Raw genomic sequence first — 57,022 nt, 5'->3', positions numbered from 1 at the left:
ACTGAGGAGCCAGTCGGGCGGCACGTGAGGTGGGACGGTCAGGCGGGCTGTTGGGCGGGGCGCCCCAGCAGGAAAGGCAGACTGAGGGAGCGGCCCTTGAGGCGGGCCAGGACGATCCCGCCGATCACCGCCGCGATCGTGGTCACGGCGCCGGCCAGCAGCAGCGCTCCCCGGGCGCCGAGCGAGTCGCACAGGAAGCCGATCGCCGGGGCGCCGACGATCCCGGACAGGGACGACACGATGCCGACCGTCGCGAGGACCCGGCCTCGCATCTCCTCGCGGGTGTCGAGCTGGATGCGCGTGGAGACGACGGTGTCGAAGATGACGGCGCCGGCGGCGATCGGGAGGATCAGGGCGGCGAAGCCGACGATGTTCGGGGCGAGGCCGGAGCAGAACTGCAGGGCGCTGATGAGGAAGCCGGTGCCCAGGAGGACCCGCAGGGTGGAGCGGCCCGTGCCGGCCAGCAGCAGGCCACCGGCGACCGCGCCGACGGCGAAGACGGTCGACAACAGACCGTACGAACCGGACGATCCACCGAGCGGGCCGGACACCATCGACGCCATCGACACCTGGTAGTTGCGGCCGAGCGAGCCGAGCACGAACGACAGCGCCAGGATGGTCAGGATCACCGGCTGCCGCAGCAGGTAGCGGAACCCGGCGACGACACCGCCGTCCGAGGACGTGGAGGTGGCGAGGGCGCGCATGTCGCCGAGGCGCATCGCGAGGAGGGCGACGATCACGGCGACGTACGACACCGCGTTGATCAGGAACAGCGTGGCCGGGCCGGTGATGCCGATGAGCACGCCGCCGAGGGCCATGCCGCCGATGCGGCCGGCCGAGCTGAGCACCGAGCCGAGCGCCAGCGCGGAGGCCAGGGCGTCCTTGGGGACAAGGGCGGAGCCGAAGCGGCCGAGCACCGGGCCTTCGAAGGAGCCGATCACGCCGGAGGCCAGCGCCACCCCGTAGATCAGCCAGTTCCCCGACGAAGGCAGCATGAGCGCCAGCGCGAGCAGCGCCCGGACCGCCTGGAAGGCGATCAGCATGGGCCGCGCCGGGAGGCGGTCGGCGAGGGCGCCGCCCCAACTGCCGAGCAGCAGCACCGGCAGGGACTGCAGCATCACGACCGCGCCCATCGCCGTGGCTGAGCCGGTCGCCGACAGGATCAGCCAGTTCAACGCCAGAACCTGCATCCACGTGCCACCGACGGAAACCAGGTCGGCGGCCGCCCACAGGCGGTAGTTACGCTCTCGGAGCGGCGCGAACATCGGAGCCAAAGCGGCGGCACCTCCACAAGGAAAGTGGCGCCGTCCCTCGGCGCCACCTCCCTCTTCGGACCGGCCTCGGGTTCCGCTTCGCCAGATCCGTCAGGAACACCCCAACGGCAACCCACCAGCGGGGGTACGGCTATCGGCTCCCCAACCGCAACCGATCCGTCCCGTGATGGCACTGGACCTACGGGCCGAACGACCGCAGGACGGCGTCGCGAACCTGGTGGATCCGCCCGCCGGCGACGATCACCTGTCCGGGGCGGTCCGGTCCGGCCACCTCGCCGTCGGCCGGGTCGAGGACCGCGCCTCCGGCGTAGAGGAGTCCACCGGCCTGGACCGGCTGCACACCGTCGACGCCTTGCCGCGCGGTCCAGAGCCGTTTCCCGTCGAGCACGCTGAGCGCGTCCACGTTCGTGCCGTTGACCCGGTAGATCCGTGTCGTGTCCACCGCGACCAGCGAGTTCTCGGTCCCGGCCGCGGTCCAGCCGGGTGTCCCGTCGGCGACCCGGACGGCGCTGAGCAGTCCCGCCCGATCTGTCACGTAGAACCGCTCGCCGGCCGGGTCGGCGGCCTGCGCGGCCCAGGAGACGCCTTCGCGGGTCCACCGGACGGCCCCGGTCTCGATCGAGATTCCGGCGCTGCTTCCCGCCGGCGCCCCGGATCCGTCGGTGGCCCGCACGAGGAGCGTCCCGTCGGCGGACACCTCAGAGCTCAGGAACCGGTCCTTGCTCCACAGCGCCCGCCCGTCCCGTACCGCGAAGGCGGCGACGACGTCCTCGTCGGACGGCGACCCGCCGGAGATCACGATGACGTTCTTGTCGACGACGACGGAGTCGACGGGGCTGCCGAGGCGTTGTCGCCATCGTGGCAGCCCGGTGCCGGCGTCCAGGGCGATGAGTCGCCCGTCCGGGTCGCTCTGCGAGTTGCAGTCTCCACCGGCCACGATCACCAGTCCGCCGCTGACGGCTAGTCGCGGGGTCCCGCTGTCGCCCGGGTCGTCCCAGTCGTACCTCCAGGAGAACGTCCCGGTGGCGGCCGCGTACGCCGAGATCCCGAGCTGATCACTGACGATGATCCGCCCGCCGGAGAGCACCGGCGTCGAGTTCCCGGAGCAGCTCTGGTCGCTGGTCCGGAGGCTGACCTGCCATTTCTGGGTGACACTCCGGATGCTTCCGGCGTTGATCACGGTTTCTCGCGGGTTGTGGTGGCTGTCCTCGGCGTCGTAGCCGGGGTGGTCCCAGAGCGGCGCGACGGCCGCGTCGGCGGGGGTGGCTGCCGCACCGGCGGCCACGATCAGGGTCAGAAGCATTGCGGGGGTACGGCATAGAGCAGACATGCTGCGTAAATTATGCGGAATTACCGCATCAGACAGCAGGAAGCCCCGAAACAGGGCAGTCCGTGATGGACCGCCCCGTTTCGAGGGGGAACCGAAAAGAAGGTTCAGCCGGCGAGCAGTTTGAGCATCTGCTGGACCTGGTCGGTGCGGGACTGCTTGACCCGCTCCGCGAAGGACTTGGCCAGCTCGTTGCCGCCCTTGTCGAGTTCCATCTGCGCGAACTCGACCGCGTTGTGCTGGTGCGCCAGGAAGAGGTTGAGGAAGGCGGTCTCGAACCGCTTCTCGTCGACCGTCTTCAGCGACGCGATCTCCTCCTTGCCGGTGCTCGGCATGCCACCGTGGTCGGCGTGCAGGCTGACCCGCTCGTCGAGGGTGGTGGGCTTGCCCCATTCGGTGAGCCAGCCCTCCATCAGCCTGATCTCGTCGGCCTGGGTGACCTGCACGGCCTTGGCCAGGTCGGCGACCTCGGGACGGCCGGCCCGCTCGGCGGCGATCTGGGCCATCTCCTGGCCCTGCCTCTGGTTGTCGATCAGCATCTGCAGGAACATCACGTCGTTGTCGTTGAACGTCTTGCCGGCGGTGATCTCCGAGACGTTCTTGACGTTCTGGGTCTGCACCGCCGTGGCGGCCGGCACCGGAGCCTTGTCGGCGGCGGTGCCGCACGCCCCGAGCAGGAACGGCGCGGCCGCGAGGACGAGCGCGGCTACGTGGCGGCGCTTCACAGCGGAAGCCAGAGGGCGAGCGTCCAGACGGAGGGCTCCCAGCTGCGGATCGACTTGTGCGCCTGACGGCACTGGTAGGTCACACCACCGAAGGTGACCTTGTCACCGGCCTGGTACGCCACTCCCGGCGCCCACTCGGTCCCGCTCGCCGGGGCGGTGCCGGTCGGCGCGGCCGTGGCCGTCGTGGTCGGGGCGGTCGTGGCCGGGGCGGTCGTGGCCGGGGCGGTCGTCGGCGCGGTGGTGGGCGACGTGGTCGGAGCCTTCGTCGGGGCCGTGGTCGTCGGGGCCGTGGTCGGCGTCGTCGAGCCGGAACCGCCGATGTTGACGTCCACGCAGTTGTAGAAGGCGGCCGCGGTGTCCCCGATGTTCCACACCGCGAGGACCGTCTTCCGGCCCGAGAATTTGCTCAGGTCGACGGTGTGCGAGACGGAGGCGGCCGGGATGGCGTTCTTGTCGTCGAACGTGGCGACCGCCGTGCCGTCCACGTAGTACACCCAGGTGGCGGTCCGGTGCCGGGCCGTCAGGACCCAGTTGAAGGTCGCCGACTTACCGACCGTGGTGGCCGGCCAGTTCCTGGACTCGTCGTTCAGCTCGGGGAAGGCGGCGTTTCCACCGTTGCACTGCTTCGACCCCTTGGGGGCTTCCACGCTCTGCGGCTCGAACTGGATGGCGCCGCAGCCGGACACGGTGCCGGCGGCGCAGAGCGCCTGGCGGCTCGGAGGCGAGGAGACGTAGCCGTGTGCCAGGGCAGGCGACGACGCGACGGTCAAAGATGATGCGACCATCCCGAGGGTAGCCAGCGGGTAGGCGATCTTCCTGCGCATGTCAGCTCTCCTGTGTTTCTAGACCTGGCAATCACTTACAGGCCGGAACATTAGGAGTGGCTGCCATAACGGAGCCTTAACAGAACCCACGAACCTTTTTAAATGTGAAATCAGCCGCGTTTGTGCTGATCAGTGGGCTCCGAAGCCGATGTCGGGAACAGAATTCCGATGCGGGCGCCACCCAGGGGACTACGGTCGATGACGAGTTGGCCGCGCACAGTTTCCGCGCCGCGTCGCACGATGTCCAGACCCAGTCCGGTCGAGCCGGCGCCACTGAATCCGCGTTTCACCGCGCTCTCCGGGTCGGCGATGCCCGGGCCCGCGTCGTCGACGAGCAGGCCACCGGCCGAGACGCTGACCCGGAACGCGGTGCCGTCCGGGGTGTGCGAGAAGACGTTGCCGAGCAGCGCGTCCACCACCAGGATCACCTCGCTCGGCGGCATCGGGACCATCACCGGCTCGTTGCCGCCGACGACCTCCCACGGACGCTCCTGATCCTCGGCGAGCACCGACCAGAAGGCGAGCCGGTCGGCCAGCACCTCGACCAGATCGCACTGCTCGGAGCCGCGCTTGGAGATGCTGCCCAGCCGGGCGCCGGTGATGATCGCCTCCAGCTCCTCGTCGAGCAGGTCACAGGCCTGGCGCATCCGTTCGGCGATCAGGCCGGGCGGCATCGCCTCGACATCGAGACGGAGGCCCGTCAGCGGCGTACGCAATCGGTGGGAAAGGTCTGCCGCCAGCTCGCGCTCGCGGTCGAGCAGACGTCGCAGGTCGTCGGCCATGCCGTTGAAGGCGTTCGCGGCGTCGCGCAGTTCGCGCGGGCCGGTCGGTGTCATGCGTTCGTTGAGGTCGCCGCCGCCGAGGCGGCGGCTGGCCGCCGCGAGCTGGCGGGTGGCCCGGACCAACTGGCTGCCGAGCCGGTCGGCGAGGAGTGTGGAACCGCCGACCAGCAGGATCGCGAGCCCGCCGAGAGCGAGCCAGGCCGTGCCGACGCCGCGCCGGGTGTCCTCGCCGGGGACGAAGACCTCGACGACCACGGTCCGGCCGTCGGTCAGCACGGTCGGCTGCAGGTAGGCGACGCCGCCGCCGGTCTCCGCGGTGGCGGCCCGCCGCTCCTGCGCCGCCCGCTGCACGGACGCCGTGGTGAGGTGCGAGGTTCCGATCGGGTCGAGGCCGGGCAGGTGCAGCGCGAGCCGGCCGGCGCTGCCCGCGGCGGTGCTGGCGACCGCGTTGGTGAGGGTGAACAGGTCGCTGTCGACGCCGAGCACGGTCACCATCGAGGTGGCCTGCTGCCGGGCGTCGGAGATGGCCCGGTCGTAGGCGATCTGCCGGGTCGCGACGGCGAGCGGCACGAGGAAGGCGAGCGCCACCATGGAGGTGATGGCGAGCGCCAGGCGGTTGAGCGCCCACCTCATCGCGGATCGACCATCATGACGCCCACGCCCCGGACGGTGTGCAGGTAGCACGGTTTCGCGGCGGTCTCGCCGAGCTTGCGGCGCAGCCAGGAGATGTGGACGTCGATGGTCTGTTCCTCGCCGATCCGGGCCTGCTGCCACACCTGGTTCATCAGCTCGCGCCGGCTGATCACCTGGCCGACCCGCTCGGCGAGGTAGGCGAGGACGTCGAACTCGCGGCGGGTGAGCTGCAACGGTTCGCCCCGCAGCTCCACTCGGCGCTGCCGCGGCTTGATCACCAACTCGCCCACGGTGATGGCGTTGGGCTGCTGCTCGGCGGTGGTCCGGGCCCGGCGCAGCACCGCCGAGATGCGGGCGAGGATGTGGCCGCCGGAGAACGGCTTGGTCACGTAGTCGTCGGCGCCGGCGCTCAGGAGCGCGATGATGTCCGCCTCGGAACGCCGCGCGGTGGCCACGATCACGGGCACGTCGGAGACGGTACGCATCATCCGCAGCGCGTCGGTGCCGTCGATGTCGGGCAGACCGAGGTCGAGAATGACCAGGTCGGGCCGCTCCTGGGTGACGATCTTCAACGCCTGGGCGGCCTGACCGACCGGGCGCACCACGTGCCCGGCATCGGTCAGGGCCCTGGTCAGAGCGGCCGTGATGATGCGGTCGTCCTCGACCAACAGGATCATCGCCATGGCGATAACCATAGGACCAGGTGAGAGGATGGCCCCGTGCGATCTTCCAGGTGGGTGCCGATAGCGGGCTGGTGTGTGGCCACCGCGACAAGCATCGTGCTCTCCTCGGTGGCGCTCTCTCCGGTGCTGAACGCGGCACAGGCCGACTCGGGTGAACTGCCCGACATCGATCAGCTCCCGGCGGCCGCCGCGCTGTCCGGGACCAGCGGCGCGCCGACGCCGAAGACGGCCACGCCGAGCCCGATCGCCAGCCCTTCCACGTCGGCCACGCCGTCGCGCACCACACCGTCGGCGTCCCGCAGCGCCGCGACCTCCCCGGAGCCCGCCGCGACCACCACGAAGCCGTCGACCACCACCGAGAACGGCTGGACCGTCACCACCAGCGACGGCGTGAAGACCTATGTCCGGTCGTTTGCGACCGCGGGCGGCACGGCCGTCGTCAAGATGACCAGCAAGGGCATCGTGTCGCTGGTCACGGCCACTCCGGCAGACGGTTTCCGGGTGGAGAAGACCGGCTCGGACACGAACCTGGTGGTCTACTTCCACGAGACCGGCCGCAGCTTCATCATTCACGCACAGTGGTGGAACGACGCGCCCCTGGTCGAGGTCAACCAGATCGGCGCATGACCCACCCCGCACACCGGATTCGCCGGAGCGCAAGGGTTTTCCCCGATTCGGTGACGCCCGTCTATGCATAGCGTCTCCCCTCAAGTCACCCCGGTGTGACCCGCCGTCCCCGGACGGTTGAGGCCCGCCCTATCCCCCGGGGCGGGAGAGGAGTATGCGTGAAATCCCGTACCCCAGCCGTCATCGCACTGACCGCCGCCACTGCGGCCGCGTCAGCGATGGTGGCGGTCACCGGACCGGCGACCGCCCAGGCGCCCGTCGACCCCGCCGCGGTATCGGCGCGGGCATCGGACTCCGCGTCGGCTCTCGTCGCCGACCGCCCGCAGGTGCTGCAGGCCAGTGACGGCGAGGCGTTCGTGCAGCACCAGGTGATCTCCACAGACAATCTGCAGTACGTGCCCTTCGACCGCACCTACAAAGGACTTCCGGTCGTCGGCGGTGACTTCGTCGTCGTCACCGACACGGCCGGCCGGACCAAGTTCACGTCGGTCGCACAGACCCGGCCGATCGGCGAGCTCTCGATCACCCCGAAGCTCTCCGCGGCCGACTCCCTTCCCGCCGCCAAGGCCGAGCTCAAGACGGTGACGAACGTCGAGAGCACCCGGCTGGTCGTGGTGAACACCACGGGCACCCCGGCCCTGGCCTGGGAGTCGATCGTCAACGGCACCCGGATCGACGACCACGGCGACGAGAACGTCAGCCGGCTCACCGTCGACGTGGACGCCACCACCGGCACGGTGCTGCGCACCCAGGAGCGCGTCACCCATGTCAGCGGCAACGGCACCGGCTGGACCACCGGCGCGGTCACCCTGGACACCACATTGTCCGGTTCGACATACAGCCTGCGTGACCCGTCGATGCCGACGCTGACCTGCCAGGACTCGTCGACCAACACGGTCTTCAGCGGCACCGACAACGTGTGGGGCACCGGCGCCGCCACCAATAAGGAGACCGGCTGCGTCGACGCGTTCTACGCCGCTCAGAAGACGAAGGCGATGCTCGGCAGCTGGCTGGGCCGCACCGGATTCACCAGCGGCGGTGGCGCCTGGCCGATCCGGGTCGGCCTGAACGACGTCAACGCCTACTACGACGGCACGCAGGTCCAGATCGGCAAGAACAACGCCGGTCAGTGGATCAGCTCCATCGACGTGGTGGCCCACGAGCTGGCCCACGGCATCGACGACAACACCCCGGGCGGCATCTCGAACGGCGGCACCCAGGAGTTCGTCGCCGACACCTTCGGCGCGGCCGCCGAATGGTTCGCGAACAACCCGAACGACGCCCCCGATTACCAGGTCGGCGAAGAGGTCAACCTGGTCGGCAACGGCCCGATCCGGTACATGTACAACCCGTCGCTGGCCGGGGACGACAACTGCTACTCCAGCAGCACGCCGAACGATGAGGTGCACGCCGCGGCCGGTCCCGGCAACCACTGGTTCTACCTGCTGGCCGAGGGCACCAACCCGACGAACGGGCAGCCGGCCAGCACCCGGTGCAGCGGCTCCGGCGCGATCACCGGCGTCGGCATCCAGACCGCGATGAAGGTCATGTACAACGCGATGCTGATGAAGACGTCCAGCTCGTCGTACCTGAAGTACCGCACCTGGACGCTGACCGCGGCGAAGAACCTCTACCCGAACGACTGCACGGTGTTCAACAAGGTCAAGACGGCCTGGGACGCGGTCAACGTGCCGGCTCAGACCGCCGACCCGACCTGCGCCGGCGCGACCACGGCGCCCACCTCGTCACCCACCGCCGCGCCGGTGAGCTGCACCGGGACGAACGCGGCAGATGTCGCGATCCCGGACGCCGGCAGCGCGGTCCACAGCGACATCGCGATCAGCGGCTGCGCCCGCAGCGCCTCGTCGGCCTCGAAGGTGGCGGTCGACATCGTGCACACCTTCCGCGGTGACCTCCGGGTCGACCTGGTGGCACCGGACGGTTCGACGTACAGCCTGAAGGCGACGTCGACCTCGGACAGCGCGGACAACGTCAACACCACCTACACCGCCAACCTCTCCGGTGAGGCGGCGAACGGCACCTGGCGGCTCAGGGTGCAGGACACCGTCGCGCAGGACACCGGGCACATCAACACCTGGACGCTCACCCTGTGAGTTCGGGCGGGGCGCCGCGCCGGTTCAGCGTGGCGCCCCGCCTGAACGATCACTAGCGCATCACGGTTCCCCTCCGATGACTGCCGCTGAGGCCGGCGGGGACCTATGGTTTCTCCTACGTGTACGGACAGGAGGCCCTTCTGTGGCTTACAGCACATTCGGCATGGTGGCCGGGCGATCCACCGGAGTCCTGGCCGACGTGTGGGGTCGTTCGGTCGTACGCGATGTGCTCCTGACCCTCGGCGGGGCGGGCGCCGTCGGCCTGGCCGCACAGATCGCCATCCCGGTCCCCGGATCCCCCGTCCCGATCACCGGGCAGACCTTCGCCGTCCTGCTCGTCGGCGCAACCCTGGGAGCGACCCGCGGCGCCGCCAGCATGCTGATCTACGTGCTGGCCGGCACCCTCGGCGTTCCATGGTTCGCGGCCGGCGCCTCCGGCTGGCCCGCGGCCACCGCCGGCTACCTGATCGGTTTCGTTCTCGCGGCCGCCTTGATCGGGCAGCTCGCCGCTCTCGGCGCGGACCGCCGCCCGTTCCACACGATCGGTCTGATGGCCGGCGGCAACGCGCTGATCTATCTGGTCGGTGTGCCGTGGCTGGCGTTCGCGACGGGGACCGATCTGGTCGCCGCGCTCGATATCGGCCTGGTGCCGTACCTGATCGGTGACACGCTGAAGACGCTGCTGGCCGCCGGGCTGCTGCCCGGCGCCTGGCTGCTGATCGACCGGCGGGCCGGCACCGGCCGCTACTGACCGGGACGGTAGGGGTCGGTGATCTCGCGCAGCGCCGAGAGCGCATCCCGCAGCTGAGCCATCCGTCTCCCGCCGAGGTGGGCGGCCCACTCCGCCTCCACCTCGGCGACCGCGGCCGCGGCGACGAGACCCGCCGCCCGGCCGCGCCCGGCGATCCGGACCAGCCGGGCGCGGGCGTCGGCCGGGTCCGGCGCCCGCTCCACGTAACCGGCCCGTTCCAGCTGGTCGACGAGGAAACCGGTGGTCTGTTTCGTCACCTGGGCCTGCTCGGCGAGGTCGCCGAGCCGGGTGCCTTCGGGGCCGATCCGCTGGAAGACGCGGGCCTGCGCGAGCGTGATGTCGGTGAAACCGGCCTCGGCGACCGCGTCCAGCACCCGCTTCTCCATCGCCCGGTACGCGATGAACATCAGCAGGCCGGCGTTGAGATCTTCTTGCGCCATTCGCCAACCTCGCAAACTAGTCCGATACTCTGACTATATTCGTCAGATAATCTGACTATGGAGGAGAACAGGTCCTGGGTCGTCATCGCGGAGCAGCGCCTGGCGGTGGCCGACTTGCTCGCCGGGCTGACCGAACCGCAATGGGAGTGCCCGTCGCTCTGCGCCGGCTGGCGGGTGCGCGAAGTCGCGGCCCACATCGCGCTGGCGCCGCAATCACCCGGGCCGGTCACCATGGCCGTCGAGGCGGTCCGCGCCGGCGGCCGGTTCCACCGGCTCAACCACGACCTCGCCGTCCGGCACGCGCGCCGGCCGTCCGCCGATCTCGTCGCCGAGCTGCGCCTGCACGCCGGTTCGCGGCGACTGCCGGCGGTGACGAACTATCGCAACATCCTCTTCGACATCCTGGTGCACGCACAGGACATCGCTGTGCCGCTCGGCCGGCGGCTGCCCATGCCGGTCGACGCGGCCTCCGCCGGAGCCACCCGGGTGTGGACGATGGGCTGGCCGTTCTGGGCGCGGCGCAGGTTCCGGGGCATCCGGCTCACCGCCACCGACACCGACTGGTCCGTGGGGGCCGGCGCCGAGTGGACCGGCCCGATCGAGGCCATCCTGCTGGCACTGACCGGCCGACCGGCGGGACTGGCCCGGCTGACCGGCCCCGACCGGTAACCCACAGGCTGTGCACACAGCCTGTGGATAACTCGAACAGATGTGCGAATCCGGTCAGCGGACCACTCGGGGCAGGCCGATCCGGGTGCGCACGCCGGGCGACGAGTGCACCAGCGGGCTACCGTGCGGAGCCGGCAGGCCGGCCGCCGCCGTCAGATCCTGGCGCAGGTCGAGCACCTCGGCGCGGTGCAGCACCCAGGGTGGATGCCACACGTCGACGGACACGAGACGGCCGCCGACGACCGTGTAGAGGCGGTACTGGGTGGTCAGGTAGTGATCGATCTGGCCGAGCTCGGCGATCGGGAACGCCTCCCCGGTGCGCACCCGCACCCGGTAACCGGCGCCACGCGGCTCGTAGAGGCGGTTCCCGCGGTACTCGGTGACATCACCGTCGGTGCGCAGCGACATCCGGGACCAGCGGTACGGCAGGTTGAGCCCCACCCGGGCGGCCACCACCGCGGGCAGCCGGGCCGCGTCGAGCGAGAAGAAGAAGATGCCGGCGCCGCCGTCGGGGCCACGGACGTACGTCCGCAGGTTGGTCTCCGGGAAGGTGGACAGCCATGGCAGACCGGGCACCCAGGGTGGGCGCACCTCGTCCATCAGGAACGGAAGCATGCCCACCCAGACCTGGCCGTCCTCGGCGTCGGGGGTGAGGCCGGCCGGAAGCAGCGGACCGACAGCCTCGACGGGATAACGCCAGTGCAGAAACGTCATCCGCCGCCACCGCTGAATCATCATCGCGGTGCGGACCTCTGTCATCGGGGGCGCGAACACACCCCAGTGTCTCGCACTAGATGTCGAGGGTGCCCTCGATCCGCTTGAGCTGGTGGCGGGCGAGGGCGAGATTGGCGCGGTCCTTGTGCAGTGCCAGGTAGAGGAAGAGACCCTGCCCGGAGCGCCCGGTCAGCGGGCGGATCAGGTGGTACTGGGTGTCCAGCGTGACCAGCATGTCCTCGATGTTCTCGTGCAGGCTGAGCATCTCCATCGTGCGCAGTTTCGCCCGGATCACCTCGGTGTTGGCGGCCGCCGCCACCTGGAGGTCGAAGTCCCGGCTTCCGCCGGCGACGCCCAGCGCCATACCGCTGGACCGATCGACGAGCGCGACACCGATGGCGCCGTCGATCTGCATCGCGTCCTTGAGGGCTACGTCCATGTCCGGCATCTCGGTCCTCCCGCGCTTGTCCGGATCAGCGATCCGGGTCTGCGACGAGCGTGTACGACACCGACCGGAACCGGTCGCACACGATGTCCGCCCCGTCGGGGCCGGGTCGTGGGTTCATAGAACGTGTAAGGGAACAGATGAAGATTTCTGCAAGTCCGAAACTGCTCAACGCTTCACGTCGCGGTGCGTCGTGGTCCCGCTTGCCGAGAGCAACGTCTGGAGTACGCCGTAACCATGCCCGTGTCTCCACGGTTGGATGCCGGTAGAGCTGGATTCTCGGCGGAGGGGACGCGACGTGTCAGTGCCGCTGTACCAGGCGAAGGCCGAGATGTTCCGGACCCTCGGTCATCCGGTCCGGATCCGGGTGCTGGAACTGCTTCAGGACGGCCCGCGACCGGTCCGCGACCTGCTCGCCGAGATCGACGTGGAGGCGTCGAACCTGTCCCAGCAGCTCGCGGTCCTGCGCCGGGCCGGCATCGTGACGTCGTTCCGGGACGGCGCCCTGGTGATGTACGCGCTCAGCACCCCGGATGTCGCCGACCTGCTCGCGGCAGGCCGGCGAATCCTCGGTGCGGTCCTCACCGACCGCGACGGACTCCTGGTGGAGCTCCGCTCCCAGAAATCCAGCGGCTAGCCGGTCGTCACGGGGTGATGATCAGCTCGCAGTCGTCGAGGTCGTCGAGCGCCCACTGGTAGCAGGTGTCACCGGGCGTCGAGGAGGTGTTGCCCTCGCCGTCGACCCAGTCGCGGGCGCCGTCGTCGCCACCGTCCACATTGTCGTCACCGTCATCACCGAACAGGTAGTCCTCGCCGCCGAGACCCCGCAGCGTGTCGTTGCCCTCCTGGCCGTGCAGGAAGTTCGTGCCGGGACCGCCGGTGAGCGTGTCGTCGCCGAAGCCGCCCCAGATGCCCTCGACGTCGGTGGCGATGGTGTCGCGCTCGCCGTCCGCGCCGTCGTCGCCGCTGACTCCGTCGGGGTCGGCGGTGACCGGAGACGCCCGGTAGTTGCGGTACACGACGGAGTCGTTGGCGGCGCCGCCGGAGTAGTAGTCCGTGCCCTGACCGTCCCGGTCGCCGTCGTTCTTGATCGCGTCGGCCCAGATCTCGTCGATGCCGGCTTCGCCGTAGACCCGGTCGTCGCCGTTCTCGCCGCGAAGCTCGTCGTCGCCGTCGCCACCGAAGAGGGTGTCGTTGCCGTAGTTCCCGAGCACCACGTCGTCATCGGCGCCGCCGTGAACGACGTCGTCACCGTCCTCGCCGGAGACGTGGTCCGGACCGGCGCCGCCGTCGATGGCGTCGTCGCCGCCCTGGCCGAACAGCTCGTCCCGGCCGTCGCCGCCCCAGAGGCGGTCGACACCATGGCTGCCGTAGACGGTGTCCTTGCCGGCGCCGCCCCAGACCTCGTTGGTGCCGGTCCAGACCTCGACGTGGTCGTCGCCGTTGCCAGCCCACACCCGGTTGTCGCCCGTCCAGCCGTAGAGCCGGTCGTTGCCGTCGCCGCCGGAGATCCGGTCGTTGCCGCCGTCGCCCCAGATGCCGTCGTCGCCGCCGTTGCCGTACAGCGTGTCGTTGCCGCTGTCACCGTGCAGCGCGTCGGCGCCAGGGCCACCGACGATGGTGTCCTTGCCGGTGCCGCCGCTGGCGGTGAGCGGCAGGTTCGTCTTGTTGGTGATCGAGTCGGCCGCGTCGTAGGTGTAGACCCGCAGCAGGGTCGGCGCCTTGGCGACCCGGCAGGTGACCTTGGTCTTGTCCTTCTTGACGGCCCGGCAACCGGGACCGGCCTTGATCTTGACCCGGTCGTCGATGGTGACGGTGTTGCCGGACCGGGTCACCACGACCCGGTTCTTTTGCTTGGCAGCCGCCTTGAACTGCACGATCGTCGTCTTGACGACCGAGGCCACACCGACACTGGCGGCTTGGGCGGGCACGGCCACCGCGGTGGCCGAGACGGTGGCGAGAAGTGGAAGAGTGATGCGGGGCAGCCATCTGGAACGGGCCACTGTCGACCTTTCCCCCATGAGACCGGCGGCCCAGATGCCGCACGGTGGCAAGATCGTAGAACGCTGCCGGTCCTGCCGCTGCCCCGTGACGTCAGGCGCCGAAACCGGCGAACCGGAGACGCCCCGCGGTCGCGCGACGCCGGTCAGCGCCCGTTCGGGCCAGGCCGGGCCGGGTGATCGAACGCGCCCGCCCCGCCGCAGATTCGCCGCCTGTCAGGCGCATCCCGGCCGCCGGCCTATATCCATGGTTGTAGACCGGAACCGGTCACGCGCCAGATGTGGCCGGCGCCCGCTTCGACAACGCTGAACCCATGCAGAAGGACAAGACCTCCGCACGCCCTTGGTGGATCGTCGCCGCGGTGACGGTGTTCGGATCGGCGCTGCTCTGCCGCGTACTGATCCGATCCGGCACCATCGCCGAAGGCCAGTGGGACAGCTGGTGGGGCAGGTTGTCGCAGATGGCCCTCACCGCCGCCGCGGCGGGCCTGGCGCTGTACTTCCTGCATCGCGCCTACCGCCGCTGACCCCGGCTGTTCGGCGTGGTCGCCGCGCTCATCCGGCCACCGCTCGCTGCCGCCCGGCCCGTCGCGGACCGGGATGCCCGCTGCCGCCAGAAACCTGCCCAGCGTCACGGCAAGGTCTTCGACCCGGTCGTCCTCGATGTGCGCGTACCCCTCGTAGGAGAGTTGATCCGCTACCCGCGCCGCGATGCCTCGCAGGTCATCGTCGACGCCGTTCGGCTCGGTCATCGGAGCCCGCCTGCCGGAACTCGAACCTCGACGTTGAACGGCTGCACCCGAAGCGCGGCCACCAACTCATCCCGAGTGATCACGGAATCTCCTCAACGAGAATTCTCGGAGGTTTCTCCATCACACCGGCAGGCGCCCTGACGTGACACGGCAGCGATGGCGCATCCGTGAGGCATCTGTACGGCATGCCGCAAGTAGGCCATGGTGTCCCTTAGCCTGGTCGAAGGACGGAATCCGGCGGAGGTGGTGATGGCGGCCAGACGCGATCGACTGATCAAGCGCCGCGCCGAACTCGGCTACAGCCAGGAAGCGCTTGCCGTCCGCATAGGTTCCGATCGCACCACCATCGGACGGCTGGAACGGGGGGAGACCGACCCGTATCCCCACACCAGGAGCAAGCTTTGCGCGGCTCTCCTTGTGACACCGGGGGAGCTGGATCGACTTCTGGTCACTGATCCAGAGAGTCCTCGCACTGCCGTTAAGGCCACGCACGCTATTTCCGGTGACGTCATGAGCGATCCACAGCCGACAGCTGCCCTGGATATGTACCGCCGCGAGCTCCTACGCCTCAGCCTCGCCGCATCGGCCGGCCGCGAGGCCGGCGCGCACGATCAATGGAGAGACAACCGGCTTCCCACCACGCACTGGGTCGCCGCAGTTCAGGCGACGACCTATGCCAGTCTCGGCGATCTGGATCGCTGCGAGAACGCCCTCGACACCGCCGGCGAGGTGGCCGGCATCTCCCGAGAATCCATTCCTGGCGGTTGGCTTCGATTCGATGACAGCAGGCTCACTGAGGAACGCGGTACCTGTGTCGCCGACCTCAACGACCGGGTCCTGCATGTGATCGCCGCCACCTGAGAGAACAGTGAGACGATGACGACCACCGAAGCCGGCCGGATCTTTCGTGAGGCGTGGATCTCGGGGGTGCGCAAGCACTTCCCCGGGGAGCCGAAACCCGGCTATGTCGCGCCGTGGGAGGAGACGCCGGAATGGGAGCGCCAGGCCGCGGCCAACGTCTACGGGCTGGTCCGGGCGCTCGTCGAGGCGGGCGACGGCGGCGCGTCGAAGTTGAACAGGGAACAGCGTGGCCGCTTCGTCGCGCTGTGCTGGATCACCCAGATCCACCGCTTCGTCCCTGACCCGAAACCGTCGTACGTCGCCGATTGGGACGACCTTCCGCCGTGGCAGCGTGAGGTCGACGCGGACATCTTCGACGCCGTGGAGCGGGAGCCGGCCTGACCCCGTAACCCCGTCTTGGAGGGCAGGGCCGGCCCGCGGGCTTCGTTGACCGCGGGCCGGAGTCTCCGCCGAAGACGCCGGACCCCGTCAGATGCTCTGGTAGCCGGCGATCGTGTCGGCCAGGATGTCGCGGCCGGGGCGCTGCCAGAGTTCGGAGTTCATCACTTCGACCTCGATCGGGCCGGTGTAGCCGGCCTTCTGCACCGCGGTGTGGAAGGCGCGCATGTCGACGCAGCCGTCGCCGGGCAGGCCGCGGCCGGTGAGGACGCCGGCCGGCAGCGGGGTGATCCAGTCGGCGAGCTGATAGATCGCGATCCGGTCGCCGGCTCGTTCGATCTTCTCCAGCACGGTGTCGTCCCACCACAGGTGGTAGGTGTCGACGGTGACGCCGACCTGGCCGGCGGGGTGCTGCCCGGCGATGGCGAGGGCCTGGTCCCAGGTGTTGATGACGCAGCGGTCGGCGGCGTACATCGGGTGCAGCGGCTCGATCGCCAGGGTGACCCCGGCGGCGGCCGCGTGCGGAACCAACTGGGCGATCGCGTCGGCGACGTGCTTGCGGGCCCCGGCGATGTCCTTCGAGCCGTCGGGCAGCCCGCCCGAGACCAGCACCAGCACGGGCGCGCCGAGTGCGGCGGTCTCGTCGATGGCGCGGCGGTTCTCGTCGAACCAGCCGTCGAGCTGGAAGAAGCCGCTGCGGCAGAGCGTGGTCACGGACAGGCCGGCGTCGCGGACCAGGGCGGCGGAGCGCTCCAGGCCGTACTCGGCGACCGGCTCACGCCACAGGGCGACCTTGTCCACGCCGGCCTCGACCAGGCCCTTGACCATGTCGGTCAGTTCCCAGTGCTTGGCGGTGATCTGGTTGAAGGAGAAGCGGCTCATCCGGCCATCACCTCGAAGAAGCGGTTCGCCCGGTGCGCGGACAGGTCCGGGTCGGGGAACAGACCGGCGGCGTCGGCCAACTCGATCAGGGTGGCGAAATGCGGCACCGATCGGCCCGACTGCAGGCCGCCGACCATGGTGAAGTGGTCCTGGTGGCCGGTGAGCCAGGCGAGGAAGACGATGCCGGTCTTGTACCAGAACGTCGGCTTCTTGAAGATGTGCCGGGACAGCGGCACGGTCGGCGCGAAGATCCCGTCGTACTCGTCGAGGTCACCACGGTCGAGCGCGGCGAACGCGGCACCGGCGGCCGGCGCGATGGCCGCGAAGATCCCCAGGAGCGCGTCCGAGTAGCCCTGCTCGTCACCGCGGATCAGCTGGGGGTAGTTGAAGTCGTCGCCGGTGTAGAGCCGCACTCCGGCGGGAAGGCGACGGCGCAGGCCGATCTCGTGGTCGGCGTCGAGCAGCGACACCTTGATGCCGTCGACCTTCGCCGGGTTGCTGTTGATCAGCTCCAGCACGGTCTCGGTGGCCTTGTCCACATCGGACGAACCCCAGTAGCCCTCCAGGGCCGGGTCGAACGCGGTACCCAGCCAGTGCAGCACGACCGGCTTGTCCGACTTCTCCAGCAGGTCACGATAAATGCCGAGGTAGTCGTCGGCATCCCGCGCCGCCGAGGCGAGATGCCGGCTGCACATCAGCACCGGCGCGGCTCCCGCGGTCAGGACGTCACCGAGTTGCTCGGTGTAGGCCGCACGAATCTGTTCGAGTGTCACCTGGCCGGGCGGCAGCTGGTCGGTGGCCACCCCGGCGACGATCGGGCCGCCCTTCTCTGCCGCGCTGCGCCTGATCAGCTCCCTGGTCGCGGCGTAGTCCAGGCCCATTCCGCGCTGCGCGGTGTCCATCGCCTCGGCGACACCGAGACCGTGCGACCACAGGTGACGCCGGAAGGCCAGCGTCCGCTCCCAGTCGAGGGCGGCCGGCTCACCGGGCGCGTTCTCCGCGCGCGGGTCGGCGACGACATGAGCGGCGGCGTACGCGATCCGGCTGCTCGGCGGCCCGGCCGGCTTCGCCCAGGTGGACGCGGACAGGGTCAGCCGCCGCCCGCCGGGCAGGTTCACGACGCTCATGTCAGGCTTCCCCGATCGTGATCCGGCGGCCCTCGCGAGCCGACTGCAGACCGGCCTCGGCCAGCCGGACACCGCGCGCGCCGGAGGAGAAGTCCCAGTGGAAGACCTCGCCCGCGACGACGTGCCGCAGGAACGCCTCCCACTGGACCTTGAAGCCGTTGTCGAACTCCTCGTTGTCCGGCACCTCGGCCCACTCGTCGCGGAACGACTTGCCGGTGAGCGGCAGGTCGGGGTTCCACACCGGCTTCGGCGTGGTCGCCCGGTGCTGGATCTTGCAGCCGCGCAGGCCGGCCACCGCGCTGCCGTGGGTGCCGTCGACCTGGAACTCGACCAGCTCGTCCCGGTTGACCCGGACCGTCCAGGAGGAGTTGAGCTGGGCGACGATGCCGCCCTCCAGTTCGAAGATCGCGTAGGCGGCGTCGTCGGCGTCGGCCGTGTACTCCTCGCCACGCTCGTCGACCCGCTTGGTGATGTGCGTGGCGGTGGTCGCCTGGACCGTGCGGACGTTGCCGAACAGCTCCTCGAGCACGTAGTTCCAATGCGGGAACATGTCCATCACGATGCCGCCGCCGTCAGCGAGGCGGTAGTTCCAGCTCGGGCGCTGAGCGACCTGCCAGTCGCCCTCGAAGACCCAGTAACCGAACTCGCCGCGTACCGAGAGGATCTGCCCGAAGAACCCGCCGTCGATGAGCCGCTTGAGTTTGCGCAGCCCCGGCAGGAACAGCTTGTCCTGGACGACGCCGTTGCGGACGCCCGCGGCGGTGGCCAGCTCGGCCAGCTCCAGCGACGCCGCCGAGCTCTCGGCCAGCGGCTTCTCGGTGTAGACGTGCTTGCCGGCGGTGATCGCCTGGCGGATCGCCTTCTCGCGCTGCGAGGTCACCTGGGCGTCGAAGTAGATCTCCGCGTCCGGGCGGGCCAGCGCCGCGTCCAGGTCGGTGGTCCACTCGGTGAGCCCGTGCTGGGCCGCGATGGCGGCCAGCTTGTCCGGGTCACGGCCGACCAGGATCGGCTCGGGCCAGATGTGCCCGCCCCCGGCCAGCGGCACGCCGCCCTGCTCACGGATGGCGAGTAGGGAACGAACCAGATGCTGCCGATAGCCCATCCGGCCGGTGACACCGTTGACGACGATGCCGATCGATCTGCGCGCTGCCATGTGGAACCCCTCCGGCGGTCATGAGGAAAGCGCTTTCCTGCTGCTGGCAGCGTAGGCGCACAAATCCCTTCCGACAAGTGCCAGATGATCTACCGACGCCTTCGGGTCAGCGCCGGCCCTGCCAGTCCCGTTTTCGGCGGGTCCACCAGCCGGGCACGGGCGCGGGCGGCCCCGGTTCCGGCTCCGCGAACGGCCGGTCCGTGCCCGGGTCGGTCAGCCAGCCGAAGAAGCAGGGCCGGCACAGGTCCGGCTCGTTCCACTCCGCGAACAGGTCGGGCGCCGGAGGAGGATCCGGAAGCAGCTCGCTGCCCGGGTAGCCCATGCCGGCAGACGGGTGATGAAGCCCGAGCGGCTCCCCCGCCGGCTCCGCGCCGCAGACCGCGGGAGGAGAACCGTAGCGGCAGAGATGACGAACGCCCTCGTCGTCACGGACCAGGTCGTACTCCTCCTGGAGGACCGGCTGGTAGTGGTCCGAGAGCGGCCCGACCAGGCCACCACGGCTCGGGCAGTACAGGGCGTGCCAGCTGGAGCCGTCCGGCTGCCGCTCCACCGTCACCAGCACCAACTCGCTGAGCGGGGCGATCGGCGCCCTGCGGTCGAACGGAAGCGGCTCACCGACCGCCTCGTCGCGATAGCAGGTGTCGCCGCTCGGCAGGACGTCGCCGACCCGGCACACCCTGGGGCGCAGCGGGCCGCAGAAGGCCTCCACCACCGTGCTGTAGCCGGCGTACCGTTCGGCGCCGTCGGGGAATCGAACGGTGGCGAGCCACGTGCCCATGCGGCGCCTTTCGGAAAAGGTGGGCGAACGGTCGCTGTGGCGACCCTGGCCGGATCTAACCGATCTCCTTCAGCAAAAGCGCACCGGCCGCGATGACGTCTTCGGCCGTCCACTCCAGAGCCGGTTCGGCCACCGTGATCTCGGTCCTGGCATAGCCGGGCACGTCCGCGTCCAGCCACCCACCGGCGAACCAGATCCGCTCCCGGTCGGCCAGCGCCAGCACCGCCTCGCCGAGGACCGCCGCCGGGTACGGCAGCCACAGACGAAACTGGTGGGTGTGCGGCGGCCGAGGGAAGACCCGCGCGCCCGGAAGCACGGCCAGAGCATCGGCGACGGTACGGGCATGCGCGACGTACTCCGGCAGTCGCGGCAGCTCACGGTCGAGCCCGGCCATCGCGGCGAGCGCGGCCGGCCACTGCTGGAACAGCGTTCCGCCGTACCGGTGCCGCCACGCCCGGGCATAGTCGCCGAGGTCGGCGGTGCCCGCGAGCACGGCCCCGCTGATGCCCTCCAGCGACTTGTAGAACGAGACGTAGACGCTGTCCGCGAGCGCGGCGACCTCCTGCAGCGAGCGGCCCAGATGAGGCGTCGACTCCCAGATCCGGGCACCGTCGAAATGCACCCGGGCGCCGATCGCGCGGGCCGCCTTGGTGATCTCGACCAGTTCGGTCCAGGCCGGCAGGACGAAACCCGCGTCACGCAGCGGAAGCTCGATGACGACCGTGCTCACCGGCTCACCCAGGGCGGCCAGTTCGGCGGCGGTGGGATTACGCGGCTCGTCCGTGGAACGGACCCCGCGCAGGCCGGTGAGCTCGGCGTACGCGTGCCTCTCGTGCACTTCCTGATGGCCGAGCGGGTGCAGGGCGGCGGCCGGGATCCCGGACCGGTCGGCGCCGTAGCGCAACGCCACCTGCTGAGCCATCGTCCCGGTCGGGAAGAACACCGCGGACTGTGTGCCGAGCAGCCCGGCGATCCGCTCCTCCAGCGCCGCGACCGGACCGCCGCCGTAGAAGTCGGGCCACTCGTCCAGGTCGCCGCCGGCTTCGACGTCGGCGAGCCGCTCGCGCATCGTCTTCGGGCGGGAGCCGGAGAGGATCCGGTCGCAGGATCTCATCGCGGTCAGCCGGCGCTGGCGGTGGTCGTCGGGCATCTGGGGATGATCGCACGATCTCCGGTCCGCCACAGACCGCCCGCCACGCGGTGTCAGGCGGCGGGAGCCAGTCCTTCCGGGTCCTCGGGATAGCGGGCGCCGAGCTCGACGAAGACCTCGGCGTTGTAGTGGAAGGCGAGCTGGGCTTCGGCCACCAGGGCGGCCGCCTGCTCCTCGGGCAGGCCGAGGGCGTCGAGCCTCGCGCGATAGGCGACCTTGTAGGCGCGCGGGTCGGGAATCTGCTCGAAACGGTAGAACGACGTGCCGGCCTCGCCCAGGCCGTACACGTCGGCGAGGGTGCGGCCGATCATCTGTCCGCCGCTGAGATCGCCGAGGTAGCGGACGTAGTGGTGGGCGATGAAGTGGGTGGGCGACGTCGCCGCCAGGTCGCGCAGACGGTCCGCGTAGGCGCGCGTCGAGTCCAGGACGGTGAGGGTCGACTCCCAGTCCGGGCCGTAGAGGTGGGCCAGGTCCGCTTCCAGCGACGGCACCCGGGTGAGGGCCGGGTCGGCGAACCCGGCGGCGAGACCGGCTTCGGCGCTCACCCGCTCGGCGGCGGCTTCGAGTTCCCGGTAGACCGTCAGGTATTGCGCGGTGAGCGCGGCGAACCCGGCGAGCGGCACGGAGCCGGACAGCAGGCGGGAGATGAAGCCGCGGGTCTCGGCCTCACGGTGCTGGACCATGGTGGCCCGGCGGACGCGGGTGGAGAAGTCGATCATGTCGGCTCGCCCTTCCTGATCATCGAGATGGTGGCGCGGCCGGCGGAGTCCGCCGATGCGGTCCGCTCCGGGTTCGCGGGGTGGCGACACGACGTCGATGTCTTACTGATCATCCGCGTTCGGCGGGGGCCGGGTCCAGAGGTGATGGCTGATTCTGCTGCCGCCTGCGGGACACGCCGCTACCGACAAGTCGGAAGGCCAGGTACAAATCTACGGCGTCAGGCGATGGCGCTGCGGGCCGCCGGCCGGAACGCCGCTGGTGGCGCCGCGACGCTGAACGTCACGCCGGGATCGTTCAGCGCCTCGAACCAGCGCCGGGCGCAGGCGATCCGTGCCGGGTCGTCGTCGCCGCCGTGCGCGGTCACGACGCAGCGGCCGTCGAGGACGACGAGCCAGCCGGGATGGTAGTCGCCGAGCGGCGTCGGGATGACGAACTCGCTCGGCAGCTTCGCGTGGATCAGGACGTCGTGGCGGGCCTCGAGTGCCTGCGCGAACGCCGGGTCGGTGGCCGCGTGGTCGTAGATGTGCTTGGCCAGCCGTGGACCGGCCCGGTCGAGGTCGATTCTCGGGCCGGGACCGGTGAAGATCCTGTTCCGCGACGGGAGCGTCTCGTAGCGGACGTGCTCGACCAGCAACTCCGCCTTCACGCGGCAGATGATCTCGGCGGATCGCCGCACGAAGCGCGAGGGATCGTTGCGGTAGAGGGCGAAGGTTCGCGGGCGTACCCCGGTCAGGATCGCGCCGATCGTCCGGCGGGTGAGCCGGGTCTGCTCCGCGACCTCGCCCAGCAGGTCGAGCGCCACGTCCGAGTCAAGGGTGTGACGACTCGTCTCCGAGACGGACCGCACCGTGTACCGCAGCGGCGCGACGACGAGGCCCTCGTCGAGAGCGACGACGCACCGTTCGATCAACTCGCCGGAGGCGAACGCCACCCGGTAGACGGCCCGGCGCGTGATCCGGTCCAGCGCCTCCTGGAACTCCGGGCGGCGGAAGTTGTCGTTGCGCGGCAGCCGACGGGTCCGGCGCCCGTCGACGACCACGTCCGCGCCGCGTTCCCTCTGCAGGCCGGCGACGAAGGCGGCATACGACTCGTCGGTCACCACGGTCAACTCGTTGATCTCATGCACCACGGCCGGGTCGTCCACCCGCTCGCCGTGCTGGTCGACGGCGAGCCGCAGGCCGCGGCCGATCTCCTGGCGGCGCGAGACGGTGCCGTCGCCCCGCTTGAGCATGCCGATGACGAAGACGTTCGGATTGTCCCAGCCCTCACGCAGCGCCGAGTGGGAGAAGACGAAACGGACCGGCTCGTCCAGGGAGAGCAGGCGCTCCCGGTCGCGCAGGATCAGGTCGTAGGCGTCCACATCGGAGGCGCTGCCGTCGATCAACCGGCCACTCCTCCGGTCGACGGCGAAATAGCCCTGGTGGGTGCGCTCGGCCGGGATCGCGGCAAGGTAGCGCCGGTAGGACTCGTCGGGTTCGGCCACGGCGGTCATGGCCCGGTACTCCTCGACGAACATCCGGGCGTACTCACCGAGCTGATCGGGCCTCGAGTAGTCCCGGTATCTCGCCACCTGGTCGATGAAGAGCAGCGAGAGCACCTTCACCCCACGGGCGAAGAGTTCCCGTTCCCGGTCCAGGTGGGCGCGGATCACCTCACGGATCTGGAGGCGGCGCTTCGCCGGCCCGGCGTCACCCTCGACCCCCACGACGGCGATCCTTTTGACCAATTTCTTCCGGTACGCGTCCAGCGCGTCCAACCGGTGCACCAGATCGTGGCGCACCCGATGGGTAGCCGAGTAGCGCAGCACCATCAGCGGATCGAACCGGCTGAGCGACTCCAGCGACCGGGCCGAGCCGATCCGCTGCGGCTCGTCGATCACGACGATCGGCCGGGACGCGCTGATCACGTCGATCGGCCGCTGGGAGGAGAAGCCGTCCAGTTCCTCGTAGATGCGCCGGTTGTCCCGTCCCGCGGTGTTGAAGGCCTGCAAGTTGATGATCATGACCTGGACGCCCGCGCCGGAGCGGAACCGTTCCAGCTCGTGCAGGGCGGACGAGTCGTAGGTGAAGTGGCGCGGGCGGGTCCCGTACGCCTGCTGGAAATGCTCGGCGGTTATCTCGAAGGTCTTGCGCACCCCTTCCCGGATCGCCACTCCCGGCACCACCACGATGAACCGTGACCAGCCGTAACGCCGGTTCAACTCCATGATCGTCTTGATGTAGACGTAGGTCTTGCCGGTGCCCGTCTCCATCTCGACGTCGAGATTCGGGACGACGCCGGGACTCGGGACGGCGTCGGGCCTCGGGATGCCGGCGGCGAGACAAGTGGAGAGCGGCAGACCGGCCCGGCGCTGCACGGCACGGATGTTCTCCAGCAACCGCCCCGCATCCAACCCGATCGCGGCGTTGCCGGCTCTCGAGTGTGAAGAGGACCGGCCGGCGAAGCAGTCCACCACGGCGGCCACCGCCTCGGTCTGGAATTCCTGGACCTTGAACTGGAGGCGCACCGGTCAGAGGACCCGGAGGTCGGTCGCCGGCGACAACTCGGCGAACACCTGGTCGGCGTTGATCCGGTCGGCGTCGGCGGCGAAGGCGGAGTCCCGCAGGACCGCGCGCGGCGGCCGCCGGGCGGCGATCGCGCGGACCACCGCCGGGCTGACCGTCTCGGCGAGGCAGGCGACGAGTTCGCCGGTCACGAACACCTCATGGCCGTCGACGTGCTCGCGCAGGATGGGCGTCCCGGGGTCCAGCCCCGAGTCCAGCAGCACCTGGAACAGCAGATCCTCGGCGGTCCGGCCGGGTCTCACCCGGTCCGCGTGCCCGATGAGGGAAGCCTGGTCGAGATCGCCCGGCGCCACCCGCACGTCGGCGAGGTTGGCCGAGTCCAGCCGCAGCACCCGGAAACCCACGTCGAGAGACGGATCTGCCGCGCTGATCTCGGCCGCCACGTTCCGGACCCGGGTCAGTCCGATCTCGAAGATCGATTCCAGGCCGGCCTCGGCGACCGGCAGCGGCTCCGGGATCTGGACGCTGATGAACCGCCGGTTGCCGCCGTCCGCGAGGTTCTGCGCCAGGACCGCGTGCGCGGTGGTGGCGCTGCCGCCGAAGAAGTCGAGCACGATGTCGCCGTCACCGGGACGGCCGGCCAGCTGGAGGATGCGCTGGAGCAGCTCGACCGGCTTGACCGAGTTGAGGACGTTCACGGTGTGCTCGAACGGGACGTAGCGCAGCAGGGTCTTCTTGGCGTCCTGCGTGTGCCCGACCTCGCCGTAGAACCAGAGCGTCTGCGGGGTCCGCCCGGCCGCCACCTCGGAGAGGAACCGTTTGACCGCGGGTGCGTTGTCGCCGCCGGAACCCCACCAGATCCGGCCGTCCGCGTCCAGCTCGTCGAACCGCTGCCGGGAGATCCGCCAGTAGGAGCCGCGCGGCGGGCCCTCGATGAGCCGGCCGGACGGTGTGGTGATCGGGTAGACGCCGGCGTCGTACCGGTTGCGCGCCGACATGTTCTCCGGCTTCCACGGCCCGCGCGGGTCGTTGTCCGGGTTCCGGTACCGCGCCTCCATCCGCTCGGTCCGGGCCAGCGGGAGCGGCTGCCAGCGGTCCCGGTTGCGGGCGAACACGACGATGTAGTCGTGGTCCTCGGAGAACCAGCGGGCGGTGTTCTTCGGCGCGTACACCTTCTGCCAGACGATCTGGGCGACGAAGTTCTGCTCGCCGAAGATCTCCGCGCAGATCTTTCGCAGGTTGTCGATCTCGTGATCGTCGATCGAGATGAAGATGACCCCGTCGTCGGTCAGGAGGTTCCGGGCCAGCGCGAGACGCGGGTACATCATGCTGAGCCAGTCGGAGTGGAACCGCCCGCCCGACTCCGGGTTCGCGACCAGAGGCACCCCGCCCGCGCCGACCTGCCCGGATCCGGCCAGATAGCCGGCCCGGGTCTGCGAGAAATCGTCGTCGTAGAGGAAGTCGTTGCCCGTGTTGTAGGGCGGATCGATGTAGATGATCTTTATCCGTCCCAGGAACGACTCCTGCAACAGCTTCAGCACGTCGAGGTTGTCGCCCTCGATGAAGAGGTTGCGCGTGGCGTCGAACCGGGACGACTCCGCCCGTCGCGGCCGCAGGGAACCGGACGCCGGCTCCCGCGCCGCACGCCGCGCCCGGCCCTTGCCCGGCCAGTCCAGCTGGTACCGCTCCGGCGCGCCCTCCACGACGTGCCCGCCGAGACGCCGCCGCAGCAGATCGAAGTCGATCGCCCTGGTCAGGTTGCCGGCCGGGTCGGTCACCTCGGTGACGGCCATGGGGAACAGGTCGGCGAGCCGGTCGATGTCACGCATCGCCGGGTCGGGGGAGCTCGGCAGCTTCTCCACGGACCGTCCTAGGGGTCGGCGCTGGCGTCCTAGGTGCTGGAAACCCGTACTCTAGCGGCACCCGGCGACAAAAGCCCTTTTCAACCCCTTTTGCGGGTACGGCGCGCCATTCCTCGGACCGGCCCTGCGGTCGCCGCCACGAACACGAACGGCCCGGGACCGCCGGGCCGTTCGTGTTCGCGAGCTCAGCCGATCTCCGCTGTCAGGCGGGTGAGTGGCGACCCATCAGGCCGCCGCGGATCAGCGCGCCGAGGGCGTAGCCGAGCAGCAGCACCGCGATCCCGGCGCCGGCCACCGTGCCCGCCGGCACCGAGGAGACCAGCCCGGCGATCAGACCTATCAGGGCCGCCACACACACCGCCACAGCGAGCACGCGCAGCGCGGGATCTTTCAGCACCGGCGCGAGCGGCCAGAAGTGCACGCCGACGACCGTGCCGACGAACACCGGGATGTATTCGGAGCGGCCGGTCTCCGCCAGCAGCACCGCACCGAACCCGGCAGCGGCGAGTTCGGCCGCGAAGATCACCAGATACTTCCGGTCGGCGGCGGCGTCCCGGGGCATCGGCCCGTCCCCCCGGGACGACACCAGCAGAGCGATCCCAGCACCCACCGTCGCCAGGGCCATGATGCTGCCCACCAGGAGGAACGTCCCCAGTGGTGGCTTGTTCTCGGGCACGCTGAACCAGAGCGTCGCGAAAATGCCCAGATAGAGCGCTGTCAGTCCAGCTTGCCGCCGAACACTCGCGATCGCCGCCACCGGAGGTATCCCTTCCACAGCCCTGTCGTGATCAATCCAGCGAATACTACGAATAGTCACGGCCCTCTGTGTGCCCGCACTCCCTCGCCGTCCCGGTCGGCGACAGTCGCCATGCTCCGCCGCCGCGGCCGGCTACTCGCGGTTCTGGGGTGTCAGCCGCCGCCACAGCCAGGACGGGAACACGCTCAACCCGGATCCGAAGGCGCTCTGCACGAACAACTCGGTGCCGATTCCCGCGCTGGCGGGGGCGTGCCGCAACACGTGCAGCATGTGCCGTGCGGCGCCCCGCCGGCCGGTCAGTTTGAGAGCGACACCGAGGGCCAGTTCGGCGCGGAGCGTGTTGGCGTGCGTGGCGCCGAGGGCCACGCCGAACCCGTGGAAGGCGCCGGCGAAGTGTTCCGCGGCGTCGGAGTTCCGGCCGCTGCGGGCGGCGGCGACGCCCAGCACCAGTTCGGCCCGGAACCGTGCCGGGTGTTCCCGGGCGAACCGGTCGAAGAGGTCGTCGTGGACCGCCTCCAGCTCCTGCCGGGCGTCACCCGGCCGGCCCAGGGCGGTCAGCGCCTCCGCGCGCGCGACCGCGAGCGCCAGGGCCAGGCTGTGCCGGGGGCCGTGACTCGCGGCGTACCGATCGCGGAGACGCCGTAACTCCCCGGCCGACTCCTCCCAGGCCGGGCGGTCCTCCTTCGGGTCGGTCAGGGCCGGGGTGAGCCGAGGGTCAAGCAGCACCCGGACCGCCTCGGCCACGTCGGCGTGACCGCTCAGGCCGGGGTGGGCGTGGGCGGCGATCACCCGTACCGCGCGTCGCCGGGCCTCCGCCTGTGCGCCGTCCTCGATCTCGGTCCGGGCCAGCTCCAACTGGGCGGCCCGCACCTGGTGGAACGCGGCCGAACCGATCCCGAGCCGGTCGATCAGCTCGGCCAGGCCCCGCCGGGCCTCCTGATGGTCACCGCGCAACCGGCGTGACCGCAGGAAGGGCAGATCCGTCCCGTCCTCCGAGGCCAGCAGGGTCCACAAGTGGTCGGCCCGGCCGGCCTCGCCGAGATCGTCCAGGCTCTCGGCGAGCAGGAGCCGGGCCCGGCTCCGCAACGCCGGGTCGGTGGCGAGCGGCACCGCCTGTTCCGCGCACTCGCTTGCCTCGGCCGGCTCTCCGCCGGCACGCAAGCACTCGGCGGCCGCGACCAGGACGGCCGGATCGTCGAAGTTCCGTCGCGCCAGTTCGCGGTGGTGCGGCAGGGCCAGCGCCGGTTCGTGCAGCGCGACCACCCGGCGGTGCAGGCGGTCCACCATGGCCCCGGGCAGGTCGGGACGCCCGGCGAGCCGGGCGGCATGCCGGGTGACCAGCGACGACTCGACCGGCTCGGACCAGGGATGGTCGATCACCGCGTCGGCCATCCGCCGGGCGAGCCCGGTCCAGTCGACCGGTGGCAGATGCCGGCGGGCGGCGTCGCGGACCAGCGCGTGCACCTGCCAGGCGCCGTCAGCGGGCACGGCGAGCAGCTCCCGGTGCAGTTCGTCGACCGCCTCCTCCGCCGCGGGCCGGCCGAGGAGCAGCCGCAGCAGCCCGGGCGGCAGAGCCGCGGGCGAACTGAGCGCCGAGAACCGCAGCACCCGGCAGGCCGCCTCACCGAGTCCGTCGAAACGGTCCTTCAGCAGTTCGGCGACCGGGGCCGGTGCGGCCGCGAGCCGGTCGGCCAGTTCGGCGGGGCTCTGCTTGCGCAGGCTCAGCGCGGCCAGTCGCAGGGCCAGCGGGCGCCTGCCGAGCAACTCGGCGAGTTCCTCGCCATCCTCGCCGAGCAGTCCGGCCGCCTCGTCCGTGGTCATCGGGCCGAGTGGGAGCGTGGTCACGGAAGCGTCCGGAACGGGCCAGTTCGTGATCAGGACGGTCCGCAGACGCCGGCCCGCAGGGGGCACCGACAGCCGGTCGACCAGGGCTGCGGTGAGTTCTCCCGGGATGTCGTCGACGACCAGCAGGCTCGGCTCCGGCTCACCCGCGACCCGTTCGGCGAAGGCATCGACGATGTCGTCGACTCGCGGATTCCCCATCTGGGCGCGCAGTCCGGCGGCGAGGGTGGCGGCCATCTCCCCCGCGTCGGCGCTGCTGCCGGCGAGGCTCACCCGCCAGACTCCGGCCGGATGGGCCGACTCGTTGCGCTCGGCGTACTCCGCCGCGAGCGACGTCTTGCCGATGCCCGGCGGACCGGCCAGCACGCACGCCCCGCCCTCCAGGAGCGCGGTGTGCAGGGTCCGCAACTCAGCCTGGCGTCCGATGAACACGCGCAGGAAGATACCCAGTACCCCCGCCGAACGCCCCACTGCCGCACCGGCACGGTGGGCTGATCTGCGCCACTCGGCCCATCGGAGCGGTAGCCCGGCTGCCCTAACCTGCTGCGTATGAACGTCCGCCGGATCAGCTCGCGCCAGGTCGCATTGACGGCCACTTTTCTCGCTCTGGCGGCGGGTGGGGTCGCGGCCTGCGACAGCCCGGAGCCCGAGCCGGAATGGGACGTGTCCTACTCCTCCGACTCATCCGGTTCATCCGGCTCGTCGAGCTCGTCGGGCTCGTCGGGCTCGTCGGGCTCGTCGGGCTCGTCGGGCTCGTCCGGCGAAGAAATCACCTACGAGGAGGAGGGGTCCGAGGAGGACCAGGTCTTCTACTGCGCCGACGAATTCGGTGACATCGCCGGCGAGGAGTACTGCTCCGACGAAGGCAGCCCGGGCGGCCTCTACTTCCTCTGGCACTCCACCGGATATCCCCGGAACCTCTCACCGGGGGACCGGCTGGACGGGGGCGACAACTTCCCGCCCGAGGACCGGGCCTCCCGGAGAGCGTTCGGGCTCAAGGACAAGGGCCTCGTCGCCAACGGCACCGTCAAGACCAATGTGGTGGGACGCGGCAGCAGCGGCTCCTCCACGGTCACCGGCGCCACCGGCTCATCGGGCGGCTGACACCGGCGCGATGCCGCGGGCCACGCCGGCCGCGGCCAGCCGCCCGGCGATCACCAGACCGATCTTGATGAAGGCCAGCGTGCTCCCGAGCAGCAGGACGAAGAAGCCCGCCTGCGCCGCGACCGTCATGTCGTCGATGTTGAAGTACGCGTAGGCGCTGATCGCGTAGTAGGCCTGGAACAGCACCCCCATCACGTAGAACAGCCACGGCCGCCAGATCCGGTACCGGGTGACCAGGAAGCCCACCTCCAGCGCGGCGCCGACCATCAGGTTGGTCACGATGGCGCTCGGCCCGGCCGGGGACGCGATGTTGATGATGCCCGCGAGCAGCATGGTCAGCACCGCGGCGCCGGGCCGGCGCAGCACGGCGAGCGCGACGACCGGCCCGAGGAACCACACACCGGCCATCGCCGCGTAGGCCAGCGGAGCCGCCGCGGAGATCGTGAAGGACACGAAGAAGGCGGGTATCAGCAGGACGCCGGTGGCCGCGCCGATCGCGGCGCAGGCCATCAGGTAGCGGGTGGTCAAGGTCTTCATCTAGAGGACTCCAGTGAGATGGGGAACGAAACACACGGCGACGAGCCAGAGCGCGAGTACGGCGTCGCGGGCACGCAGCGGGACGTGACGGCGTTCGGTACGGGTCGGATGCGCCCCGAACCCACGCGCCTCCATCGCCAGCGAGACCCGGTCACCGTGCCGCATGGCCCCGGCCAACAGCGGCACGGCGTACCCGCTGTACCGGCGCAGCGTGGCGACCGGCCCGCGCCCGCCGTCCACCCCGCGCACCCGGTGAGCCAGCCGGATGATCTCCAGGTCGCGCCGGAACCGGGGCACGAACCGCATCGCCGCGAACCCCGCGTACCCGATCCGGTAGGGCATCCGCAGGTGCGCGATCATCGACCGGACCAGGTCGGTCCCGTCCGTGGTCAGGCCCGCGATCAGGGCGAGCAGCATCACCGCGGCCACCCGCAGCCCGGTCGCCAGACCGGTGACCAGCGCCCCCGACCAGAGGGTGAACGGCCCGAGTTCGAGGACAGCCGTGGTGTCGTCGACCAGCGCCGGATCGGTCCACACCCCGAACGACACGGTCAGCAGCGCGACCAGCAGCGGCGGCCCGGCCAGCAGCCAGGCCAGGGTGCGCGCGCGCGGCCGGCCGGCGATCAGCAGCATGACCAGCCCGATCACGGCGAACACGGCCGGCGTCCACAGGTCCCGGGACAGGCCCGCGACGATCATGGCCGGCACCGGGGCGAGAACCTTCACCACCGGGTTGTAGGAGCGCAGCGAGAGGATCGAGTCGCTCATCGGGCCGTCTCGCACGCGGGCAGGTCGGCCAGGCGGGTCAGCCCGTGCCACTCCGGATGGTGGGTGAGGGCACGGACGGCCTGCGCGATCGGCGGTGGCCGCAGACCCGCGGCGGCCAGGACCGCGGCGTCGGCGTAGACCTCCGCGGGCGGGCCGTCGGCGATCACCCGGCCCTCGGCGAGGACGAGGAGGCGGGTCGCGTATTCCGCGACCAGGTGCATGTCATGGCTGACCACGACGACCGTGGTCCCGTCGCGGTGCAGTGCGTCCAGCAGGTCGAGCAGCTCGGCGGCCCGCTCCCGGTCCTGGCCGAACGTCGGCTCGTCGAGCACCAGCACCTTCGGCCTGGTGACCAGGGCGGTGCCGACCGAGAGACGGCGTTTCTGCCCGCCGGAGAGCAGGAACGGGTGCACGGTCCGCAGCTCCCGCAGGCCGAGGCGGTCGAGCAGATCATCGACGCGGGCGCCGATCTCGGCCGGCGACAGGCGGAGGACCCTCATGCCGTACGCCAGTTCGTCCTCGACCCGGTTGGTGAGGAACTGGTGCTCCGGGTTCTGGAAGACGAACCCGGCCGGCCCGGTGACCGTCACCGCGCCGCGCCGCGCGCCGGCCACACCGGCGATGGCCTGCGCCAGGGTGGTCTTGCCGGCCCCGTTGGCGCCGGCCACCGCGACGAACTCGCCGGCGCGGACGGTCAGCGAGACGTCGTGCAGGACGGCGTGGCGTCCGTGGTGGACGGTGAGATTCCGTACCCGGATGGAGGGCTCCGGCGTGCTCTCCGCGGCGGACCGTGCCCGGGGCGGCGGCAGGGTGGGATGTTCGTCGAGCACGGCGGCCAGCTCGCGGGGCGTCAGCGGCAGCGGCTCCACCGCGATTCCGGCCGCCCGCAGCCGCAGCGCGGCGAGGGTGGCCACCGGCAGCCACACCCCCAGCGCGACCAACTCGTCCACGTGCTCGATCAGGGTGGTGCGGGCCGGGCCGTCGAGCACCACCCGGCCGGCCGCGTCCAGCACGATCACCCGGTCCACGAAGTCGATGGCAGCGTCCAGATTGTGCTCGACCAGCAGCACCGCACGGTCCCGCTCGGCGGCGATCTCCCGCAGCGTCCGGTAGACCTCCTCGACACCGGCCGGGTCGAGGTTCGCGGTCGGCTCGTCGAGCACCAGAACCGGGGTACGCAGCGCGAGCGCGCAGGCGATGGCGAGGCGCTGCCGGCCGCCGCCGGACAGGTGCTCCGGGTCGTCGTCGCGGCGCTCCCACAGACCGACGCGGCGCAGCGCTTCCTCGGCCCGGCCCAGCACCTCGCCGACCGGCAGCAGCAGGTTCTCCGGGCCGAAACAGACCTCGTCGAACAGTGTCGCGGTGACGATCTGGGCGTCCGGGTCCTGGAAGACCATGGCGACATCGGCCGCCAAGCCGGGCACGGTCGTGGCGGTGGTGTCGACGCCCGCGACGGTCACCGTGCCGTCCATCCGCGAGGTGACGACCTGCGGGATCAGGCCGTTGGTGGTCAGTGTGAGGGTCGACTTGCCGCACCCGGACGGGCCGAGCAGGAGCACCACCTCGCCGGCGCGCAGCTCGGCGGAGACCTCCTGCGGGCGGGGCGGGCCGTGGCTCATGGAGCCGTCTTCGCCGTACACCTCGTGCCGCACGGACACGCCGGTGAGCCGCAGCAGCACATCTGACATGCGGATAAGGATAGGCATACCTCATTCGAGCCGGTGATCTGCTCGATAGGGGAGCGCCCGGCCGGCGGGGCGGGCCGACGGGCGGGTCGCGCACCGCGCACCGGGCCGATAGCCTTCGGCCCTCCACCTCGGACAGAAGGAGATCACTCGACGTGAAGTTGCCAGTCGCCGCAGCCCTCGTGGCCGCGGCCACCGTTCTCGCCGCCACGCCCGCGCTCGCGGCACGGCCGGCCCACTCCGAGACCACGACGATCGAGCAGCCGGCCACCGCGGGGATGGCCGGGGCCGAGTCGTTCGTGCTGAGCACCGGCCTGACCGACGGCCAGCTCATCGGCAACGGCCCGAAGATCCGCCCGGTGTTCGCCGACGGAGTCACCGTGACCAAGGTGGAGGTCCTGGTCGAAGGCGTCGTCACCGACACGTTCAGCGCTCCGGTGCCGGAGGTGCTGACCCTCTACATGTCCGCGCGGTGGGAGACCAAGAAGCACGTCATGCTCACCGTCCGCGCTTACGACGCCGACGGCGGCATCGGTGAGGCGAGCACCCGGGTGCGGGTGGAGACCCATGCTCCACTGACGCTTCTCGAGCCCCGCGCCGGAGCCACTGTCAGCGGGGTGGTGAAGCTCCAGTTCTTCCCGAGAGACCCCGACATGGACCGGATCGAGGCGTACGACCAGTCCGGCCGGCTCATCGGGAAGCTCACCCAGGCTCCCTGGATCATGTACTGGGACACCACCGGGCTCAACGGCCCGACGACCCTGTCAACGGTCATCAGGGACCACGCCGACAACAACTGGGACTTCACCCGCACCTATCAGGTCGACAACGCCGGCCCGGCTGTCGCGAGCATCAGCCCGGAACACGACGCCCGGATCCGCGGCGACCAGGCGACCGACGCGCCGTCGGCCTACACGGTCACCCGGGCCGGCACCGTGCCGGCGCGCGACCCGCTCACGCACCGCCGCTGACCCTTTCCGTTTCATCGCCGACGGCCGTGACTTTCGTGCATTCGCGGGAGTCACGGCCGTCATCGTTTCCCGGCGGGGTCCTGGTCGCTCGGCGGCTTTCCCCCTCTTCGAGGCCGGAGTGAGCGATGCCTCACCGGCGCGGAGGTTGACCTCAATCCAGGTTGAGGTTCTACCGTCGTCCGGGTCGGCCACCGAGGAACGAGGGAAACAGTTGTTCAGCATCGAGACCGGCATCGGCGAGCGGTTCAAGGCCGCCTTCCGGCGCCATCCGACCGGCGTGGCGGTGATCGCCGCCGCCGGCCCCGGGGGACCGGCCGGCCTGACCGCCTCCAGCGTGGCCTCGGTCTCCGCCGACCCGCCGGCACTGTCGTTCTCGGTGCTCGGTTCCCGCTCGGCGCGGGCGGTCCTCGGGGCGCCGAGCTTCACCGTCAACCTGCTGGGCCCCCGGCACGTCGGACTGGCCCGCGACTTCGCCCGCTCCGGTGGGCCGCGCTTCACCGCCGGTCAGGGCTGGGACATGCTGCCGACCGGTGAGCCGATCCTGGTCGGCGCGATGGCCGGCCTGCGGTGCGCACCGTTGCGTCTCGTCCCGGTCGGTGAGTCGACGGTGGTCATCGCCTCGGTGCTCGAGGTGCTGCTCGGCCCGCCCGACGGCCGGCTCGTCCACCACGACCGCGAGTTCTTCACCTCCATCGACGAACCCTCTACCGACGAAGGAATCTGATGCGACTGCCCCGCCTGTTCACCCCGCGCACGGTCGTCAGCGCCCACTGCGACCTGCCGTGCGGCGTCTACGACCCGGCCCAGGCCCGGATCGAGGCCGAATCGCTCAAGGCGATCGCCGAGAAGTACCAGGCCAACGAGGACCCGGAGTTCCGCACCCGCGCCCTGATCATCAAGGAGCAGCGGGCCGAGCTGGTCAAGCACCACCTCTGGGTGCTGTGGACCGACTACTTCAAGGCCCCGCACTTCGAGAAGTACCCGCACCTGCACCAGCTCTTCAACGAGGCCACCAAGCTCGCCGGCGCCGGCGGCGCAAAGGGCTCCGCCGACCCCGCGGTCGCCGAGCAGTTGCTGGCGAAGATCGAGGAGATCTCCAAGATCTTCTGGGAGACGAAGCAGGGCTGACATGCGCGCGGGCGGTGTCCGCGTTTCCCGACGAGTACGGCAACGTGTGGCAGCTCGCGCTGAGCTGACCTCGCTGATCCGAGTTGCCTGATCGGTGCGGCGGCCCGACCACCGGGCCGCCGCACATCGCCGTCTCCGGCTCAGTCGCCGTCGGCGATGTGCTCGACGGCCTCGTCGTAACCGGCCGGGGCGGGCGCCTCGGCGGGCGCGTAGACGACCCGGATCACGCCGGTCGGGAACGCCTCCGTCGTCGTCACCTTCAGGTGGTAGGGCGCGTCGCCCTCGTCGAAGAGCCTCCGCCCCTTGCGGGCGGCCACCGGGTGCACGAGCAGGCGCAGCTCGTCGACCAGGCCGGCGGCGAGCAACTGCTGCACCACCGAGATCGAGCCGGGGATGAGGATGCCCTTGACGCCGGCGTCGGCCTTGAGCGCGCGGACGGCGTCGACGAGCTCGCCGTCGATCAATTCGGAATTGCGCCAGGAGAACTCCAGCGACTGGCGGGAGGCGACCACCTTGCGGATGTCTCCGAGCTGCTTGGCGAACGGCGCGTCCTCGCCGCCGGCGGCCTCCCGGTCCGGCCACGCTCCGGCGAAGCTGTCGTACGTCTCCCGGCCGATCAGCAGCACGTCGGCCGTGTCGTAGTCCTCGGTGACCGCGCGGCCCATGTTCTCGTCGAAGTACGGGAAGTGCCAAGCGGGGTCGATCTCAGCGACACCGTCGGCCGAGATGAACAGTGTGGAAATGACCTTCGCCATCGTGGTGGTCCCTTCGCGTCAGGTGGTTTCGGTGGGTAGACCGGCACGGCGACCGGAACTCATCGGTCCATCGTGAGACATGGGTCACCAGACGACGGGTGGGAATCCGGCCGAGGCCGGATTCCCACCCGTTCCGTTCTCAGTTCAGGGCGTTGAGGAACGGCTCGTGGTTGTTCCTGAACTCCCAGCCGTAGAACCGGTCCCAGTTGATAGACCAGGTCATCAGGCCGCGAAAGTCCGAGCTAGCGCCGCCGCGCGGGGTGTAGCCACCGCAGTTCGTGCCCTTCACCAGGCAGGTCACCGCCTGCTGGACACCGGCCGGTGCGACGTATCCGTTGCCCGAGCTGACCGAGCTGGGCGCGCCGAACGCGATCTGGTCCGCACGGAGGGCCGGGAACACGTTCGCGGTGTTGCCCGCGACGGGGAAGCCGGCCAGCAGCATGTCGGTCATCGCGATGTGGAAGTCCGCGCCGCCCATCGAGTGGTACTGGTTGTCCAGGCCCATGATCGAGCCGGAGTTGTAGTCCTGGACGTGCAACACGGTGATGTCGTTGCGCAGCGCGTGGATCACCGGCAGGTAGGAACCGGCCCGCGGATCCTGGCCGCCCCACGGACCCGACCCGTAGTACTGATAGCCGAGCTGGACGAAGAACGTCTCCGGGGCCATGGTCAGCACGAACCCGGCGCCGTACCGGGCCTTGAGCGACCTGATCGCGCTGATCAGGTTGACGATCACCGGGGTGGTCGGGTTCTTGAAGTCGGTGTCACCGGTGTTCAGCGACAGTGAGTGGCCCTCGAAGTCGATGTCGACGCCGTCCAGGCCGTACCTGTCGATGACGGCGCTGACCGAGCTGACGAACCTGTCCCGCGCCGCGGTGGTGGTGAGCTGCACCTGGCCGTTGGCGCCGCCGATGGAGAGCAGCACCTTCTTGCCGGCCGCGCGCTTGGCCCGGATCGCCGCGGTGAACTCGGCCTCGGTCTCCACGCCGGGGCACTCGGCGGCGGGGCAGAGAGTGAACCGGATGTCGCCGGAGGTGGCGCTGGTCGGCTCACCGAAGGACAGGTTGATGATGTCCCAGTCGGCGGGCACGTCGGCCATCCGCAGATAGCCGGCGCCGTTGGCGAAGCTGGCGTGCAGGTAGCCGATGAGCGCCCGCCTGGGCAGCCCGCCGACGGGAATCGGGGTGCTCGGCGAGGTGGAGGGGCCGGCACTCGGCGAAACGCTCGGCGAGGCGCTCGGCGCGGACGGGGACGGATTGGTCGTGCCGCCACAGGCACCGTTGTTGGTCCAGACGTCCCACTGCCCACTCTTGAGGGCCGGATCCTCGCCTTGGGTCCACCACTTCGCGGTGTAGTTGTCGCCGCCCTTGGAGGCGACGTTGTCCTTGACGTAGACGGCGGACGCGCTCCAGGCGGGAGCACAGGCCGCGGCCGCACTCGCGGTGGAGGCCACATGGACGACTGAGCATGCGGCTGCCACGCTGACCGCGGCCGCCAGGATCACGGATCGACGCATGGCCAATTATTAGGACTGTTAACTGAAAAAGTAAATAGGCTGAGATCGATGCCGTGCGCGCCGGTCACCAGCGGCCCCGGCCCGGCCGTGACCGGAGGGAGTAGCCTGCGGTCCGCGGGCGGCGACCATCTCCAAGATTCGCGAGCTACCTTATTGATGGCCAGTCATGACATCGAACCGCTGCCCCCGATGTTGACCGGCCGTGGGATCATGCGTGTCCGATGTCGGAGCCGTTGGTTGGAGCCGGGTTGACTAAGTCTGCGAAGCGCCGAGCACCGTTGTGGGCTCGGCTCAGTGCCGTCGGTGGTTGCCTGCTCATGATCGCCAGCGGCGGCACCCTGGTCACCGGTCAGGCCCTGGTCGCGAAATACACCGGCGGCATCACCAACGAGGACCTCCTCAACACCGGCGCCGCCCAGGCCTCGCCGAAGAAGGACATCAAGGGCCCGCTGACCATCCTGCTGGTCGGCATCGACCCGCGGAAGGACTCGACCCCGCCGCTGGCGGACTCGATCATCATCGCGCACATTCCGGCCGATATGAGCACGGCGTACCTCTTCTCCATGCCCCGCGACCTCTATGTCGAGATCCCGGCGGACGCGAAGTCGAACACCAGGGCGCGCCGGGCGAAAATCAACTCCGCGATGGCGGACGGCAGCCAGGTCAACGGCAAGATCGACGTCACCAACGGCTTCAAGGTGCTGTCGAAGGCCGTCTCCGGCGTCACCGGCATCAAGGAGTTCGACGCGGCGGCGATCATCAACTTCGGCGGCTTCAAGGACATCGTCGAGGCCCTGGGAGGCGTCTCCATGGTCATCGACATGGACGTGAAGTCCGAGCACCTGACGCCGGAGGGCAAGCAGCGCCCGCGGCTGCCGAACTGCCCGGTCACCAGCAAGTGCGAACACCCGTACACCGGCCCGCAGGCGTACTACAAGAAGAGCACCAAACCGGTCCGGCTCCAGCCGTGGCAGGCTCTGGACTACGTCCGGCAGCGCTACGAGTTCAAGGGCGGTCCCCCGATGACCGACTACGACCGGCAGCGGCACCAGCAGCAGTTCATCAAGGCGATGGCCAAGGAGGCGATGAGCAAGGACATCGTCACCGACGTCGGCAAGATGACGAAGATCCTGGACGCGGCCGGTAAGTCGCTGACCTTCGCCGGTGGCGGCAACGGCCCGATCGAGTGGGCGCTGGCGCTCAAGGACCTCAACGTCGACGACATGGTCACGGTCAAGCTGCGCGGCGGCGGCAAGTTCGAGAACCCGAGCAACAACACCGGCTACCTCGGTGAGGAGTTCATTCCCTCGCAGGTCGCCGATGAGTTCTTCGCCGCTGTCAGGACCGACCGGGTCGCCCCGTTCCTGCTCGACCATCCCGAGATCGTGAACATGGACAACTAGCGCCGCCGGCATGAGCAACGGGTGCGGGGACCGGTCGTCGACCGGTCCCCGCACCCGTTGGCGATCAGGCTCGGGACCACTTCTGGTTGGCGGTGCCGCCGCAGTCCCATAGCTGAAGCTGGGCGCCGTTGGTGCTGTTCCACGCCGCGATGTCGACGCACCGGTCGGCGGAGACGTTGACCAGGTCGCCGGCGGCCGACAGGGTGAACCGCTGCACCGGGTTGCCGTTGCAGGCGACCAGCTGGACCGGGACGCCGTTGGCCAACGCGCCACCGGCCGGGTCCATGCACTTGCCGAGGGCGCGGACCGTGCCGTCGCTGTTGAAGGTCCACTTCTGGGCGGCGGAGCCGTTGCAGTCGTACATCTGCAGGCGGGCGCCGTCGACGGCGTTGCCGCCGGGGATGTCGATGCAGCGGCCGTTGAGGTCGCTCCTCAGCGCGTCGCCGGTGGCCGGCGGCGGCGTGGTGGAGTCGTTCCAGGCCGAGACGCGGACGTAGTCGACCAGCATGGTCTGCGGGAACGACGTGGACGCGTCCGGACTGCCCGGCCAGTTACCGCCGACCGCCACGTTGAGGATCATGTAGAAGGGGTGGTCGAAGACCCACTGCCGGCCGCCGAGCGCGGCCGGGGTGACGCGGAAGTACTCGACGCCGTCCAGGTACCAGACGATCTGGTTCGGGGACCAGTCGACCGCGTACGCGTGGAAGGCGTCCCCGAGCGGCGCGCCGAGGGCGCGGCTGCCGCCGATCGCGCCGCCGCCGGAGTACCCGGGCCCGTGGACGGTGCCGTACAGCTTGTTCGGCTCCTTGCCGACGTTCTCCATGATGTCGATCTCGCCGGACTGCGGCCATCCGACGCCGCCCAGGTTGTCGCCGAGCATCCAGAACGCCGGCCAGATGCCCTGGCCTTTCGGGACCTTGATCCCGGCCTCGAAACGGCCGTACCGCTGGGTGAACTTGCCGGAGGTGAGGATCCGGCCCGACGTGTACTGGCACGAGCCGTACCAGCACTGGTAGTTGGCCGGATTCTCCTTACGGGCCGTGATCGCCAGGTGCCCCTGACCGTCCAGGCGGACGTTGTTCGTGGAGTTCGTGTAGTACTGGAACTCGCTGTTGCCGAAGCCGCCGCCGCCGACGTCGAAGTTCCACCTCGAGCCGTCGACCGCGGCGCCGGCGGCGCCGTTGAACTCGTCGGACCAGGTGACCGGGCCGATCGCGGCGTCCGCCGTGTCGCCGCGGGAGGCGATGGTGAGCGTGCCGGTCAGCGTGAGCGCGACGACTGCCGCGCCCAGGACTGTGCGTAACCTGCCCATGGGGATGCTCCGGGGGGAGAGGGGAACCGACGCTTGGTAACAGTGTTAAAAGTTCGACTGTCGTCGGTCAATGGAGCCAGGTTCCGGAACCGCCACCGGATAACACTTGTTACACGAGGGCCCGCCTGATGCCCGATATAAAAGTGAGATAAGCGACTGACTGACGCTCTGCCGACCGGTCGTACCCGATCATGTCCGGATGATGAGTATCCCCGGTGACTCCTCGGATGCCAGCGCCCTGACGAGGGTCGCGGTGATCTTCGGGGGGCGCAGCTCAGAACACGACGTCTCGTGCCGATCGGCCGCCTCCGTGTTCCGCGCGCTCGACCCCACCCGGTACGAGGTGGTGCCGATCCGCATCTCCCGGGAAGGCGTCTGGCTGTTCGTCGACGACGCGTCGTCCGTACCGCCGCAGGTGGAGATCTCGCCGATGCAGAGCATCGCCGAAGCGCTCGTGGCGCTCAAGTCGGTGGACGTCGCGTTCCCCTGCCTGCACGGCCCCTACGGCGAGGACGGCACCATCCAGTCGCTGCTCGAACTGGCCGGCATCCCCTACGTGGGCAGCGGTGTCCTGGCCAGCGCCGCCTCGATGGACAAGGAGTTCACCAAGCGGCTCGTCGCCTCCGAGGGCATCGCCGTCGCCGACGGCGTCGTCCTGCGGGAGGGCGAGTCCGAGGTGAGCGCCGCCGACCGCGAACGCCTGGGCCTTCCGGTCTTCGTCAAGCCGGCCCGCAGCGGGTCCAGCGTCGGGGTCTCCCGCGTCGACGACTGGGACGAGCTCGACGCGGCCGTCATCGAAGCCCGCAAGTGCGACGGCAAGGTGCTGGTCGAGGCCGCGGTCGTCGGCCGCGAGATCGACATCGCGGTGCTCGAGCTGCCGACCGGAGAGGTGACGACCGGCCCGGCCCTGGAGATCAACGTCCACGGCGCCGGCTTCTTCGACTTCGACGCCAAGTACTTCGCCGGCACCGCCGAGTTCGTCATCCCCGCCCCACTGCCGGCCGAGCACGCGGAACTGCTGGCCGACACCGCGCGCCGGGTCTTCGAGATCCTCGGCTGCGCCGGTCTGCTGCGTGCCGACTTCTTCCTCACCGAGGTCGACGGCGAGCCGGTCGCCGTGCTCAACGAGGTCAACACCATGCCCGGGTTCACCGAGAAATCGCAGTACCCGCAGATCTGGCAGACCGCCGGGCTGTCGTACTCGGCACTGCTGGACCGCCTGATCAGTACCGCCCTCGCCGGATCCCGGGTGCCGGCACTGACCGCGTGAGCACCCTGGCCCGCGCGCTGATCGACCTGGGCGCGATCGCGCACAACACCACGCTCCTCGCACGCGCCGCGGGGAGCGCCGGGCTCATGGCCGTGGTCAAGGCCAACGGGTTCGGTCACGGAGCACCGCAGGTGGCGCGGACCGCTGTCGCGAACGGCGCCGCCTGGCTCGGTGTGACGTCGCTCCGGGAGGCACTCGAACTGCGCGAGGCCGGCATCACGGCGCCGATCCTGATGTGGCTGTACACACCGCTCGACGACCTGGACGCGGCGCTCCTCAACGACGTTGACGTCTCGGTGAACTCGGCGGAAGCCCTGGAGTCGCTCGCCGCCGCGGCCGAACGGACCTCTCGTGTGGCGGCCGTGCACCTGAAGGCCGACACCGGGCTCTCCCGCGCCGGCGCCACCGCCGCGGAGTGGCCACACCTGGTCACCGTCGCCGCGAAGCTCCAGACCGCCGGTCTGATCCGGGTCCGCGGCGTCTGGTCGCACCTGGCGCACGCCGAGGACCCCGGCGACCCGGGCCTCCATCGGCAACTGGACGTCTTCGCGACCGCCCGCGCCCAGGCCGCCGAGGCGGGCATCGAACCGGCGCTGATTCATCTCGCCAACTCCGCGGCGCTGCTGCAGATCCCGCAGACCCACTTCGATCTGGTACGCCCGGGCGTCGCACTGTACGGAGTGGAGCCCGTCCCCGGCCGGTCGTTCGGACTGCGGCCGGCCATGACGCTGGAGGCCAGGGTCATCCTGACCAAGCGGGTCGGCCCCGGCACCGGTGTCTCGTACGGCCCCGACCACATCGTCGACCGGGAGACCACGCTGGCGCTGGTGCCGATCGGCTTCGCCGACGGCGTGCCCCGGCGGGTCTCCGGACAGGCCCGGGTCAGCGTCCACGGAACCAGGTGCCCGATCGTGGGCCGCGTCGCGATGGACCAGATGGTGGTGGACGTCGGCAACCTGCCGGTGTCCGCCGGCGACCGGGTGGTGCTCTTCGGCTCCGGCCAGGACGGCGAGCCGACCGTCGCCGACTGGGCCCAGTGGGCGGGCACCAACGCCCACGAGATCCTGACCGGCATCGGCACCCGGGTGGAACGCGTTCACGTCGGCGAGGACGTGCGGATCACCTCGTGGCGTACGGCAACCTGATCTCGACCCGCAGGCCGTCGCGCCCCGATGAGCGCGCGGAGATGACGCCGTTGTGGGCCCGCGAGATCGACCGTGCGATCGCCAGCCCCAGGCCGGCGCCACCGCTGTGGTCGATCCGTGTCCCGGACAGCCGGCGGAACGGCTCGAACAGGCCCGCCACCGCGTCCGGCGGCACGTCGTCGCCGGTGTTGGTGACCACCATGGCCGGCTCGTCGCCGACCTCGACATCGATCGTGCCGTCCGGCCGGTTGTACTTGATCGCGTTCTGCACCAGGTTGGTGACCAGGCGCTCCAGCAGCACCCGCTCGCCCAGCACGATCCTCGGCCGCAGCCGTCGCGTGATCGTCAGGCCGGCCTCGGCCGCACGGGCCTGATGGTCGTCCAACACCGCCGCGACGACCTCGTCGAGTCGTAGCGCCGTCCGTGAGACCAGCCCTCGGTCGCTCTCGCTGAGCACGAGCAGGCCCTCGATCAGGCGCTCGTTGCGCTCGTTGGTCGCCAGCAGCTGGGCGGCCACCAGCTCCAGCTTGCCCGGTTGCAGAGCCTGGCCCAGGCTCACCTCGATCAGCGTCCGCTGCACCGCGAGGGGCGTCCGCAGCTCGTGTGCCGCATTGGCCGCGAAGTGACGTTGCGCCTCGTACCCCACGGCGATGCGGTCCATCATCTCGTCGATCGACCGGGCCAGGACGGCGATCTCGTCGCTGCTGTCGCCGGGATTGAGCCGGTACCCGAGGTTCTGCGGGCCGACGTGGGCGATCACCGGCGCCAGCCGGCGGAACGGGCGCAGGCCCCACCGCACCGCCCAGAACACGAAGGTCAACATCGTTCCCGACAGCACCAGGAACAACACGGCGTACTGCATCCCCGGGTGCTCGGCGACCCGCTGGCACACCGCCGGGCGCTCCGGCGCCGGCCCGCACACCCCACGCCCGGCGATCCGCGTCACGATCAGCACCAGTTCGGTCAGCGCCGGCATCATCAGGCCCAGCACGAAGACGCTGCAGCAGACCAACATCAGGCGGCGTACGGGAGAGTCGGGTGTCATCGTTGCAGCCGGTATCCGACTCGGGGCACCGTGTGGATGATGGGCGGCTCACCGAGCTTCTTGCGCAGGGTCATGACCGTCACGCGTACCGAGTTGGTGAAGGGGTCGGCGTTCTCGTCCCACGCCTGCGCCAGCAGATCCTCCGCGCTCACGACCTGCCCGCCCGCACGCAGCAGCACCCGCAGCACCGCGAACTCCTTGGGCGTCAGGTTCAGCACCAGCCCGTCCCGGGAGGCGAAGTGCCGGACCGTGTCGAGCACCACGCCGTCCTGCTCCAGCACCGGCTTCAGCAGCGGCGCCGACCGGCGGGCCAGCGCCTGCACCCGGGCCACCAGCTCGGCGAACGCGAACGGCTTGGTCAGGTAGTCATCCGCGCCGAGGCCGAGCCCCTCGACCCGGTCGCGGATCCCGGCCGCCGCGGTGAGCAGCAGAACCCTGGTCTCGAGACCCGACTCGACCACCCGCCGGCACACCTCGTCCCCGGTGACCCCGGGCATGTCCCGGTCCAGGACGGCGACGTCGTAGCGGTTCTCGTTGATCCGCTCCAGCGCGTGGTCGCCGGTGTAGACGACGTCCACGGCGATGGCGAACTGGCGCAGCCCGTCGGCCACCGTGTCAGCCAGAGTCCGCTCGTCGTCCGCGACCAGCACCCGCACGCCGTCCACCCCCCGTGTCATTCAAACGGGTCCAAGGATAGGGACGTGATCAAATCCCACCTTGAGCGTTCGCCGCCCGGCGGTTGCGGGCACTCGCGGCGGGCACGCCTGAGTGTTCACGCGGCCGGGCTCACTCAGCCCGGCCGCGTGCCGAAGGTGTGAAGGTCAGCCGCTTCGCCGGTTGCCGTACTGGCGAGGGCTCTGGACGGTGCCGGAACGGACCTGGCGCTGGCCGACCGCGCCCGTGGCGTGGTTGGCGGTCGGCTTGCCCTTGGCCCGGCGCGCCGCCCGGTTGGCGAACGGCTCGGGCGACTCCTCGGTTTCCTGCTCTGATCCGGCGTCCGCGGTTGGGTCGGTCATCGATGTCTCCTTGTGCTGTTCGAGACCGAATGAGTCGCTGCCGGCCCCGAAACGCGACGTCCGCGATAGGAAGACGGTAGCGCAGTCGCGGCCACCGGCAGCGCCTCCCGGACCCATACCGTCGCTGTTTCGCGTAGGCGAAGTGCCGGACGGCTGCCGGCCTCGGTGTCACCAGCCCAGGTAGCTGCGGGTCAACGCGGCGATGTGCTCGACGACCGCGATGCCCTCCTGCTGAGTCTTGTGTCCGTTCGACAGCACGGACAGCGCGACATCGGTCTTCTCCCCGTTGATCCGGCCGGTGCTGTTGATGATCCACCGGCCGTTCTCGGTGGAACGCGACAACCAGCCGTTCTTCAGCGACGTCTGCTCGTCCTCGAAAGAGGCGGCGCTGACACCCCACGTCTGGTCGGCGTTGACCGACGACATGAGCTGCAGGAGCAGCTCCTTGGAGGCCTGGCTCAGCGGACCGCCGGCCGCCATGATCGCGGACACCATCCGGGTCTGGTCCTCCGCCGTGGTGGTGGTCAGGCCGAACTGCGGGTCCGGGTCGGTGTCGTCGAGGCCGAGCCGCGTCAGCTTCTGACGTAGTCCGTCGGGACCACCGATCTTGGCATACACCTTGACCGCCGCGTCGTTGTCGCTGGCCACGATCATCTTGCGGACGCGCTTGCGCTCAGCGGCGGTGAGCTCGCGGTTCTCGTCCTGCGCCTGCAGCAGCAGCGCGGCCAGCAGTTCCACCTTCACCACGCTGGCGGCCACGAACTCGCGGTCGCCCTGGTAGTCGTACCGGCGCCCGGTCTTGCTGTCGACGAAGGAAACGGAGAAATCGGTTCCGGACGCCGCGTACTTCTCCAGTGCGCCGGTCAGCCGGGACACTCGCTGCGACCATGTGCCGACAGCCAGCGACTTGTCGACCTGGTCGCCTTTGCGTGGTCCCTGGAAGATCTGGCCGGGAGCGGCGCCGGCGCCCCTCTCGAGCGTCTCCAGGTCGGCCATCTCCAGGCGTCCCACGTACGACGCCGACGGAAGATCACCCGTCGGCCGGCCGGCGAACGCGCCGGCCAGGAAGTTCTGGAAGATGTCGTACGGCAGGCCGTCGCCGTTGATGGCCTTGTTGTCCTTCGTGCGGATCGGTCCGGGCTTCTCACGGCCCACCCAGATGGCCGCGGCGAGGCCGGGGGCCCACCCGGCGGTCCACGCGTCGGAGGAGTCGACCGTGTTGCCGTACTGCTGAGATCCGGTCTTCGCGGCGGCCGCGACACCGGGCACCCGGCCCTCCTGCTCGACGACCTGCGACAGCACGGCGCCCACGTCCGCCGCCACTGCCTTGTCGAGCACTCGGGCCGACTTCACCTCGTGCTGGTGCAGGAGGTCGCCCTGGGCGGCGTTGACCGACACGACGAAGTGCCGGTTCGCGCGGGTGCCGCCGCCGGCCAGCGTGGCGTAGACACTCGCCAGATCGGCCGGAGTCACCGCATATCTACCGAGGGCGATGTCGGCGCGTGTCCGGCCCGGAGCCAGCTCGCCCTTGACGTCGACCATGGTGACCTGATCGCCGTACTTCTCCGGCACGCCCAGCCGCCGGGCGAGATCACGGATCCGGTTCGGGCCGATCTTCTCAGCCAGGGCGTAGAACGGCGTGTTCAGCGAGTGCACCATCGCGATGTCCAGCGGGCACACCGGGCACTGCAGGTTGTCCTGGTTGTAGAGCGGCGCGCCACCCCGATCGGAGAACACCCGCGGAGAGGTGCCGTTGTACTGCGACTGGAAACCGATGCCGCGTTCTTCGGCGGCGGCCAGCACCAGCGGTTTGAAGGTGGAGGCGGGCGGCCGGGCCGCCAGAGCGTCGTCGTAGAAGCCACGGCCACGATCGCCACCGTAGTAGGCACGCACCCCGCCGTCGGCCGGATCGATGGCCACCAGCGCGGGCCGCAGCACCTCCGGCTGACCGTCGAGAGCCCGGGCGATGCTCGCGGTGGCCGCCTGCTGCGCGGTGGCGTCGAGCGTGGTCGTGATGCTCAAGCCGCCCGTGCGGACCTGCTGGCGGCTGATGCCCGCGGCCACCAGCTCGTCCTCGACCCGATCCAGGATCAGCCCGTTCGGGCCGCCGATGGTGGCCGCGGTGACCGACTCCTCCGCGACGGCCGGGTACGGCGTCTGATCGGCCGCCCCGTCCGGCAACCAGCCGGCCTCGCTCATCGCCCGCAGAATCCACTTCCACCGGTCGCGGGTCCACTCCGGATCCACGGCCGGGTCGCCCCGCGTCGGGTCCTTGACCATGGCGGCGAGCACGGCACCCTGGTACGGGGTCAGCCGGTCGATGGACGTGCCGAAGAAGGCATGGGCCGCCGCCTCGATGCCGTAGGCGCCACGGCCGAAATAGATGGTGTTGAGGTAACGCTCCAGGATCTCGTCCTTGGTGAACCGGTGCTCGACCTTCAGCGCGAGCGCCGCCTCCTTGGCCTTGCGACCGACCGTCCGCTCCTGCGTCAGATAGGCGTTACGGACGTACTGCTGGGTGATCGTGGAGGCGCCCTGGCCGCTGTCGCTCACCACGTTCGACCAGAGCGCCCGCGCCAGGCCCCGCGCCGAGACGCCGTGATGCTCGTAGAATCCCCGGTCCTCGGCGGCGATGAACGCCTGCCGGACGCCCGGGGGAACCTTGTCCAGGGTGACGTCGGTGCGGTCGGTCAGGCCGATCCTCGCCAGAACCGTGCGACCGTCGCGGTAGTACAGCACCGAGGCCTGCGGGGGCACGGCATCCGGCGGCAGGTCCACGCTCGCGACATAACCGGCGGCGGCCACGCCCAGAGCGAGCTGGACCACGATGACCGCCGCCAGTGCCCGGCGGCACCACCGGGGCCAGCGCCGGAACCAGGCCACGATCCATCGCGACCCGCGCCGTAGCGCCGCGAACACCAGCAGTGACGCCACCGCGGTGCGCCGTGCCGAGTCCGTGCGGAACCGTCGCCGCGCGGGTCCCGGCTGCTGCTGGTGCTGGTGTCTATCCGATCGGCTGGGTGGAGACCCCGGCATCGCGCTTCTCCCCTCCACGACACGGCGTGGACACACGTCGGCAGACGTGGACACGTCGGTTATCGAGACGGACGCGAGGGCGGATCGGATGCAATTCCAACAGTGAATATGAAGATTGTCTCTATCGCGCCGCGCATGCAACCTTCTCGGCAGACGTGAGAACGGCGCTCGATTCGCGGACGGGCGACGCCGTCGGCCGCTGCGGCCGGACCGGACGCTCGCGGGCCCCGCGAGCTGGACCCGGCAGGATGAGGGGCCGGGCATCCACGGGGACAATGCCCGGCCTCCATAGATCAAATCACATGGAACAGCGCCCCTGCCGCGCGGGATCCGCCGGCGCCGCCCACTCCGCTCCCATGCCGCTCCGGACAGCGATTTCGTCGCTTTACCGGCGGGCCGGGGGCGTGGACAATCGGTCCCCGCCGATCACGTCGACCGCGGGGGCACTCATGCCATTCGATGGATTCATCTCGTACAGTCATGCCGCCGACGGGCGGCTGGCCCCCGCTGTCCAGCGTGGTCTGCACCGGTTGGCGAAGCCATGGCACCGGCGCCGCGCGCTGTGGATCTTCCGGGACCAGACCGGGCTGGCGGTGACGCCCAAGCTGTGGACCTCCATTCAGGAAGCGCTGGACGGCTCGAAATACTTCGTCCTGCTCGCCTCACCCGAGGCGGCGCGATCGCCGTGGGTGAACCGGGAGATCGAGCACTGGCTGGCGACGAAGTCGCCGGACCGCATCCTGCCGGTGGTGACCGACGGCGAGTGGCTCTGGGACCCCGGCACCCGGGACTTCACCCGTGAGTCCTCAGCGGTGCCGGAGACGCTGCGGGGCGTGTTCGCCGAGGAACCGCTGTATCTGGACCTGCGGTGGGCTCGCGACGATCTGCACCTGAGCCTGCAGCACGTCCGTTTCCGCGACGCCATCGCGCAGCTCGCCGCGCCGATGCACGGTGTGAGCAAGGACGAGTTGGAGGGCGAGGACGTCCGGCAGCACCGGCGCGCGCGACGGTTGTCGACCGTCGCGGCGACGATGCTGGTGCTGTTGACCGTGGTCGCGTCGCTGAGCGGCGTCGTCGCGGTGCGCAACGCGGATCGGGCCAACGCCGCGGCGGTGGAGGCCCGTTTGCAGCAACAGTTGGCGTCGCAGCAGCGCAGCACCGCAGAACAGGCCACCGAGGAGTCGCAGCGGCAGCAGGCGATCGCCCAGGTGCAGCAGGAGCGGGCGCAGAAGGCGGGGGCGGAGACCCGGCGGCAGGAGCAACTCGCCAGTCACCACCAGGCGCTGGCCGAGGACGCCGCCACGAAAGCGAAGCAGCAGCAGGCGCTCGCCGAGGACGCCGCCGCGGAAGCGAAGCGGGAACAGGCCAACGCGGAGCGGCACCGAGCTGAGGCGGAGCGGCAGAAGGCCAGCGCGAAACAGCAGAAGGCCAACGCCGAACGGCAGCAGTCGGCGGCGAAGGACGCCGCTGAGGAGGCGGCCCGGCAGAAGGCCGACGCCGAGAGACAGGCGGCGAACGCCCGGTATCAGCAGGATCTGGCAGACCAGGCGACAGCCCGGGCGAAAGAGCAGGAGAAGATCGCCGAGCAGCACCGGGAGCTGGCCCGCAAGGCTGACGAGGAGCGCAAGCGGCAGGAGCAGTTCGCCCGCGAGGCCAAGGAGGAGACCCGTCGCCAGCGGGAGGCGGCGGAGTTGCAGCAGCGCATCGTGATCAACCAGCGGCTCATGGGACGGGCCCGCGCGATGATCACGGACGACCCCAAGAAGGCCCTCATGCTGGGCGTGGCCGCGCAGCGCCTGCACGACGACGCGAACACCCGCGAACAGCTCAGCCACCTCACCATGGCGACCACCTACGCCGGCAACCTCAGCGACGTGATCGATGTCGAGGCTCTGGCCGGGCAGTTCGTCGCCACCACCGGCGCCGGCGGAACGGTTTCGCTGTGGGACACGGCCGACCCGGCGAAGCCGGTCCGGCTCGCCGTGCTCCCGTCCGACGGGACCGCGGACAAGACGCTGGCGGTCAGCCGCGACGGACGGACCCTCGTCGTCTTCGACGGGCGCCCGGAGGCGGCGCGGTGGGATGTGACGGACCCGGTCCATCCGGTACGGATGACATCGCTGACCGACGCCGGGGGAATCACGGCAGTGAACTTCAGTCCCGACGGTCGCACCGTCGCGACGAGCAACCGGGACCGGAACACCGTTCTGTGGGACGTCACCGGTGCGGCTCCGGCCGCCCTCTCCACGCTGACCGGGGCGTACCCGATGAAATTCAGCCCGGACGGGCGGGCCGCCGTCACCAGCGGCGACACGATCATCGCCTGGGATGTGACCGACCCGGCCTCGCCTGTTCAGGGGGGCGCGCTGACCGTGGACTGGGGTGACAAGGTCGTCGACGCCGACATCGTGTTCAATCCGAAGCTGCCCTTGGTGGCCATCGAGGGGCCCGGCGACTATGTGTACCTCTTCGACGTGACCGATCCGGCCCGGCCGTTGATGTGCGACTCGGAGTCCGGGGGGCCCGGCGACACCACGCGCACCTCGATGGCGTTCAGTTCGGAGGGGGACATGCTCGCCATCGGGAACTCGGACGGCACCACCATGGTGTTCGGCGTCGAGTACCGGCCCGGGTGGACGCGGCTGTCGTCGCAGATCGCCGCCCTGACCGCCCGCGGTGGACCGGTCCGGTCGATGACCTTCAGTCTGGACGGGCGAACGCTGATCACCGCCGGTGATCGCTTCACCGCGACACTCTGGAACCCCCGGGGCCGGTACGCACGGCAGCCGATCGCCACGATCACCGGCCCGTTCCCCGGCCGGCTCGTGGGGCTCGCCTTCGGGCCGGACAGCCGTTCGCTGATCGCCGCGGGACAGGACGGGACGGCCGTGCCGTGGGATCTGACCGATCCGGCCCGCCCCGTCCAGCGTGATCTCCTGCCGCTGCGGAGCGGCGCCCTCGTGGGGACGATGCTCAGCAAGGACGGCCGCACCATGGTCGTCGTCGGCTCGGACAACGTGGTGACGATGCTGGACATGACCCGGCCGGCGGAACCCGTGGTCCTGTCCAGGATCTCGGAAGCGGGCACCGCCGTGTGGTCGGCGACGCTCAGCGATGACGGGCGCACCATGGCCGTCGGCCGCGCCGACGGCAGGACGGCCCTGTGGGACCTGACCGACCGCGAGCGGCCCGCCAAGCTGGCCGATCTCGCCCTCCGCAAGTCGGTGAGCTCCATCGCGTTCACACCGGACGCGCGCACCCTGGCCGTCGGTGAGGGCTCCTACGTGTCGCTGTGGAACCTGGCCGACCGGTCCGCTCCGGTGCGGCTCACGTCGATCCCCCTCTCGGACTACGTCGGCTACACCGCGAGCACTCTCGAGTTCAGCCCGGACGGGCGCACCCTGGCGATGGGCACCAACAACGCGGGGGCGACCGTGCTGTGGGATGTCGCCGACCCGTCCCAGCCCCGCCGGACCGCCCTCCTGCCCAGTCCCGCCAGCCAGATCCTCTGGGTGTCGTTCAGTCCGGACGGCCGCACCCTGGCGACGTCGGGTCTGGACAACTCCATGGCGTTGTGGGACATCAGCGACCCGAACACACCGCTCCGGTTCGCCATGATCAAGAGCCCGGACCTGCAGACCTTCCACATGGCCTTCAGCCCGGACGGGCGCACCCTGGCAGCCGGTGGCGTGTTGAGCGCCGCGACCAGGAACATCACGCTCTGGGACGCCACCGTGCCGCCGGACCTCGCCGCCGACCCCGTCCGGCGTGCGTGCGCGGTCACCGGGCGCGGGCTCAGCGCCGACGAATGGGCCCGCTACGTTCCCGAACTCCCCCACCAGCCGACCTGTTGACAGGGCTCACCCCCGAGCAGAACGTGGAAGCCGTATCGTCAGGGTGCTTTTCGGCCTGACGAGCCGTCGTACGGAGGTCGATGTGCGGTTCGGTGTCACCGGTCACCGGATGCTTCCGCCGGGCATCGCCGAACGCGCGGTGGACCACTGGCGCCAGGTGCTGCCCACCGGCGCCGGCCTGCTCGGGGTGTCGAGCCTCGCCGACGGCGCCGACCAGTTGTTCGCCGCCCACGTGCTGGCGGCCGGCGGCGTCCTCGAGGCGGTCCTGCCCTCGGCGGACTACGCCGGCTCGCTGACGGCGGACGGCAGCCGGGCCCGGTTCGAGGGTCTCGTGCGGGCGGCCGCGACGGTCATCACGATGCCGTACCCGGAACCGTGTGATCAGGGCTTCCTCGCCGCCGGTCAGGCCCTGGTGGACCGCTGCGACCACCTGTTCGCCGTGTGGGACGGTCTGCCGGCCCGCGGCCTGGGCGGCACCGCCGACGTCGTCGCGTACGCCCGGTCCCACGGCCGTCCGGTCACCGTGCTGTGGATCGACGGCGTGTTCCGGGACTGATTACCCGCCCGAAGTGGTCGCCGGGTCACCGATGGCCGGCGCGGCGGGCACCTTCAGGTCGGCGAAGATGCGCCGGGCGCGGTCGAGGTGCGGCCGGGCGCAGTCGGCATCGCCGGTGTCCCGCAACGCCGTGGCGATGCCGTCGTGCGCGCGCGCCCGCTCGTACCGGTCACCGATCTCCTCGGCCAGGTCCAGCGCCTGACCGTGCTGGACCCGGGCCTCGGCCGTGTCACCGGCGGCGCGCAGCACCTGGCCGAGGTCGTTGAGCGCCTCGGCCTCGCTGGCGCGGTCTCCGATCCGCTGGTGCAGCACGATCGCGCGGCGCAGGTGACCGGACGCCTCCCGGAGGCGGCCCTGACGGGCGTGCACCGCGGCCAGATCGGTCAGCACGTACGCCTCCGCGGTGCGGTCGCCGGTGCGCTGAACGGTGGCGAGGCTCTGCTCGAGGTGGGCGGCGGCCCGGTCCAGCGGTGCCGGGCGGTGCGGCAGACGGGCGAGCAGAGACAGCACGTACGCCTCACTGAACCGGTCGCCGAGCGTGGCGTAGAGCTCCAGGGCGGACCCGAACCGCTGTGCCGCCTGCTCATGGTCGCCCAGCCGCGCGTCGATCAGCCCGAGACGGACCAGCGCGTCGGCCTGGCCGGCGTCGTCGCCCAGGTGCCGGTACAACATCCAGGCCCGCCGGTAGTGGTCCGCGGCCTGCCGGTAGTCGCCCAGTCGCCAGTCGACACTGCCCAGGTTGCGCAGCACCAGCGCCTCGGCCGCGGGTTCGCCGAGGTCCGCGTACAGGATCAGGGCCTGGTGGTAGGTCTCGGCGGCCTCGTGCAGGCGGCCCTGCCGCCGGTGCAGCCGGCCCAGGTTGGACAGCGCCCGAGCTTGCGCCTCACGGTCGCCGACGGCCCGGGCCGCGGACACCGCGGAGGCGGTGACGGTCGCCGCCTCAGCGACCGGCCCACCCGCGTCGAGGTAGCGGAACAGGGTCTCGGCGAGGGCGATGGTGTGCCGGTGCCGGCCGTGCGCCGCGCCGTGCAGGCAGACCGCGGCGAGGTTGGGCCGTTCCGCCTCGATCCAGGCTCGGGCCGCGTCCACGTGGCCGGCGGGCGGGGCGCCGTCCGGGTACAGGGTGGTCATCGCCGCGGTCGCCCCGGCGAGATAGTGGTCGAACAGGCGCGTCACGGCGGCCTCCCGGTCCGCCTCGGAGTCGTGCCCGATGGCGAGTTCCGCGGCGTACGCGCGGAGCAGGTCGTGCATGCCGTACCGGCCGCCCGGACCGGCCTGGACCAGGCTGGCCCGGCCCAGCACGCCGAGCAGCCGCCGCGCCTCGCCGGAACCGGCGCCGGTCAGCGCCGCCACGGCGTCGACGTGCGCGGTCTCCCCCGGATGCAGCCCGAACAGCCGGAACGCCCGGGCCGCGCCGGCGGGCAGGTTCTGGTACGACCAGGAGAACACCGCCCGAACCTCGGCGTGCGGGTCGCCGCCCGCGTCCAGCAGATCGAGCCGCACCTGGTGATCTCCCAGTTCGGCGACGAGTTCGGCGAGCGGCACGTCGGTACGCTCGGCGGCCAGCTCGGCGGCGATCCGCAGGGCCAGCGGCAGCCGGGCGCACGCCGCGGCCAGGTCGGCGGCGGCGGCCGGTTCCCGGTCCACCCGGGCGTCGATCAGCTTGCGCAGCAGCCCGATCGCGTCCGGCAGGGGAAGCAGATCGAGGTTGACCCGCTCGGCACCGTGCACGGCGACCATGCCGGGCAGCGAGTCGCGGCTGGTGATCAGCACGAGACACGAACCGGTACCGGGCAGCAGCGGTCGGATCTGCTCCACTGAGGACGCGTTGTCCAGCAGCACGAGCATCCGCCGGCCGGTGAGCTCCGACCGGTACCGGCCGGCGCGCTCGTCGGTGCCCGGCGGAATCTCCGGCCCACGGACCCCGAGCGCGGTGAGGAACCCGGCCAGCGCCTCCGCGACCGCCACCGGCTGTTCGGCGTCATAGCCGCGCAGATTCACGTAGAGCTGCCCGTCGGGGAACGCGTCCCGGACGCGGTGCGCCCACCGCACGGCCAGCGCGGACTTACCGACCCCGGCGGTGCCGGACAGCAGCGCGACGGTCAACGGCGGCTCGTCACCACCCGGCAGCGCCAGCAGGCGGTCCAGGGCGGCGAGTTCCCCGGTACGCCCGGTGAAGGCTCGCACGTCGGCCGGCAGTTGCGTGGGCACCACCACCGCGGCGGCGGGCGGTGGGCCGGACAGCCGGCTCTCGCCCGCCGGCACCGCGCTCGCGGGCACGCCCAGAGCGGGGTCGGCGGCGAGGATCTGCTCGTGCAACCGGCGCAGGGCGGCGCCCGGGTCGCTGCCCAGTTCGTCCGCGAGGCAGCGGCGGATCCGCCGGTACTGCTCGTCCGCGTCGGCCTGGCGGCCGCACCGGTACAGCGCGAGCATCGCCTGCCCGGCCAGCCGCTCGTCCAGTGGATGCTCGGCGACGGTCGCGGACAGCGCCGGGAGCAGCTCGCCGTGCCGGCCCAGCCGCAGCAGCGCGTCGTTGAGGTCCAGTTCGGCGGCGAACCGTTCGCCGAGCAGGGTGCGCCGCATCGCGCTCAGCCACGGCGTGTCCAGGCCGGCGAACGGATCACCCCGCCACAGGCTCAGCGCCTGCACGATCAGGTCGGCGGCCGACCGGTCCGCTTCCGCTCCCCGCGCCAGCGTCATCAATCTGCGGAACCGGTGCAGATCCACCGCCCGCGGATCCACGGTGAGGAGGTAGCCGCCCGGCTCACGCCGGATCTCCACCCCGTCCGCGCACGCGACGGCACGCCGCAGGCGGGACAGGTAGCTGTAGAGCGCGCCCGCGGCCCGCTGCGGCGCACGCTCGCCCCAGACCCGGTCGATCAACTGGTCCATCGTGACCGGACGGCCCGCCTCGACCAGCAGCACACCCAGGACGCACCGCTGCCGGGCGTGCCCCAGATCGACGTGCCGACCTTCGATCCGGGCCTCCACCACGCCGAGCACACCGAACTCCGCCGCCAACTGACCTCCGCCCACCCGTCATCCGACCAGGGGATTCAAGAAATCCTCAAGGACTGTTACGAGTCTCCCATGCTTCATACAAGATCCAGCGGCAAGCATTGACGTCGTTGCAGGGGAGCAGGTCGCTCTCGCCCGGTTACGCAAGCGTACGGGGGAATCGGGACGCCACAGTGCCACCCGACGGCGACGGGCGACCTGCCCTGCGACAAGCCCACGCGGTCACCGTCCGGCGGCCGGCTTCTGACCCGTAGCCGCAGGTGAATCCGGCCCTGCCACGGTGCGAACACGCCGCGCGGCTCGCACCCGGGGCGGTTATGATCCCGGCGCCGCAGTGAACACCATCGACGTCTACGGCTTCCTTGCTGCCCTGCTATCCGAGGACACTTCTTGCTCAGATCGTTCCCCTCCCGTCTCGGGCTCGCCATCCTGTCCGGGGCCATGGCCACCGGCGCACTGACCGCGCCCGCGGCGGCCGTCGAGGACTCCGCCCTCGCCGGCGCCCGTACCGACCCGTCCGGCCTGCCGGTGGTCTCCGCGGACGAGGCACTGCCGCAGGCGACCACGCTCGTCGTGAAGGCCGTCGACTCGATCACCGGCGCACCGGTGGGCGCTTTCTGCGTGCAGGCGTGGGAGCTCGACGAGCCGGTGTGCGGTGACACGGACGGCGTCACGCTGACCGGGCTGCCGGTCGGCCCGGCCCGCTTCAACGTCGAGGCCACCGACTCCGAGTTCTACCTGGCCCAGCGGGGCGCGACCGCCACCCTGTCCGCCGACCAGGCCACCACGGTCACCGTGCCGCTGGTCTTCGGTGGCAAGGTCGCGATCACCGCTTCCGACCGCGTGACCGGGCAGGCGACCGGTGGCGCGTGCTTCACCCTCAAGGCGATCGGCCGCCCGGAGAACTTCAGCGGCGGCTGCACCGGCGCGGACGGTGAGGGCACACTCGACACCCCGGTCGCGGCGGGCACGTACACGGTGTTCGTCAAGGCTCCGGACTCCTACGGCCACCAGTGGCTGGGCAGGACCGGCGGCACCGGGGACCAGAAGCAGGCCGCCCGGGTCGTCGTCAAACCGGGCAAGACCACGAAGGCGCCGGCCGTACGACTCGACCGGGCCGGATCCATCACCGGCGTGGTGACCGGAACCGACGGCACGCCACGGAGCGGCGTCAACGTCAACTACCGCGCCAACGCGAATGTCGCCTCCGGAGAGCCGGGCGGCGTCCACACGGACGACTCCGGTCGCTACGTCATCGACGAACTCGGGCCGTACGCCTGGCCGCTGCTCTTCTCCCCCAGCGGGGAGTACCCGTACCAGTGGTCCGGGAACGTCGGCAACCGCTTCCAGGCCGTCAAGATCCCGGTCACCGCGGGTGGCGGCAGCACCTACGACATCACGCTGGCGAAGGGGTCGACGCTGCGCGGCACGATCACGCCGGGGTCACCGGAGGTGCGGCTGCTGGCGCACAACGCGGCCACCGGCGACCTGGTCGGTGTGTTCCACGGGTGGGACGGGCAGAACGACGTGACCTCGTACCAGATTCCGCTGATCGGTGGTCAGCGGGTGAAACTCCAATGGAGCCTGTACCAGAGGGCGAACACCGGAGCCTGGCACGCCGGCGCGACCGACATCAGCACCGCCACCAAGGTCGGCATCCCGGTTTCCGGGGTGAAAGAGCTGAACCTGACCCCCAACTGAGCACAGGGGGCCGTCGCGGCCGCGCGACGGCCCCGCGTGTCGGCAGGCCCGGCGCGACGCCTCTCCCTGCCGCTATGGCTGCTCGCAGAGCACCTCGGACAGGCCGGTGACGTCGAGGACCTGTTGAACCAGCCCTCCGCCGTTGACCACGGTGAAGCCCCGGCCGACGGCGGCCGCGGCCTCATAACCCGCGACCAGGCCCGCCACGGCATGCGAGTCGATCAGCCGCGTGTGTTCCAGATCCACGATCACCCGGGTGACACCGGGCCGGCGCGCCGCGTCCACCAGGGCACGGGAGAGGGCGTCGCCGACACTCATGTCGAACTCGCCCGACAGACTCACCCGCAGGAGACCGGTGGGTGTCTCGTGCGACGAAATGGTGAACGGTGGGGTAGTCACAACCGGCATGTCTAGCACGGGGGTACGAC

The 57,022-nt window shown here is 70.5% G+C and carries 51 protein-coding genes (1 of these 51 running past the window's edge); 18 read left to right on the top strand and 33 right to left on the bottom strand.

Features of this window, described 5'->3' with window-relative positions:
• Window positions 1-38: 38 nt before the first annotated feature.
• The 6 genes from QLQ12_RS31280 to QLQ12_RS31255 all read right to left on the bottom strand — a co-directional run bounded on the left by QLQ12_RS31280 (window position 39) and on the right by QLQ12_RS31255 (window position 6,248).
• Window positions 39-1,265: an MFS transporter gene (locus tag QLQ12_RS31280; RefSeq protein ID WP_282764158.1), complete on the bottom strand. Its 1,227-nt coding sequence runs from the start codon at window positions 1,263-1,265 to the stop codon at window positions 39-41.
• Between the two features lie 187 nt (window positions 1,266-1,452).
• The gene (locus tag QLQ12_RS31275; RefSeq protein WP_282764111.1) at window positions 1,453-2,604 is read right to left on the bottom strand and encodes an outer membrane protein assembly factor BamB family protein; all 1,152 of its coding nucleotides are present in this window, start codon (window positions 2,602-2,604) and stop codon (window positions 1,453-1,455) included.
• Between the two features lie 104 nt (window positions 2,605-2,708).
• The gene (locus QLQ12_RS31270) at window positions 2,709-3,326 is read right to left on the bottom strand and encodes a DUF305 domain-containing protein (RefSeq protein WP_282764110.1); all 618 of its coding nucleotides are present in this window, start codon (window positions 3,324-3,326) and stop codon (window positions 2,709-2,711) included.
• Window positions 3,323-4,150: a lytic polysaccharide monooxygenase gene (locus tag QLQ12_RS31265; protein ID WP_282764109.1), complete on the bottom strand. Its 828-nt coding sequence runs from the start codon at window positions 4,148-4,150 to the stop codon at window positions 3,323-3,325. The genes QLQ12_RS31270 and QLQ12_RS31265 overlap by 4 nt, the downstream gene beginning before the upstream one ends.
• 110 nt (window positions 4,151-4,260) lie before the next feature.
• Window positions 4,261-5,565, bottom strand: coding sequence for a HAMP domain-containing protein (locus QLQ12_RS31260; protein WP_282764108.1), 1,305 nt, complete (start codon window positions 5,563-5,565; stop codon window positions 4,261-4,263).
• The gene (locus QLQ12_RS31255) at window positions 5,562-6,248 is read right to left on the bottom strand and encodes a response regulator transcription factor (RefSeq protein WP_282764107.1); all 687 of its coding nucleotides are present in this window, start codon (window positions 6,246-6,248) and stop codon (window positions 5,562-5,564) included. Before QLQ12_RS31255 ends, QLQ12_RS31260 begins: the two co-directional genes overlap by 4 nt.
• Window positions 6,249-6,284: 36 nt before the next feature.
• Here QLQ12_RS31255 and QLQ12_RS31250 point away from each other — a divergent pair, with 36 nt between their 5' ends.
• The 3 genes from QLQ12_RS31250 (at window position 6,285) to QLQ12_RS31240 (ending at window position 9,740) form a co-directional block, all read left to right on the top strand.
• Window positions 6,285-6,875, top strand: coding sequence for a DNA mismatch repair protein MutL (locus tag QLQ12_RS31250; RefSeq protein WP_282764106.1), 591 nt, complete (start codon window positions 6,285-6,287; stop codon window positions 6,873-6,875).
• 158 nt (window positions 6,876-7,033) lie between these two features.
• Complete coding sequence (locus QLQ12_RS31245) at window positions 7,034-8,989, top strand: M4 family metallopeptidase (RefSeq protein WP_282764105.1); 1,956 nt, start codon at window positions 7,034-7,036, stop codon at window positions 8,987-8,989.
• Between the two features lie 163 nt (window positions 8,990-9,152).
• Entirely contained in the window at window positions 9,153-9,740 is a 588-nt protein-coding gene (locus QLQ12_RS31240; protein ID WP_282764157.1) for a biotin transporter BioY, read from the top strand.
• On the opposite strand, the gene QLQ12_RS31235 is transcribed toward QLQ12_RS31240, so the two are convergent.
• Window positions 9,734-10,180 carry a MarR family winged helix-turn-helix transcriptional regulator gene (locus tag QLQ12_RS31235; protein WP_282764104.1) on the bottom strand — a complete coding sequence of 149 codons (447 nt, stop codon included), beginning with the start codon at window positions 10,178-10,180 and terminating at the stop codon, window positions 9,734-9,736. The genes QLQ12_RS31240 and QLQ12_RS31235 overlap by 7 nt on opposite strands.
• A 57-nt stretch (window positions 10,181-10,237) precedes the next feature.
• On the opposite strand from QLQ12_RS31235, the gene QLQ12_RS31230 reads away from it, so the two are divergent.
• Window positions 10,238-10,849, top strand: coding sequence for a maleylpyruvate isomerase family mycothiol-dependent enzyme (locus QLQ12_RS31230; RefSeq protein WP_282764103.1), 612 nt, complete (start codon window positions 10,238-10,240; stop codon window positions 10,847-10,849).
• Window positions 10,850-10,903: 54 nt separating this feature from the next.
• On the opposite strand, the gene QLQ12_RS31225 is transcribed toward QLQ12_RS31230, so the two are convergent.
• Window positions 10,904-11,584 (bottom strand): YqjF family protein, encoded by a 681-nt coding sequence (locus QLQ12_RS31225; RefSeq protein ID WP_282764156.1) that lies wholly within the window; start codon window positions 11,582-11,584, stop codon window positions 10,904-10,906.
• A 55-nt stretch (window positions 11,585-11,639) separates the two neighbouring features.
• A complete protein-coding gene (locus tag QLQ12_RS31220) occupies window positions 11,640-12,011 on the bottom strand; it encodes a hypothetical protein (protein ID WP_282764101.1) in 372 nt (123 codons plus the stop codon).
• 295 nt (window positions 12,012-12,306) lie between these two features.
• Here QLQ12_RS31220 and QLQ12_RS31215 point away from each other — a divergent pair, with 295 nt between their 5' ends.
• On the top strand, window positions 12,307-12,645 hold the full coding sequence (locus QLQ12_RS31215; RefSeq protein WP_282764100.1) for an ArsR/SmtB family transcription factor: 339 nt from the start codon (window positions 12,307-12,309) through the stop codon (window positions 12,643-12,645).
• 7 nt (window positions 12,646-12,652) lie between these two features.
• Here the strand turns inward: QLQ12_RS31215 and QLQ12_RS31210 are convergent, their stop codons facing one another.
• A complete protein-coding gene (locus QLQ12_RS31210) occupies window positions 12,653-14,011 on the bottom strand; it encodes a calcium-binding protein (protein ID WP_282764099.1) in 1,359 nt (452 codons plus the stop codon).
• A 311-nt stretch (window positions 14,012-14,322) separates the two neighbouring features.
• Here QLQ12_RS31210 and QLQ12_RS31205 point away from each other — a divergent pair, with 311 nt between their 5' ends.
• The 3 genes from QLQ12_RS31205 to QLQ12_RS31195 all read left to right on the top strand — a co-directional run bounded on the left by QLQ12_RS31205 (window position 14,323) and on the right by QLQ12_RS31195 (window position 16,002).
• A complete protein-coding gene (locus QLQ12_RS31205) occupies window positions 14,323-14,535 on the top strand; it encodes a hypothetical protein (RefSeq protein WP_282764098.1) in 213 nt (70 codons plus the stop codon).
• A gap of 474 nt (window positions 14,536-15,009) precedes the next feature.
• Window positions 15,010-15,621: a helix-turn-helix transcriptional regulator gene (locus tag QLQ12_RS31200; protein ID WP_282764097.1), complete on the top strand. Its 612-nt coding sequence runs from the start codon at window positions 15,010-15,012 to the stop codon at window positions 15,619-15,621.
• Window positions 15,622-15,636: 15 nt separating this feature from the next.
• Entirely contained in the window at window positions 15,637-16,002 is a 366-nt protein-coding gene (locus tag QLQ12_RS31195) for a hypothetical protein (RefSeq protein ID WP_282764096.1), read from the top strand.
• 87 nt (window positions 16,003-16,089) lie between these two features.
• Here QLQ12_RS31195 and QLQ12_RS31190 read toward each other — a convergent pair whose 3' ends face one another.
• From QLQ12_RS31190 to QLQ12_RS31145, 10 genes are all read right to left on the bottom strand, one after another.
• Window positions 16,090-16,881 (bottom strand): sugar phosphate isomerase/epimerase family protein, encoded by a 792-nt coding sequence (locus QLQ12_RS31190; RefSeq protein WP_282764095.1) that lies wholly within the window; start codon window positions 16,879-16,881, stop codon window positions 16,090-16,092.
• Window positions 16,878-18,008, bottom strand: coding sequence for a dihydrodipicolinate synthase family protein (locus tag QLQ12_RS31185; RefSeq protein ID WP_282764094.1), 1,131 nt, complete (start codon window positions 18,006-18,008; stop codon window positions 16,878-16,880). The genes QLQ12_RS31190 and QLQ12_RS31185 overlap by 4 nt, the downstream gene beginning before the upstream one ends.
• Window position 18,009: 1 nt before the next feature.
• Entirely contained in the window at window positions 18,010-19,161 is a 1,152-nt protein-coding gene (locus QLQ12_RS31180) for a Gfo/Idh/MocA family protein (protein ID WP_282764093.1), read from the bottom strand.
• Between the two features lie 106 nt (window positions 19,162-19,267).
• Window positions 19,268-19,939 (bottom strand): hypothetical protein, encoded by a 672-nt coding sequence (locus tag QLQ12_RS31175; RefSeq protein WP_282764092.1) that lies wholly within the window; start codon window positions 19,937-19,939, stop codon window positions 19,268-19,270.
• 55 nt (window positions 19,940-19,994) lie between these two features.
• Complete coding sequence (locus tag QLQ12_RS31170; protein WP_282764091.1) at window positions 19,995-21,089, bottom strand: threonine aldolase family protein; 1,095 nt, start codon at window positions 21,087-21,089, stop codon at window positions 19,995-19,997.
• Window positions 21,090-21,142: 53 nt separating this feature from the next.
• Window positions 21,143-21,808, bottom strand: a complete 666-nt coding sequence (locus QLQ12_RS31165) for a biliverdin-producing heme oxygenase (RefSeq protein WP_282764090.1) — start codon at window positions 21,806-21,808, stop codon at window positions 21,143-21,145.
• 218 nt (window positions 21,809-22,026) lie between these two features.
• A complete protein-coding gene (locus QLQ12_RS31160) occupies window positions 22,027-24,315 on the bottom strand; it encodes a DEAD/DEAH box helicase family protein (RefSeq protein ID WP_282764089.1) in 2,289 nt (762 codons plus the stop codon).
• 3 nt (window positions 24,316-24,318) lie between these two features.
• A complete protein-coding gene (locus QLQ12_RS31155; RefSeq protein WP_282764088.1) occupies window positions 24,319-26,175 on the bottom strand; it encodes a site-specific DNA-methyltransferase in 1,857 nt (618 codons plus the stop codon).
• Between the two features lie 202 nt (window positions 26,176-26,377).
• Window positions 26,378-26,932 carry a hypothetical protein gene (locus QLQ12_RS31150; RefSeq protein WP_282764087.1) on the bottom strand — a complete coding sequence of 185 codons (555 nt, stop codon included), beginning with the start codon at window positions 26,930-26,932 and terminating at the stop codon, window positions 26,378-26,380.
• A gap of 132 nt (window positions 26,933-27,064) precedes the next feature.
• Window positions 27,065-29,206 carry an ATP-binding protein gene (locus QLQ12_RS31145; protein ID WP_282764086.1) on the bottom strand — a complete coding sequence of 714 codons (2,142 nt, stop codon included), beginning with the start codon at window positions 29,204-29,206 and terminating at the stop codon, window positions 27,065-27,067.
• 117 nt (window positions 29,207-29,323) lie between these two features.
• Between QLQ12_RS31145 and QLQ12_RS31140 the strand changes: the two genes are divergently transcribed.
• The gene (locus QLQ12_RS31140) at window positions 29,324-29,878 is read left to right on the top strand and encodes a hypothetical protein (protein ID WP_282764085.1); all 555 of its coding nucleotides are present in this window, start codon (window positions 29,324-29,326) and stop codon (window positions 29,876-29,878) included.
• Here the strand turns inward: QLQ12_RS31140 and QLQ12_RS31135 are convergent.
• From QLQ12_RS31135 to QLQ12_RS31125, 3 genes are read right to left on the bottom strand one after another with little or no spacing between them, the layout of a single operon-like run.
• The gene (locus QLQ12_RS31135; RefSeq protein WP_282764084.1) at window positions 29,864-30,415 is read right to left on the bottom strand and encodes an ECF transporter S component; all 552 of its coding nucleotides are present in this window, start codon (window positions 30,413-30,415) and stop codon (window positions 29,864-29,866) included. The two genes, QLQ12_RS31140 and QLQ12_RS31135, sit on opposite strands and share 15 nt — an antisense overlap.
• A complete protein-coding gene (locus tag QLQ12_RS31130) occupies window positions 30,416-31,183 on the bottom strand; it encodes an energy-coupling factor transporter transmembrane component T (protein ID WP_282764083.1) in 768 nt (255 codons plus the stop codon). It abuts the gene before it with no gap.
• Window positions 31,180-32,871 (bottom strand): ABC transporter ATP-binding protein, encoded by a 1,692-nt coding sequence (locus tag QLQ12_RS31125; RefSeq protein WP_282764082.1) that lies wholly within the window; start codon window positions 32,869-32,871, stop codon window positions 31,180-31,182. Before QLQ12_RS31125 ends, QLQ12_RS31130 begins: the two co-directional genes overlap by 4 nt.
• A 152-nt stretch (window positions 32,872-33,023) precedes the next feature.
• Here QLQ12_RS31125 and QLQ12_RS31120 point away from each other — a divergent pair, with 152 nt between their 5' ends.
• The 3 genes from QLQ12_RS31120 (at window position 33,024) to sodN (ending at window position 34,967) form a co-directional block, all read left to right on the top strand.
• On the top strand, window positions 33,024-33,839 hold the full coding sequence (locus tag QLQ12_RS31120) for a hypothetical protein (protein ID WP_282764081.1): 816 nt from the start codon (window positions 33,024-33,026) through the stop codon (window positions 33,837-33,839).
• Between the two features lie 211 nt (window positions 33,840-34,050).
• Window positions 34,051-34,563, top strand: coding sequence for a flavin reductase family protein (locus QLQ12_RS31115; RefSeq protein ID WP_282764080.1), 513 nt, complete (start codon window positions 34,051-34,053; stop codon window positions 34,561-34,563).
• A complete protein-coding gene (gene sodN, locus QLQ12_RS31110; protein ID WP_282764078.1) occupies window positions 34,563-34,967 on the top strand; it encodes a superoxide dismutase, Ni in 405 nt (134 codons plus the stop codon). Before QLQ12_RS31115 ends, sodN begins: the two co-directional genes overlap by 1 nt.
• A gap of 140 nt (window positions 34,968-35,107) precedes the next feature.
• Here the strand turns inward: sodN and QLQ12_RS31105 are convergent, their stop codons facing one another.
• The gene (locus tag QLQ12_RS31105; RefSeq protein WP_282764077.1) at window positions 35,108-35,722 is read right to left on the bottom strand and encodes a dihydrofolate reductase family protein; all 615 of its coding nucleotides are present in this window, start codon (window positions 35,720-35,722) and stop codon (window positions 35,108-35,110) included.
• Window positions 35,723-35,861: 139 nt separating this feature from the next.
• A complete protein-coding gene (locus QLQ12_RS31100; RefSeq protein WP_282764076.1) occupies window positions 35,862-37,238 on the bottom strand; it encodes a chitinase in 1,377 nt (458 codons plus the stop codon).
• A gap of 221 nt (window positions 37,239-37,459) precedes the next feature.
• Between QLQ12_RS31100 and QLQ12_RS31095 the strand changes: the two genes are divergently transcribed.
• Entirely contained in the window at window positions 37,460-38,641 is a 1,182-nt protein-coding gene (locus QLQ12_RS31095) for an LCP family protein (protein WP_456049090.1), read from the top strand.
• Window positions 38,642-38,705: 64 nt separating this feature from the next.
• Here QLQ12_RS31095 and QLQ12_RS31090 read toward each other — a convergent pair whose 3' ends face one another.
• The gene (locus tag QLQ12_RS31090; RefSeq protein WP_282764075.1) at window positions 38,706-39,953 is read right to left on the bottom strand and encodes a family 16 glycosylhydrolase; all 1,248 of its coding nucleotides are present in this window, start codon (window positions 39,951-39,953) and stop codon (window positions 38,706-38,708) included.
• 202 nt (window positions 39,954-40,155) lie between these two features.
• On the opposite strand from QLQ12_RS31090, the gene QLQ12_RS31085 reads away from it, so the two are divergent.
• Both QLQ12_RS31085 and alr read left to right on the top strand, forming a co-directional pair.
• The gene (locus tag QLQ12_RS31085) at window positions 40,156-41,223 is read left to right on the top strand and encodes a D-alanine--D-alanine ligase family protein (RefSeq protein ID WP_407651637.1); all 1,068 of its coding nucleotides are present in this window, start codon (window positions 40,156-40,158) and stop codon (window positions 41,221-41,223) included.
• Window positions 41,220-42,368, top strand: a complete 1,149-nt coding sequence (alr, locus tag QLQ12_RS31080) for an alanine racemase (protein WP_282764073.1) — start codon at window positions 41,220-41,222, stop codon at window positions 42,366-42,368. Before QLQ12_RS31085 ends, alr begins: the two co-directional genes overlap by 4 nt.
• On the opposite strand, the gene QLQ12_RS31075 is transcribed toward alr, so the two are convergent.
• The 4 genes from QLQ12_RS31075 to QLQ12_RS31060 form a co-directional block, all read right to left on the bottom strand.
• Window positions 42,343-43,413 (bottom strand): HAMP domain-containing sensor histidine kinase, encoded by a 1,071-nt coding sequence (locus QLQ12_RS31075; RefSeq protein ID WP_282764072.1) that lies wholly within the window; start codon window positions 43,411-43,413, stop codon window positions 42,343-42,345. The genes alr and QLQ12_RS31075 overlap by 26 nt on opposite strands.
• Entirely contained in the window at window positions 43,410-44,069 is a 660-nt protein-coding gene (locus tag QLQ12_RS31070; RefSeq protein WP_282764154.1) for a response regulator transcription factor, read from the bottom strand. Before QLQ12_RS31070 ends, QLQ12_RS31075 begins: the two co-directional genes overlap by 4 nt.
• A gap of 165 nt (window positions 44,070-44,234) precedes the next feature.
• Complete coding sequence (locus tag QLQ12_RS31065; RefSeq protein WP_282764071.1) at window positions 44,235-44,429, bottom strand: hypothetical protein; 195 nt, start codon at window positions 44,427-44,429, stop codon at window positions 44,235-44,237.
• 168 nt (window positions 44,430-44,597) lie between these two features.
• Window positions 44,598-47,363, bottom strand: a complete 2,766-nt coding sequence (locus tag QLQ12_RS31060) for a transglycosylase domain-containing protein (protein ID WP_282764070.1) — start codon at window positions 47,361-47,363, stop codon at window positions 44,598-44,600.
• Between the two features lie 551 nt (window positions 47,364-47,914).
• Between QLQ12_RS31060 and QLQ12_RS31055 the strand changes: the two genes are divergently transcribed.
• The gene (locus QLQ12_RS31055; protein ID WP_282764069.1) at window positions 47,915-51,319 is read left to right on the top strand and encodes a TIR domain-containing protein; all 3,405 of its coding nucleotides are present in this window, start codon (window positions 47,915-47,917) and stop codon (window positions 51,317-51,319) included.
• Window positions 51,320-51,401: 82 nt separating this feature from the next.
• The gene (locus tag QLQ12_RS31050) at window positions 51,402-51,875 is read left to right on the top strand and encodes a hypothetical protein (protein ID WP_282764068.1); all 474 of its coding nucleotides are present in this window, start codon (window positions 51,402-51,404) and stop codon (window positions 51,873-51,875) included.
• Here the strand turns inward: QLQ12_RS31050 and QLQ12_RS31045 are convergent, their stop codons facing one another.
• The gene (locus QLQ12_RS31045; RefSeq protein WP_282764067.1) at window positions 51,876-54,896 is read right to left on the bottom strand and encodes an AfsR/SARP family transcriptional regulator; all 3,021 of its coding nucleotides are present in this window, start codon (window positions 54,894-54,896) and stop codon (window positions 51,876-51,878) included.
• Window positions 54,897-55,283: 387 nt separating this feature from the next.
• Here QLQ12_RS31045 and QLQ12_RS31040 point away from each other — a divergent pair, with 387 nt between their 5' ends.
• Window positions 55,284-56,594 carry a carboxypeptidase-like regulatory domain-containing protein gene (locus QLQ12_RS31040; protein WP_282764066.1) on the top strand — a complete coding sequence of 437 codons (1,311 nt, stop codon included), beginning with the start codon at window positions 55,284-55,286 and terminating at the stop codon, window positions 56,592-56,594.
• A gap of 72 nt (window positions 56,595-56,666) precedes the next feature.
• On the opposite strand, the gene QLQ12_RS31035 is transcribed toward QLQ12_RS31040, so the two are convergent.
• Entirely contained in the window at window positions 56,667-57,002 is a 336-nt protein-coding gene (locus QLQ12_RS31035) for an STAS domain-containing protein (protein WP_282764065.1), read from the bottom strand.
• 2 nt (window positions 57,003-57,004) lie between these two features.
• Window positions 57,005-57,022: the final stretch of an ATP-binding protein gene (locus QLQ12_RS31030; protein WP_282764064.1), read on the bottom strand. The gene runs 471 nt beyond the window's last position; the window shows 18 of its 489 coding nt (coding positions 472-489); the start codon falls outside the window, past its right edge; its stop codon occupies window positions 57,005-57,007.

The sequence above is a fragment of the Actinoplanes sandaracinus genome (assembly GCF_030009775.1).
GTDB lineage: Bacteria > Actinomycetota > Actinomycetes > Mycobacteriales > Micromonosporaceae > Actinoplanes > Actinoplanes sandaracinus.
Note: the sequence above shows the minus strand (reverse complement) of the source record. Positions and strands in the feature narration are given on the sequence as shown.

Bases quoted from the DNA above. Each gene is read 5' to 3' on its own strand.
- QLQ12_RS31280 (WP_282764158.1), bottom strand. From the start codon at position 1,265: ATGTTCGCGCCGCTCCGAGAGCGTAACTACCGCCTGTGGGCGGCCGCC.
- QLQ12_RS31275 (WP_282764111.1), bottom strand. From the start codon at position 2,604: ATGTCTGCTCTATGCCGTACCCCCGCAATGCTTCTGACCCTGATCGTG.
- QLQ12_RS31265 (WP_282764109.1), bottom strand. From the start codon at position 4,150: ATGCGCAGGAAGATCGCCTACCCGCTGGCTACCCTCGGGATGGTCGCA.
- QLQ12_RS31260 (WP_282764108.1), bottom strand. From the start codon at position 5,565: ATGAGGTGGGCGCTCAACCGCCTGGCGCTCGCCATCACCTCCATGGTG.
- QLQ12_RS31255 (WP_282764107.1), bottom strand. From the start codon at position 6,248: ATGGCGATGATCCTGTTGGTCGAGGACGACCGCATCATCACGGCCGCT.
- QLQ12_RS31240 (WP_282764157.1), top strand. From the start codon at position 9,153: ATGGTGGCCGGGCGATCCACCGGAGTCCTGGCCGACGTGTGGGGTCGT.
- QLQ12_RS31235 (WP_282764104.1), bottom strand. From the start codon at position 10,180: ATGGCGCAAGAAGATCTCAACGCCGGCCTGCTGATGTTCATCGCGTAC.
- QLQ12_RS31230 (WP_282764103.1), top strand. From the start codon at position 10,238: ATGGAGGAGAACAGGTCCTGGGTCGTCATCGCGGAGCAGCGCCTGGCG.
- QLQ12_RS31225 (WP_282764156.1), bottom strand. From the start codon at position 11,584: ATGATTCAGCGGTGGCGGCGGATGACGTTTCTGCACTGGCGTTATCCC.
- QLQ12_RS31220 (WP_282764101.1), bottom strand. From the start codon at position 12,011: ATGCCGGACATGGACGTAGCCCTCAAGGACGCGATGCAGATCGACGGC.
- QLQ12_RS31205 (WP_282764098.1), top strand. From the start codon at position 14,323: ATGCAGAAGGACAAGACCTCCGCACGCCCTTGGTGGATCGTCGCCGCG.
- QLQ12_RS31200 (WP_282764097.1), top strand. From the start codon at position 15,010: ATGGCGGCCAGACGCGATCGACTGATCAAGCGCCGCGCCGAACTCGGC.
- QLQ12_RS31195 (WP_282764096.1), top strand. From the start codon at position 15,637: ATGACGACCACCGAAGCCGGCCGGATCTTTCGTGAGGCGTGGATCTCG.
- QLQ12_RS31190 (WP_282764095.1), bottom strand. From the start codon at position 16,881: ATGAGCCGCTTCTCCTTCAACCAGATCACCGCCAAGCACTGGGAACTG.
- QLQ12_RS31185 (WP_282764094.1), bottom strand. From the start codon at position 18,008: ATGAGCGTCGTGAACCTGCCCGGCGGGCGGCGGCTGACCCTGTCCGCG.
- QLQ12_RS31180 (WP_282764093.1), bottom strand. From the start codon at position 19,161: ATGGCAGCGCGCAGATCGATCGGCATCGTCGTCAACGGTGTCACCGGC.
- QLQ12_RS31175 (WP_282764092.1), bottom strand. From the start codon at position 19,939: ATGGGCACGTGGCTCGCCACCGTTCGATTCCCCGACGGCGCCGAACGG.
- QLQ12_RS31170 (WP_282764091.1), bottom strand. From the start codon at position 21,089: ATGCCCGACGACCACCGCCAGCGCCGGCTGACCGCGATGAGATCCTGC.
- QLQ12_RS31165 (WP_282764090.1), bottom strand. From the start codon at position 21,808: ATGATCGACTTCTCCACCCGCGTCCGCCGGGCCACCATGGTCCAGCAC.
- QLQ12_RS31140 (WP_282764085.1), top strand. From the start codon at position 29,324: ATGAACGTCCGCCGGATCAGCTCGCGCCAGGTCGCATTGACGGCCACT.
- QLQ12_RS31135 (WP_282764084.1), bottom strand. From the start codon at position 30,415: ATGAAGACCTTGACCACCCGCTACCTGATGGCCTGCGCCGCGATCGGC.
- QLQ12_RS31130 (WP_282764083.1), bottom strand. From the start codon at position 31,183: ATGAGCGACTCGATCCTCTCGCTGCGCTCCTACAACCCGGTGGTGAAG.
- QLQ12_RS31125 (WP_282764082.1), bottom strand. From the start codon at position 32,871: ATGTCAGATGTGCTGCTGCGGCTCACCGGCGTGTCCGTGCGGCACGAG.
- sodN (WP_282764078.1), top strand. From the start codon at position 34,563: ATGCGACTGCCCCGCCTGTTCACCCCGCGCACGGTCGTCAGCGCCCAC.
- QLQ12_RS31105 (WP_282764077.1), bottom strand. From the start codon at position 35,722: ATGGCGAAGGTCATTTCCACACTGTTCATCTCGGCCGACGGTGTCGCT.
- QLQ12_RS31100 (WP_282764076.1), bottom strand. From the start codon at position 37,238: ATGCGTCGATCCGTGATCCTGGCGGCCGCGGTCAGCGTGGCAGCCGCA.
- QLQ12_RS31095 (WP_456049090.1), top strand. From the start codon at position 37,460: ATGTCGGAGCCGTTGGTTGGAGCCGGGTTGACTAAGTCTGCGAAGCGC.
- QLQ12_RS31090 (WP_282764075.1), bottom strand. From the start codon at position 39,953: ATGGGCAGGTTACGCACAGTCCTGGGCGCGGCAGTCGTCGCGCTCACG.
- QLQ12_RS31085 (WP_407651637.1), top strand. From the start codon at position 40,156: ATGAGTATCCCCGGTGACTCCTCGGATGCCAGCGCCCTGACGAGGGTC.
- QLQ12_RS31075 (WP_282764072.1), bottom strand. From the start codon at position 43,413: ATGACACCCGACTCTCCCGTACGCCGCCTGATGTTGGTCTGCTGCAGC.
- QLQ12_RS31065 (WP_282764071.1), bottom strand. From the start codon at position 44,429: ATGACCGACCCAACCGCGGACGCCGGATCAGAGCAGGAAACCGAGGAG.
- QLQ12_RS31055 (WP_282764069.1), top strand. From the start codon at position 47,915: ATGCCATTCGATGGATTCATCTCGTACAGTCATGCCGCCGACGGGCGG.
- QLQ12_RS31035 (WP_282764065.1), bottom strand. From the start codon at position 57,002: ATGCCGGTTGTGACTACCCCACCGTTCACCATTTCGTCGCACGAGACA.